Source organism: Helicobacter cetorum (genome assembly GCF_900198405.1).
GTDB lineage: Bacteria > Campylobacterota > Campylobacteria > Campylobacterales > Helicobacteraceae > Helicobacter > Helicobacter cetorum_C.
Window position 1 is genome coordinate 57,672 of sequence record NZ_FZMR01000001.1, and the last position, 53,787, is coordinate 111,458.

General features: G+C 33.5%; 45 protein-coding genes, 1 tRNA gene and 2 pseudogenes (1 of these 48 cut by a window edge). 29 read left to right on the forward strand and 19 right to left on the reverse strand.

All coding sequences use genetic code 11. The features are described 5' to 3' along the window. From C6H25_RS00300 to C6H25_RS00320, 5 genes are all read left to right on the forward strand, one after another. Nucleotides 1–391, forward strand: the 3' portion of a protein-coding gene (locus C6H25_RS00300; RefSeq protein WP_104747493.1) for a 50S ribosomal protein L25/general stress protein Ctc. Its footprint begins 146 nt before the window's first position; 391 of the gene's 537 nt are visible here — the last part of the coding sequence; the start codon falls outside the window, past its left edge; its stop codon occupies nucleotides 389–391. A 9-nt stretch (nucleotides 392–400) separates the two neighbouring features. Then, on the forward strand, nucleotides 401–961 hold the full coding sequence (gene pth, locus C6H25_RS00305; protein ID WP_104747494.1) for an aminoacyl-tRNA hydrolase: 561 nt from the start codon (nucleotides 401–403) through the stop codon (nucleotides 959–961). 5 nt (nucleotides 962–966) lie between these two features. After that, nucleotides 967–1,377 (forward strand): hypothetical protein, encoded by a 411-nt coding sequence (locus tag C6H25_RS00310; RefSeq protein ID WP_104747495.1) that lies wholly within the window; start codon nucleotides 967–969, stop codon nucleotides 1,375–1,377. Continuing rightward, nucleotides 1,364–2,431 carry an LptF/LptG family permease gene (locus C6H25_RS00315; RefSeq protein ID WP_104747496.1) on the forward strand — a complete coding sequence of 356 codons (1,068 nt, stop codon included), beginning with the start codon at nucleotides 1,364–1,366 and terminating at the stop codon, nucleotides 2,429–2,431. Before C6H25_RS00310 ends, C6H25_RS00315 begins: the two co-directional genes overlap by 14 nt. Nucleotides 2,432–2,636: 205 nt before the next feature. Then, nucleotides 2,637–4,382 carry a DUF1561 family protein gene (locus C6H25_RS00320; protein ID WP_104747497.1) on the forward strand — a complete coding sequence of 582 codons (1,746 nt, stop codon included), beginning with the start codon at nucleotides 2,637–2,639 and terminating at the stop codon, nucleotides 4,380–4,382. 683 nt (nucleotides 4,383–5,065) lie between these two features. Here the strand turns inward: C6H25_RS00320 and C6H25_RS00325 are convergent. Continuing rightward, nucleotides 5,066–5,854 (reverse strand): annotated as a pseudogene (locus C6H25_RS00325) (outer membrane protein); the annotation flags it as partial. Between the two features lie 592 nt (nucleotides 5,855–6,446). On the opposite strand from C6H25_RS00325, the gene C6H25_RS00330 reads away from it, so the two are divergent. Then, nucleotides 6,447–6,884: a CopD family copper resistance protein gene (locus C6H25_RS00330; protein ID WP_104747499.1), complete on the forward strand. Its 438-nt coding sequence runs from the start codon at nucleotides 6,447–6,449 to the stop codon at nucleotides 6,882–6,884. Here C6H25_RS00330 and C6H25_RS00335 read toward each other — a convergent pair. The 4 genes from C6H25_RS00335 to gltS are packed head-to-tail and all read right to left on the reverse strand — an operon-like array spanning nucleotide 6,881 to nucleotide 12,172. Continuing rightward, nucleotides 6,881–9,217 (reverse strand): heavy metal translocating P-type ATPase, encoded by a 2,337-nt coding sequence (locus C6H25_RS00335; protein WP_104747500.1) that lies wholly within the window; start codon nucleotides 9,215–9,217, stop codon nucleotides 6,881–6,883. The genes C6H25_RS00330 and C6H25_RS00335 overlap by 4 nt on opposite strands. Further along, a complete protein-coding gene (locus C6H25_RS00340) occupies nucleotides 9,186–9,944 on the reverse strand; it encodes a tRNA1(Val) (adenine(37)-N6)-methyltransferase (RefSeq protein ID WP_104747501.1) in 759 nt (252 codons plus the stop codon). The genes C6H25_RS00335 and C6H25_RS00340 overlap by 32 nt, the downstream gene beginning before the upstream one ends. Beyond that, a complete protein-coding gene (locus C6H25_RS00345) occupies nucleotides 9,926–10,960 on the reverse strand; it encodes a bifunctional diaminohydroxyphosphoribosylaminopyrimidine deaminase/5-amino-6-(5-phosphoribosylamino)uracil reductase (protein WP_104747502.1) in 1,035 nt (344 codons plus the stop codon). Before C6H25_RS00345 ends, C6H25_RS00340 begins: the two co-directional genes overlap by 19 nt. Nucleotides 10,961–10,963: 3 nt before the next feature. After that, nucleotides 10,964–12,172, reverse strand: coding sequence for a sodium/glutamate symporter (gene gltS / locus C6H25_RS00350; RefSeq protein ID WP_104747503.1), 1,209 nt, complete (start codon nucleotides 12,170–12,172; stop codon nucleotides 10,964–10,966). An 89-nt stretch (nucleotides 12,173–12,261) separates the two neighbouring features. Here gltS and C6H25_RS00355 point away from each other — a divergent pair, with 89 nt between their 5' ends. Continuing rightward, on the forward strand, nucleotides 12,262–13,461 hold the full coding sequence (locus tag C6H25_RS00355; protein WP_104747504.1) for a saccharopine dehydrogenase family protein: 1,200 nt from the start codon (nucleotides 12,262–12,264) through the stop codon (nucleotides 13,459–13,461). Between the two features lie 45 nt (nucleotides 13,462–13,506). On the opposite strand, the gene ccoG is transcribed toward C6H25_RS00355, so the two are convergent. Then, entirely contained in the window at nucleotides 13,507–14,901 is a 1,395-nt protein-coding gene (ccoG, locus tag C6H25_RS00360) for a cytochrome c oxidase accessory protein CcoG (protein WP_104747505.1), read from the reverse strand. Nucleotides 14,902–15,022: 121 nt separating this feature from the next. On the opposite strand from ccoG, the gene plsY reads away from it, so the two are divergent. The 7 genes from plsY (at nucleotide 15,023) to C6H25_RS00395 (ending at nucleotide 24,733) form a co-directional block, all read left to right on the forward strand. Continuing rightward, a complete protein-coding gene (plsY, locus tag C6H25_RS00365) occupies nucleotides 15,023–15,685 on the forward strand; it encodes a glycerol-3-phosphate 1-O-acyltransferase PlsY (protein ID WP_104747506.1) in 663 nt (220 codons plus the stop codon). Next, nucleotides 15,682–16,023: a FolB domain-containing protein gene (locus C6H25_RS00370; protein ID WP_104747507.1), complete on the forward strand. Its 342-nt coding sequence runs from the start codon at nucleotides 15,682–15,684 to the stop codon at nucleotides 16,021–16,023. Before plsY ends, C6H25_RS00370 begins: the two co-directional genes overlap by 4 nt. Beyond that, the gene (locus C6H25_RS00375) at nucleotides 16,014–16,349 is read left to right on the forward strand and encodes a Plug domain-containing protein (protein WP_199768899.1); all 336 of its coding nucleotides are present in this window, start codon (nucleotides 16,014–16,016) and stop codon (nucleotides 16,347–16,349) included. Before C6H25_RS00370 ends, C6H25_RS00375 begins: the two co-directional genes overlap by 10 nt. A 158-nt stretch (nucleotides 16,350–16,507) precedes the next feature. Further along, on the forward strand, nucleotides 16,508–19,102 hold the full coding sequence (locus C6H25_RS00380) for a TonB-dependent receptor domain-containing protein (protein ID WP_104747508.1): 2,595 nt from the start codon (nucleotides 16,508–16,510) through the stop codon (nucleotides 19,100–19,102). Between the two features lie 217 nt (nucleotides 19,103–19,319). Then, nucleotides 19,320–20,684: an L-seryl-tRNA(Sec) selenium transferase gene (gene selA / locus C6H25_RS00385; RefSeq protein ID WP_104747509.1), complete on the forward strand. Its 1,365-nt coding sequence runs from the start codon at nucleotides 19,320–19,322 to the stop codon at nucleotides 20,682–20,684. 66 nt (nucleotides 20,685–20,750) lie between these two features. Further along, nucleotides 20,751–21,944, forward strand: coding sequence for a NusA N-terminal domain-containing protein (locus C6H25_RS00390; RefSeq protein ID WP_104747510.1), 1,194 nt, complete (start codon nucleotides 20,751–20,753; stop codon nucleotides 21,942–21,944). Between the two features lie 704 nt (nucleotides 21,945–22,648). After that, complete coding sequence (locus tag C6H25_RS00395; RefSeq protein ID WP_104747511.1) at nucleotides 22,649–24,733, forward strand: hypothetical protein; 2,085 nt, start codon at nucleotides 22,649–22,651, stop codon at nucleotides 24,731–24,733. 241 nt (nucleotides 24,734–24,974) lie between these two features. Here the strand turns inward: C6H25_RS00395 and recG are convergent, their stop codons facing one another. Beyond that, nucleotides 24,975–26,843 (reverse strand): ATP-dependent DNA helicase RecG, encoded by a 1,869-nt coding sequence (gene recG, locus C6H25_RS00400; protein WP_104747512.1) that lies wholly within the window; start codon nucleotides 26,841–26,843, stop codon nucleotides 24,975–24,977. Between the two features lie 120 nt (nucleotides 26,844–26,963). Between recG and C6H25_RS00405 the strand changes: the two genes are divergently transcribed. Both C6H25_RS00405 and C6H25_RS00410 read left to right on the forward strand, forming a co-directional pair. Beyond that, nucleotides 26,964–27,287, forward strand: coding sequence for a hypothetical protein (locus C6H25_RS00405; protein ID WP_104747513.1), 324 nt, complete (start codon nucleotides 26,964–26,966; stop codon nucleotides 27,285–27,287). 3 nt (nucleotides 27,288–27,290) lie between these two features. Next, on the forward strand, nucleotides 27,291–27,962 hold the full coding sequence (locus tag C6H25_RS00410; protein WP_418904533.1) for an outer membrane protein: 672 nt from the start codon (nucleotides 27,291–27,293) through the stop codon (nucleotides 27,960–27,962). Here C6H25_RS00410 and C6H25_RS00415 read toward each other — a convergent pair. After that, nucleotides 27,959–28,711, reverse strand: coding sequence for an exodeoxyribonuclease III (locus C6H25_RS00415; RefSeq protein ID WP_104747514.1), 753 nt, complete (start codon nucleotides 28,709–28,711; stop codon nucleotides 27,959–27,961). The two genes, C6H25_RS00410 and C6H25_RS00415, sit on opposite strands and share 4 nt — an antisense overlap. Before the next feature lie 104 nt (nucleotides 28,712–28,815). Between C6H25_RS00415 and C6H25_RS00420 the strand changes: the two genes are divergently transcribed. After that, nucleotides 28,816–28,891, forward strand: a tRNA-Phe gene (locus tag C6H25_RS00420). 8 nt (nucleotides 28,892–28,899) lie between these two features. Here C6H25_RS00420 and C6H25_RS00425 read toward each other — a convergent pair. Further along, nucleotides 28,900–30,321, reverse strand: coding sequence for a competence protein (locus C6H25_RS00425; protein ID WP_104747515.1), 1,422 nt, complete (start codon nucleotides 30,319–30,321; stop codon nucleotides 28,900–28,902). A 247-nt stretch (nucleotides 30,322–30,568) separates the two neighbouring features. Beyond that, a complete protein-coding gene (dnaA, locus tag C6H25_RS00430) occupies nucleotides 30,569–31,894 on the reverse strand; it encodes a chromosomal replication initiator protein DnaA (protein WP_104747516.1) in 1,326 nt (441 codons plus the stop codon). Nucleotides 31,895–32,358: 464 nt separating this feature from the next. Here dnaA and C6H25_RS00435 point away from each other — a divergent pair, with 464 nt between their 5' ends. Genes C6H25_RS00435 through thyX form a run of 4 tightly spaced genes read left to right on the forward strand, consistent with a single transcriptional unit; the run spans nucleotide 32,359 to nucleotide 35,614 of the window. Next, nucleotides 32,359–32,901, forward strand: a complete 543-nt coding sequence (locus tag C6H25_RS00435) for a purine-nucleoside phosphorylase (protein ID WP_104747517.1) — start codon at nucleotides 32,359–32,361, stop codon at nucleotides 32,899–32,901. A 39-nt stretch (nucleotides 32,902–32,940) separates the two neighbouring features. Further along, entirely contained in the window at nucleotides 32,941–33,180 is a 240-nt protein-coding gene (locus C6H25_RS00440; protein ID WP_104747518.1) for a DUF2443 family protein, read from the forward strand. Beyond that, entirely contained in the window at nucleotides 33,181–34,974 is a 1,794-nt protein-coding gene (gene glmS / locus C6H25_RS00445; RefSeq protein ID WP_104747519.1) for a glutamine--fructose-6-phosphate transaminase (isomerizing), read from the forward strand. 4 nt (nucleotides 34,975–34,978) lie between these two features. Beyond that, nucleotides 34,979–35,614 (forward strand): FAD-dependent thymidylate synthase, encoded by a 636-nt coding sequence (gene thyX / locus C6H25_RS00450; protein WP_104747520.1) that lies wholly within the window; start codon nucleotides 34,979–34,981, stop codon nucleotides 35,612–35,614. Nucleotides 35,615–36,367: 753 nt separating this feature from the next. On the opposite strand, the gene C6H25_RS08915 is transcribed toward thyX, so the two are convergent. From C6H25_RS08915 to C6H25_RS00475, 5 genes and pseudogenes are all read right to left on the reverse strand, one after another. Continuing rightward, complete coding sequence (locus tag C6H25_RS08915; RefSeq protein WP_104747521.1) at nucleotides 36,368–36,682, reverse strand: type ISP restriction/modification enzyme; 315 nt, start codon at nucleotides 36,680–36,682, stop codon at nucleotides 36,368–36,370. Then, nucleotides 36,672–36,908, reverse strand: a pseudogene (locus C6H25_RS08920) (type ISP restriction/modification enzyme); the annotation flags it as partial. The gene C6H25_RS08915 and the pseudogene C6H25_RS08920, both read right to left, overlap by 11 nt. Before the next feature lie 48 nt (nucleotides 36,909–36,956). Next, nucleotides 36,957–38,222, reverse strand: coding sequence for a restriction endonuclease subunit R (locus tag C6H25_RS00465; RefSeq protein ID WP_104747523.1), 1,266 nt, complete (start codon nucleotides 38,220–38,222; stop codon nucleotides 36,957–36,959). A gap of 1 nt (nucleotide 38,223) precedes the next feature. Beyond that, nucleotides 38,224–38,994 (reverse strand): DNA-methyltransferase, encoded by a 771-nt coding sequence (locus C6H25_RS00470; RefSeq protein ID WP_104747524.1) that lies wholly within the window; start codon nucleotides 38,992–38,994, stop codon nucleotides 38,224–38,226. Then, nucleotides 38,981–39,853 (reverse strand): DNA-methyltransferase, encoded by an 873-nt coding sequence (locus C6H25_RS00475; protein WP_104747525.1) that lies wholly within the window; start codon nucleotides 39,851–39,853, stop codon nucleotides 38,981–38,983. The genes C6H25_RS00470 and C6H25_RS00475 overlap by 14 nt, the downstream gene beginning before the upstream one ends. Nucleotides 39,854–40,062: 209 nt before the next feature. Here C6H25_RS00475 and polA point away from each other — a divergent pair, with 209 nt between their 5' ends. The 5 genes from polA to C6H25_RS08530 all read left to right on the forward strand — a co-directional run bounded on the left by polA (nucleotide 40,063) and on the right by C6H25_RS08530 (nucleotide 45,861). Continuing rightward, nucleotides 40,063–42,732 carry a DNA polymerase I gene (gene polA / locus C6H25_RS00480; protein WP_104747526.1) on the forward strand — a complete coding sequence of 890 codons (2,670 nt, stop codon included), beginning with the start codon at nucleotides 40,063–40,065 and terminating at the stop codon, nucleotides 42,730–42,732. A 104-nt stretch (nucleotides 42,733–42,836) separates the two neighbouring features. Next, nucleotides 42,837–43,586, forward strand: a complete 750-nt coding sequence (locus C6H25_RS00485; protein ID WP_104747527.1) for an outer membrane protein — start codon at nucleotides 42,837–42,839, stop codon at nucleotides 43,584–43,586. 58 nt (nucleotides 43,587–43,644) lie between these two features. Then, entirely contained in the window at nucleotides 43,645–44,661 is a 1,017-nt protein-coding gene (locus tag C6H25_RS00490; RefSeq protein ID WP_104747528.1) for a branched-chain amino acid aminotransferase, read from the forward strand. Further along, nucleotides 44,655–45,536: a DNA adenine methylase gene (locus C6H25_RS00495; RefSeq protein WP_104747529.1), complete on the forward strand. Its 882-nt coding sequence runs from the start codon at nucleotides 44,655–44,657 to the stop codon at nucleotides 45,534–45,536. The genes C6H25_RS00490 and C6H25_RS00495 overlap by 7 nt, the downstream gene beginning before the upstream one ends. Nucleotides 45,537–45,690: 154 nt before the next feature. Beyond that, complete coding sequence (locus C6H25_RS08530; RefSeq protein ID WP_158653840.1) at nucleotides 45,691–45,861, forward strand: hypothetical protein; 171 nt, start codon at nucleotides 45,691–45,693, stop codon at nucleotides 45,859–45,861. Nucleotides 45,862–46,000: 139 nt separating this feature from the next. On the opposite strand, the gene C6H25_RS00500 is transcribed toward C6H25_RS08530, so the two are convergent. Continuing rightward, nucleotides 46,001–46,825 (reverse strand): prephenate dehydratase, encoded by an 825-nt coding sequence (locus tag C6H25_RS00500; protein WP_104747530.1) that lies wholly within the window; start codon nucleotides 46,823–46,825, stop codon nucleotides 46,001–46,003. A 37-nt stretch (nucleotides 46,826–46,862) separates the two neighbouring features. After that, nucleotides 46,863–48,545, reverse strand: coding sequence for a DUF262 domain-containing protein (locus C6H25_RS00505; protein ID WP_104747531.1), 1,683 nt, complete (start codon nucleotides 48,543–48,545; stop codon nucleotides 46,863–46,865). A 64-nt stretch (nucleotides 48,546–48,609) separates the two neighbouring features. On the opposite strand from C6H25_RS00505, the gene C6H25_RS08925 reads away from it, so the two are divergent. Continuing rightward, a complete protein-coding gene (locus tag C6H25_RS08925) occupies nucleotides 48,610–48,732 on the forward strand; it encodes a hypothetical protein (protein WP_267891804.1) in 123 nt (40 codons plus the stop codon). Between the two features lie 163 nt (nucleotides 48,733–48,895). Here C6H25_RS08925 and C6H25_RS00510 read toward each other — a convergent pair whose 3' ends face one another. Together C6H25_RS00510 and C6H25_RS00515 are read right to left on the reverse strand one after the other, a co-directional pair. Beyond that, entirely contained in the window at nucleotides 48,896–49,708 is an 813-nt protein-coding gene (locus tag C6H25_RS00510; RefSeq protein ID WP_104747532.1) for a hypothetical protein, read from the reverse strand. A gap of 191 nt (nucleotides 49,709–49,899) precedes the next feature. After that, complete coding sequence (locus C6H25_RS00515; protein WP_104747533.1) at nucleotides 49,900–50,997, reverse strand: NAD(P)-dependent alcohol dehydrogenase; 1,098 nt, start codon at nucleotides 50,995–50,997, stop codon at nucleotides 49,900–49,902. A 262-nt stretch (nucleotides 50,998–51,259) separates the two neighbouring features. Here C6H25_RS00515 and C6H25_RS00520 point away from each other — a divergent pair, with 262 nt between their 5' ends. Then, a complete protein-coding gene (locus C6H25_RS00520; protein WP_104747534.1) occupies nucleotides 51,260–51,595 on the forward strand; it encodes a TonB-dependent receptor plug domain-containing protein in 336 nt (111 codons plus the stop codon). A gap of 398 nt (nucleotides 51,596–51,993) precedes the next feature. After that, the gene (locus C6H25_RS00525; protein ID WP_104747535.1) at nucleotides 51,994–53,721 is read left to right on the forward strand and encodes a DUF262 domain-containing protein; all 1,728 of its coding nucleotides are present in this window, start codon (nucleotides 51,994–51,996) and stop codon (nucleotides 53,719–53,721) included. Nucleotides 53,722–53,787: the final 66 nt, after the last annotated feature.

Consider the following 53,787-nt stretch of genomic DNA (forward strand, 5'->3'; position numbering starts at 1 on the left):
TAAGGAAAAGAAACATTTGATTTTTCCAGTAAAATTAGGGGATAAGACTTATGAAGTCGTGGTTCAAGAATATCAAAAAAATCCTGTAACCAACGAGCTTATCCATGTGGATTTACTAGCTGTAACTAAGGGTGTAAAATCTAAGTTTAAAGTTCCTGTTAAACATCATGGCACTCCGGTAGGCTTAAAAAACAAAGGGATTTTAATGCTCTCTAAAAAGCGTGTGCGTGTAGAATGCACCCCAGAGCATTTACCAGATTGCTATTTGGTAGATGTAACCCCTTTAGATGTGAATGAATCTATCTTAGTGCGTGATTTAGAAAAACATGAAAATGTTAAGGTTTTAGACAATGATTCTATTGCCGTAATCGGTGTGATTAAGGCGAAGTAATTTAAAAATATGACGCTTTTAGTAGGTTTAGGCAACCCTACTGAGCGTTATGCTTACACAAGGCATAATGTCGGCTTTGACATTTTGGACTTACTGACTAAAGATTTTAATATCTCTTTCACTTTTTCTTCTAAGCATAATGCGTGTATATGTATTTATAACGATTTTATCTTGCTTAAACCCCAAACTTACATGAATTTGAGTGGCGAAAGTGTCCTAAGCGTTAAAAATTTTTATAAACCCCAAAAAATTTTAGTTATCCATGATGAATTAGACCTAGCTTTAGGTGTTATGAAGTTTAAAAATGGCGGAGGGAATGGGGGGCATAATGGCTTAAAATCCATTGATTTGCTCTGTTCTAATAATTATTATCGTTTAAGGGTGGGTATTTCTAAGGGGGCTAATGTTACTGAACATGTGCTTTCAAGATTCAATGAAAACGAAGAATCTCTAAAAAACGCTGTGTTTGAGCATGCTAAAAATGCCTTAAAATTTTTTATAAAAACACATGACTTTAACGCCACACAAAATCGTTTCACCCTTAAAAATCCTTTGATTTTAGAGAGCTAGTAGCAATGCTAGAAAATAACTTAAAAAGCATTTTGATTAAAATTTTTAAGAAACTTAATCCAAACACTCTTTTAAAAATCTTGAAAAAAACATTTTTCATTAAAGTTATTTTTTTATGCATGAAATTCAATTCTTTAGAAAAACAAGCTTTAAATGATTTTTTATTTTTAAAAAACCTTAATTTTAGTATTGTTAAAAAAATATTTTTCATTAACCGCTTTTTTTTATGTTTGAAAAATAATCTCTTTAAAAAACATTCTTTTTTTAATTTTTTAGAAAAAATCCATTCTATTTGTCATGCTTTTAAAAAACATTTAAACACTCTTTTAAAATTCTTTTTTACTAAAAATTTTAAAATTTCATTGATTTTTTCTAATTTAAAAAACCCTTTTAGGGGCTTGAATGCGTTTGTTTAGATTTGTAGGGTGGTATTATTTCAAATATTTTTTAATCGTGCTTTTAGCCTTAGAATTGTTTTTTGTAAGCATTGATAGCTTGAAATATGCCGATAAAATGCCTGATTCTGCGAACATGATTATCTTATTTTTTACTTATGATATATTATTTGCTCTCAATTACACCTTACCCATTTCTTTGCTTTTAGCAATGGTTTTATTTTATATTACTTTTATTAAGTCTAATCAATACACCGCCTTATTATCCATTGGCTTTTCCAAACGCCAGATTTTAAACCCTGTGCTTATCATTAGCCTGTTTTTCACTTCTATTTATGTGGGATTGAATGCGACTTCTTTTGTGTATATGGAAGAAAAAACACAAAATCTCATCTATAAAGAAGAATCTTTGAGTGCTTCAGAGCATTTATTAGTGAAATACAATGATGATTATGTGTATTTTGGCAAGATTAATCCGTTATTACAAAAAGCTGAAAATATCAAGGTTTTTCGCCTAAAAGATAAAGTGCTAGAATCTTATGCTGAGGCTAAAGAGGCCTTTTTTGAAGGCAAGTATTGGATATTGTATGATGCCACTATCTATAACATGCCCTTGAATTTTGAATTAGGCACAAATGCCCTAAAAACCACGCATTTAAAAACCTTTAAAACACTCAAAAATTTTCGCCCTAAAGTTTTAGACACTATCTATCAAAATAAGCCAGCGGTTTCTATTACAGATGCTATTTTTTCCTTGCATGCTTTAATGCGCCAAAAGGCAGATACCAAAAAAGTGCGTGCTTTTTTATATGTGTTTGGAATCTTGCCCTTTTTTGTGCCGTTTTTAAGCGTTTTAATCGCTTATTTTTCGCCAAGCCTTGCTCGCTATGAAAATCTAGCCCTTTTAGGGCTAAAATTTATCATTATCACGCTCGTTATTTGGGGGTTATTCTTTGCTTTAGGAAAATTCAGTGTTTCAGGAATGTTTATGCCTGAAATTGGCGTGTTGCTACCCTTTTTCTTATTCTTAGGTCTAAGTCTTTGGTATCTTAAAGAGCTCAATGCTAAACTCTAGACGACCGCTTTTAACAAAATAACCCTAAAATTCTTTAACTCTCTATCTTAAAAATATATTTATAACGCACTTCTTATATATCGTAATATAAAAAAGTATCACCATTTTAATAAAAATTCACAAAAAGTAAAAGTTTTTAGCAACAAGTTTTCTTAAAAACAAGAATACATATTATAATGTTTATCAAAATTAATAAGGATTCTAAATGGCTGATTTTACAAAAAACATAGAGATTGTTCTTGATGGAAAAACTTATGGCTTGCATTTGGTTTTTTATAAGGGCGAAAGCTACCCCATGTTAGGAGCTGTGAATGGCTCTATCACAGCAAGCATGGATTTTTTAGGCCGCATTATCTTTGTCCATCATGGGGTGCATTTGGCTCTCACTGCCCCTGATAGTGTTACAGGCATTTATGGTTCAAGCACACAAAAATGGGACTATTTAACTTTCAGTCCTGCGGTTTTGAATGACGATAACCAACGCTTCATTATTAGAGACAAGAAAATTCTTACGGCTAACAAGGAATTTGTTGTTAAGGTTTATAAAAACACGCTCTATATTTCTAAAAATGCCACAGATTATTATGATTTTCACTTAAGCGATAAAACAAATCATTTTCTAGCCCATCCAAGCGAAGTGTTTAATTTCAGTTTCAAAACCCCCATCTCATGGCTTTATGAAAAGAAAGGCGTAGTGTATTATATGGAAAGCAAACGTTCTGCACTTGATTTTATCACTTACTATTATTACAATCCTATCACAGGACATATCGCACAATACCATAAAGACACTGGCGAACTATATGGCTTGACTTCAAGTTCTGGTATTGATTCATGGGAGTATGTTCGTTTCGGTCCTTGTAAAGATGAGCTGACACAAAAAGAAAAAGAAAACAATAAAAATCAATCTTTTCAGCTCTTATTAGTGGATAATAAAGCCATTATCTTGGATGCTTATGGAAATAATTTAAGAGTGAAAACTTATGGACCTTATTGGGGTGTGCCTTATTTTATCAACCCTTCATACGCTAATCAAGATGATGCTAACACGCCTATAGATTATTTCTATTTGGATAATGCCATCAATGATTTGTCCCGTTTTCTGCATACAAGTTTAGAGACTTGCTCTAAGGGGGCAGCACAAAACCCTATTTTAGACCCTAGTATCGCTCACAGAAAAACTAGCCGTGATTTATTAGGTTTGGGAAGTGATTTTCGCTTAAGCGATGCTTGGAAAAAACGCTTGCATGCGATTGCAACTACTTGTGTGCGTGGGGTGGTTAGTCGTATTGGAATGTGTGGGGCGTGTCTCTTGCAAAGCTATCAAATGGTCTTGGAGCTCTTACGCTATACAGATAACCCCTTGCAAAGTGGGGGTGCATTATTTGACACAAGAGAAAATACTGACCCTTTTATCTCTTTCACTTCACGCTTTCCAGGACTTGCTCTAGCCTTAGAAATTCCGGGCGAATTTATCCGTAGGGTGAGCGACCCCGCTTACATGCCTACCCGTTCTGCTCACGCTCATGCAGGCATGAGCTATACCATGTTAGCAGGGTATCAAATCGCCACTACACCCATGCTAGATTCATCACAATACCTTCAGCATCTACAAAATTTGCTTGATGCAGAAGTAGGAAGCGTATGGATTGTATTTATCTATAGCATTGATTCATCAGGACGCACGAATCAAATGGTAGGGCATGCCTTACCCATTATCCAAACCAGAGATGGTCTTATTGCTTTACGCACCAACACGCCCGGGCGTTCGTATGAACATTACGCTCATGATTTATTCCCTTTGCGTCATTTACATGATATTTTAAACGCTCTGACTTCTGGGTTTAATAACACGATTAGATATATCCAGCTTGTGCGCGTGGAGCAACCCATAGCTAATCCTTTTAGCCAAAGTTTGACTTGCCATTCTTTCGCACAGGCTTCAAAATAAGGGAAATTCTCTTATTTTAGAAACATTTAAAGCTAAAGCCACTACACTACTTATTCTCTTAATTCAAAGGTAGCTAGTGGAAAAATTCAATCTAAACAACCGCCGTTATATCGGCTCAAAGACAAAGCTCATAGAAAACAACTATGAAAAAAGATAGTCATTTAAAACATAGCTTAAAGCTTTTTAAGAAAACACAAGAAGTTTTTATATCTTAACATCAAAAGGCATTTGCATAAAGAATACCAAATTAAACTAAATTTAGATTTTGTCGCTGTCAAATGAAAATACTTTTAGCAGTAAAACTTACTATAAGCAACGACAAATGCAATAAGACTAAAAAATCCATGCAAAAGTACACTTATTTTTAGAGATAGAAATCAAAACGACTTAGAAATGATACTAATTCTAGAATCTGAAAGCTTATATTAGAATAACACAAATAATAAAATTTCAAGTTTTTTTACGGCTCCAAAATGGCAATACCAAAGAGCATGTAAGACTTGCTGAATTTTAAAGATGGCATCGATATATCTTATTATGCTATCGATGATTTTATAAAAAACAGAAAATGCAAGGAAATTTTACAACCAGTACTGAATATCTATTAACCTCATCCCACTATTTTAAAAAATCCTACACAAAAATTAATGCTAAAATAAATTATTATTTATAGTATAAAAACATTAGAAAGTATATATATAGCGTAAATACATAGAATATTGGCGATACAAGGTTTGAGTCAAGCTGAAAGTTGTCTCTGGCCCAACGATAGTTGTTGGTTTTCCATTATTTGCTAAACCTTGACTCTTCTCTCTAATAGTCGTAGAACCCTTAAAAAACTTATTAGGAATCGTAGGGATTTTAATTCCAAATTCGATGCCATGGTGTTTGAAGAAATTCGTTCTAATCCCCACATTAACTAAAAATTGAAAGTGTGTGTTATTCACTTTAGAATTTAATTTTCCTGTAGCATACTCACTATTAGGATTGATACCCACGCTACAACTAGCTGGAGTAGTATCCCCGCATGTAATCGTACCATCAGCATTGGTATTATACGCATTAGCATCGGTATTTACACCATAAACATAGCCATCTTCAAAATACCCCACACGATTATTCGTCCAAGTGTTACCAGCAAAATTTACACCCACAAAAAACCCTGCTGTAGCCTTATCTTTGTTAATGATATTAAAAAGCATGTCTGTGCCAAAACCATAAGTATACATATCTACTTTTTGATTGCTTAGATAAAAAGGTGATATGGCATTAGCAGCTCTAGAATTAGAAAAATTTGAATGCCCATAATCAAAGAAACCATAATAACGCATACCAAACCACTTCTTTTTACCCATGAAGTGCTTATAGCCTGTCATCACACCTAGCCCATACATAGGTTGGTTATGCCCCAAAAGATTTTTATTAGTGCTAGGCATAGTCAGCCCACTCCAATTAACTACGCAATTTCCTTGTGAACAACCACCGGGACTACCAAGCTTTTGTTGGGGTATATTATTGTCGTGCAAAGGCACATTGGTTACATCTTTTCCACTTTTATCTTTGGCAAATGGAACATTTGTATCCACAGGCAAATTGTTTGATGAAACAGTTCCATTAGGTATTTGAAACAAAGAGCCGTCTTTGTAAGCGTTTGTCTTTTGGTCAGCCCTACCAATCTCTAAGCTAATGCCTACAAACGCACCATTCTTCTCATAAGCTAGTAGAGGAGAAGATAATAGTAATGAGCCTAAAAAAACCCCTAACATAACAGAACTTTTTTGACAAACACCCAAAGAATCAACCATTAAAACAGACCTTTTAGCACTAAAACCCCTAACAATCTTCTTACGATTTTGCATCCTACTTCTATCTCTTTTTGACGGAATTTGAGTATTATTATCTAGGCTAGATGCCTAAGTATTACTTTCTTAATTATTTTATTATAGCCTATTGCACTCTTAAAAGTCAACAAAAAATCACACTCAAAGATTTTCTCCAACTTATATTTCATTAACTAAAATATGATAGTGTGAGCCTTTTTACAAAACCCCTAAGGAAGTTCCTATGACAGCGATTTATCCGTATATTTTGGTGATTCACTTATTGTGTGCGATTATTTTTATCGGCTACTTGTTTTTTGATATGGTAATTTTCCCTAATGTGAAGAAAATGTTTGGCGAAGAGTTTGCTAATAAGGCTAATATGGGTATTACTAAAAGAGCGATTAAGATTATGCCCTTATGCGTTTTGACGCTTGTTATCACAGGGGGCATGATGCTTAGTCAATATATGGGGGGCGATAAAGGCTGGTGTGAAACCCCTTTTCAAAAAGTGCTTATGGTTAAAGTGATTTTAGCTCTAAGCATTTTTGCTTTGGTGCTTTTTTCTTTATCTTGTAAATTTTTAGGCAAGGTTAACCCCATTGGTAAATATATCCATCACATCGCTTTAGCGTTTGGTTTTTTAATCGCTATTTTGGCAAAGACGATGTGGTTTGTTTAAGAGCGTTTCAATCTCAAAGAATTTAACACCACTAATAGCGAACTAGCACTCATGCTTAAGCTCGCTATTAAAGGGTTGATATATCCTAGCATAGCTACAGGAATTAAAATAGCGTTATAAATCAAGCTTAAAATAATGTTTTGTAGCACTATCTTATAGACTTTTTTAGCATTACTTAGTGCTTTTTCTAACAAACTCAAATCTTCTTCTAAAAGCAAAATATCACACGCACTCTTGCTCAAAGCACTTTTTTCAAACCCTAAGGAAACATTCGCTTTTTTTAAGGCTAAGGCATCATTATTGCCATCGCCTATCATGGCACACACACCCTTATAAGAACCTACTATTTGAGCCTTATCTTCAGGCTTCAAGTTCGCTTGATATTTAGAAATCCCTAATTTTTTTGCACAACTTTTAACAGAATTTTCATTATCCCCACTTAAAATTTCTAATTCTAAACCCTTATTTTGTAAAGCTAGAATGACTTCTTTAGCATTAGATTTTAAACGCTCTTCTAAGATAAATACCGCTTGTAAGGTCTTATTTTTAGCAAAGCCTACCACAATATTCGCACTCTCTTTAACCCTTAAACTAACTCCCATAGAATCTAAAAATTTCAAGCTCCCCACTAGAAAGGTTTCATTGTGATAATGTGCTTTCAAACCATGGGCAAAAAACTCTATTTTTTCTAAGATAACCTCATCGCAATCTAGCGATTGAATGATAGGTTTATGAGCTAAATGCTCTCTAGTTTTTAAAAGGCTCTTTAAAAGCCTTTTATCAAAGTTTTCATAAATAATGCTCTCTTTTAAAAGGACTTCTTTTTGAGTGAGCGTGCCGGTTTTATCTATAAAGATTTTTTTGACTTTTGCTAGAGTTTCTAAAAACAACAACTCTTTAAACACAATCAAAGGGTTTTTAAACACCCCTATCACTAAGGCAATAGGCGTAGCTAAAGCGAACGCACAAGGACAGCTTATGACTAACACGCTAATACACACCATTAAAGCTTTTTCAAAATTAGCCCCCAAACCAAATTGCCATAATATAAAGCTTAAAAAGGCTAAAAACAATACCGCTTTAGAAAAAATATCCGCAATTTTATTCGCACTACTCTCAATTAAAGGCTTTTCTAAAAAACTCTTTTTTAAAGTTTCTAATAAACTACAAAGGCGTGAGTTTTGAAAATTCGCACTCACTTGATAGCTAAAAGGCACACCTACATTCACATACCCCCCTAAAATCTTATCCTTAAGCCCTAATTCCAAAGGCTTAAACTCCCCACTAATTAAAGACGCATCTACACTCGCACTACTTAAAAGCTCTCCATCTAATGCGATTTTAGCTCCACTAGGCACAAAAATAGTTGAACCTATAGCGACATCTTTGGGGTGTTTTTCAATATGCTTATTATTTTCTACAACTATCACACTATGAATTTCATGTGATTCTAAAGCTAGGCATTTTTCATTCGCAAACAACCTAGCCTTTAATTCCAAAAACTTAGAACCAAAAACAAGACTTAAAATCGTGCTACTAGCTTCAAAATAAGTCTCTTGTGAGTTAAGCATGGCATAAATGGAATAAACAAACGCCGATAACGCCCCAAAAGACACGCTCAAATCCATGCCAAAAACGCCATTCTTTAGCCCATAAAACGCCCCCTTAATAAAAAATCGCCCCACAACCACTAGCACTAACAAGCTTAAAAGTAGTGAGATGATATCTAGGTTTCTTTGCATAAGCTTATCCATGCCATTGCCATAACTCGCATATTTTGCAATGGCAATAAACATCAAATTCATGGTTGCAAAAAACCCTACACTTAATGTAAGCAAGTAGGAGCGTTGCTCTTTTTGAGCTTTTAAGGCATAGTTTTTAGCGTTATAGATTTTAGCTCCATAGCCCAAACTCTCAATTTTTTGAATAATTTCTTTAGGGTTTAAGGATTTCTCAAACACGATTTGTAAATGTTGCGAAGTAAAATTCACGCTTACTTTTTTAACCCCCCTTAATCGCTCTAAAACCTTTTGATTAAGCCATAAACAAGCGTTACAATGCGTTTTTTCTAACAAAAGATTAAGAATATAATCGCCTTTATCATTTTCTTCTAATGCTTGTTCTAATTCTAAGGGGCTAATGGCATTTTCACTCACTACAGGGGCTAAAGTAGAAGTGCCTAATTTGTCATAAAAGCTTTCTAGGTTTAAATCCTTTAATAACGCATACACCCTAGCACACCCCGTGCAACAAAAATACAATTCTTTATTATCTATAATCTCTTTAAAAAGTTCACTTTCTTTAAACTCTAATTGACAATGCGAACATTTCATTCTCTAATCCTTGATCTAAAGGCACTTTAATAGAATAAGTGTTACAAGTTTGATAGATTTTTAAAACTTCTTTGGTGTTATCGCTTTGATTTTTGGAATTGTGCGTGATTAAGGGGGGCAAGACTTTTAAAGCACTTTTAGAATTATTTCTAGCAACTCCAAGCATTAAATGGGCGTTTTTGTCTTTAAAACTTTGAACAAATCTTAAGGTCTCTAAAGTGAGTTTAACGCCCTTTAAGCTCTCTATGACTAGACAAAGTGATAAGGCTTCATAACAAAAAATAAAATACCCCTTAGGTTTCAAACATTTTTTAACCTTGGAAACAAGAGAAAAAAAGTCTAATTCGCTTTGGTGTCTTGCATGCCCTTTAGTCATAGATTTAATAGAGCCTAAGGCATAAAAGGGGGGGTTACACACAATAATATCATACAAAATAGGGGGACTGAAATCTAAAAAGTTAGCTTCAAACACTTGGGTGTTAGGAAATTTTAGGGCGTTTTTTTGAGAACAAAACGCCATTTTGCTATCCTTTTCTACAAGATGAATGCTTGCTAGCGGGTTATCTCTCGCACATAATAAGCCTAAGATTCCACACCCTGAGCCTACATCTAAAATTTTATCGTGCGTTTTAATAAAGGGGCGTAAAAAATCGTATAAAAAAAGTGAATCGCTATTATAAGAATAGGCGTTTAAGGGCTGGTATAATCTTAAGAGTTTGCTATCCATAAAAGGGCTTCATTTTCTAAAAGTTGTGTGTGTAATAAACGCCCTTTAAAAGGGGTTTTTAAAACAAATGAGTTAAAACTCTCACTAATCATAGACGCATGAGAGTATAAAAGTAGCATATCTACTTCTTCTCTTAAACTCTCAAATAATTCCCACCCCCCTTCAATTAGGTTGAACCCTTTATCTAGGGACAAATCCTTAGGGCTATGATAGACATTTACCAAGCGATTAGGCACAGAAAAAACTCTTAAATTAGAATAGATAGAATGCTTAGACAAAATAGCGATATTAGGGTTTTTATTTTGATAAAAGCTACTACAAAAACGAGTGTCTAATAAAGGGTTATCCATTCTAATCGTATTGCCTGAAATGATAAGATTATCGCATATGGCTCGTTGATTGTGTGTAAAAACCGCACTTTTTTGACCGGTAATTTTGCCACACTTATAATCCCCATTCATTCTTAAAGCGAGTTTAAACAAATTGAAACGCCCACATTTTTCCATTATCCTAAAAGGTAGAAGTAAATCATTAGCCTTTTTTTCTAAATTCTTACAAAGGATAGTTTCAATTTTAGCTTGTTTTAATCTCTCTAAACCCCCTTTTTTAGCTTCACACTCTTGTGTAGCAACAACAACTCTTTTAGGCTTTAAAATTTCTAATAATTCACTACAAGCTGGGGTTTTACCATAAGAGTTGCATGGCTCTAAGGTTACCAAAAAAGAACAATTCTTAAAAGCGTTATCGTGGTGTTTTTTTAAAAAATCGCTTAGAATTTTAGGGTCTTCTAATTTTTCTAAATCGCTTTTTAAACTAGGGCGTAAAACTTTTAGAGCTGATTTTGAAGCTAGGACTTCCGCATGTGAAGTTTTAGCTTTTTTATGCACTTCTAGACTTATTATTTCATTGTCTTTATCTAGCACCATAGACGCAACGCTAGGGTTTTCTAAGGCTAGAGTTTGATACTCCCATGCCTTATTCAAACAAGTTTCTAATAAACTCTCATAAAGTCGCATGGTTTAACTAGGAAAAAAGGGCAAAGACAAAAAGCCTTTAATCACTAAAGCGTTAATAATGTCAATAAAAAACGCTCCCACTAATGGCACGACAATAAACGCCACATGCGATGCCCCATAGTGGTTGGTAATAGTTTGCATATTCACCATAGCCGTTGGGGTTGCTCCAAGCCCAAAACCACAATGCCCAGCACATAATACCGCTGCATCATAATCTTTCCCACATATTCTAAAGGTTACAAGCACCACATAAAGTATCATAAACACCACCTGAACGCTCAAAATAACCGCTAGTGGCACAGCAAGTTTTAACAATTCTAATAAATTCACGCTCATTAAAGCATAAGCCAAAAACAAGCTCAAACTTACATTACCTATTACAGAAACTTCTCTATCAAACACGCTATGGATTTTAAAAAACGATAATGCATTTCTTAAAATAACCCCCACAAACAAGCATAATACAAAAGTAGGTAGCGTGAAACTCTTAGGCATTAGATGAGATAAAAAAGTCCCTACTAATAATGCAACCGCAATCAAGGCTAGAGATTCTACAAAACTTGATGCAGTGATTAAACGCTCTTCTTTAGGGGTTTCAAAACCTTTAGCAACAACGCCTTGAACAGCCTTAGGCTTTAACTTGTATTTAGAAATCAAATATTTTGCAACTGGCCCTCCAATAATCCCCCCACTCACTAAGCCAAAAGTCGCGCACACCATGCCCACTTCTAAACTACCTACAAAATCATAAGGCGGTTGCGAAAATGAATTAGCCCATGCGGCACTTGTGCCATGCCCTCCTACTAGAGCGATAGAACCCCCTAAAAGCCCCATTAAAGGATTCACCCCCAAAAGACTTGCTATAGAAACCCCTACAACATTTTGACACACTACAAACCCCACAACCACAAGCAAAAAAACCGCAAGCATTTTTCCGCCTTTTTGTAAAGATTTGAAATCCGCACTCAAACCGATAGAAATAAAGAAAGTCAGCATTAAGGGGTCTTTTAAAGAAGAGTCAAATTGCAAATCAAAATTATAAAATTGATGGGCTAACATGATAGAAAAAGCTATTAAAACACCGCCTACAACAGGCTCTGGAATATCATAGTCTTGTAAAAATTTGATTTTAGAGATAACATAACGCCCAAGCAATAGCGCCAACACCATACAGACCAAAGTCGCATAAACATCTAGCTTAATTTCTTGCAAGCTTGTATCCTTGAATTGAAAAAATTTATCTTATTATAATATAATAGACCATTAGAACAAACGATATTGATTAGAAAGTAGGTATTTCTTTGCACACAGTATTACAAATTGGAGCTGGTGGCGTAGGCAGTGTAGTAGCACACAAAATGGGCATGAATAGAGATGTTTTTAAACATATTGTCTTAGCTAGTAGGAGTTTAGACAAATGCCAAGCTATAAAAGATAGTATGCTTAAAAAGGGTTTGGGCGAAATCACTATTGAGCAAATTGATGCAGATGATGTTTGTGCCTTAGTTACTTTGATTAAAAAATACAAGCCTAAAGTCGTTATTAATGTGGCTTTGCCTTATCAAGATTTAACTATCATGCAAGCATGTTTAGAGACTAAAACGCATTATATTGATACCGCTAATTACGAGCATCCGGATTTAGCGAAGTTTGAATACAAAGAGCAATGGGCGTTTGATAAGGCTTATAGAGAGGCGGGAATTTTAGGGATTTTAGGGGCTGGGTTTGATCCGGGCGTTACGAACGCTTTTGTAGCACACGCTCAAAAACACCATTTTGACACCATTCATACTTTGGATATTTTGGATTGTAATGCAGGGGATCATAAACGCCCTTTTGCAACCAACTTTAACCCTGAAATTAATTTAAGAGAGGTCAGCTCTAAAGGGCGTTATTATGAAAATGGCAAATGGATTGAAACCAAGCCCTTAGAGATTAAAAAAGTATGGGCTTACCCTCAAATTGGCGAAATGGATTCCTATCTTTTATACCACGAAGAATTAGAATCGTTAGTCAAAAACATTAAGGGCTTAAGAAGGGCAAGATTTTTTATGACTTTTTCTCAAAATTATCTCAACCATATGAAATGCTTAGAAAATGTCGGTATGCTAGGCATTAAAGAGATAGAACATCAAGGTGTCAAAATCGTGCCGATACAATTTCTAAAAACCTTGCTTCCTGATCCGGCAACCTTAGCCAAAGATACTACCGGCAAAACCAACATTGGATGCTATATGACCGGTGTAAAGAATAATCAAGATAAAACGCTCTATATTTACAATGTGTGCGACCATAAAAAATGCTATCAAGAAGTAGGCTCACAAGCCATAAGCTATACTACCGGCGTACCAGCGATGTGTGCGGCTAAAATGATTTGCAACGACACTTGGAGCATGGAAAAATTTAAGGCAGGCGTGTTTAATACAGAAGAATTAAATATTGACCCCTTTATGGAAGAATTGACTAAGCAGGGCTTGCCTTATGAAGTGATTGAGCGTTAAGGACACTCTTTGCTTCTATACCATTCCCCCTTTTCCCTTTGGGACTTAATCTCTAGAGCTACTTGGCATAATAAACACCGCTTCTCTCTCTATCATAATCTTTCTATCATCAACACTATAGGCTTGAATCTTAATAGGAATAATTGTGTCTCTCGTGCGTTTGATATGACGCTCTGCAATTTGTGTGTTATTTTCTAAAGGTTTTCGTAAAATTACTACCGCTTTAATCTTTTGCCCTGCTTTAAGAGTAATAGGCTCTAAAGGTTTTTTAATTTTAATTTCATCATGTCCTAAAACTTTGAAATAAAACTTGTGGTCTTTGCTATCTGTGTTGCTGAATAAAAATACATAGTCATTATCCACATACCCACTAGAGCGTAATTCATACAAGTCGCTGTTACGATTAATATCTAATAACATGCGTTCTTTTTTAAATGAAGTAATAGCTAATAGAGTTACTACAATGGCAATAACCACCATGTAAGCTATCGTTTTTAAACGCATTAAACGCACCTTTTTATGCGTGTTTGTAGCGTTTGTTGAAGACCATTGAATGAGTGAAGGGCGGTTATATTTAGACATCGTTATCGTGCAAGCATCTACGCATTCCAAACAATTGATACATTCTAATTGTAAGCCCTTTCTAATATCAATATGAGTAGGACACACTTGCACGCAATGCCTACAATTCACACATTCATTATCCACACTACGCTTTTTGGGGGGCAAAGCATAGAGATTGCCTTGAGTATCATAAAGCTCTCCACCACGCTTTTCATCATAGATAGGGTTTAAAGTATCATTGTCATACAACACCGATTGCACTCTTGCATAAGGGCATAGATAGATACAAAAACGCTCCGCAACTACTACAATATCAAATAACACCACTAACGCACTTACCAGCCAAAACCCCATAGCAATAGCATGCTCGCTAGGATTTTTAAGATAGAGAAAAAAGTCTTCTGGAGCAATGAAATAAAAGAAAAAAACCATCACTAACCCTGCTACAATAGGGGCGAATAACAAAACGCTCAATGCCTTACGCACCTTGTAGTTTAAATCGTTTAAAGGGGTTTCTTGCTTATTGTTAATCTTTTTATGGAGTTTGAAAATCTTTGTTTCAATCACGTCTCTATAAAGCACTCTTAAAAAGGTTTGTGGACAAGCCCACCCACACCACACACGCCCTAGACTTGTGGTAATAAAAAAAATACCTATGAAAAGCAAAATAACCATAAAAGGCATGATTTGTAGTTCTTCAGCATTCCAAATCTTGCCTAAAAAATGCACTTGTTTATACTCAAACGAGATTAAAAACAAATGCCCCCCATCAATACGAATAAAAGGCGTAACCACTAGAGCCAAAAAAATTAGAGCATACCCTATATAGCGTTTCAGGCGAAACGATTTTAAAAAATAACTAGAAGTTTCAAGCATAATATTTTCCTAAAATTTAATCTTTAAAATTCCTTACTACTATACCCTAAAGAACCTTAATGCGTTAGCTTGAATAGCATCAACATGTTATAATGTTACTATTCTATTTTTAAGGCAGATTATGGATGGCGTTTTAAACTTCCTAACTAATATCAATGTAATTTTTACTATCTTAGGCTATTTGATTGGAGGGATTCCCTTTGGCTATGCTTTTATGAAAATCTTTTATGATATAGATATTACTAAAGTAGGCTCTGGGGGTATTGGTGCGACTAATGTGTTGCGCTCTTTACAAAATATCGGCGTTGCTAAGGCCAAGCAATTCGCTGTTCTTGTTTTAATTTTAGATTTATTTAAAGGCATGTTTGCGGTTTTTTTAAGCAAATTATTTGGCTTAGACTATAGCTTACAATGGATGGTAGCTATTGCAAGTATCTTAGGGCATTGCTATTCGCCCTTTTTGAATTTCAATGGAGGTAAGGGCGTTTCTACGACTATGGGTGCGGTTGCACTGCTTATTCCTATTGAAAGTTTTATTGGTCTAGCGGTATGGTTTTTTGTAGGGAAAGTGCTTAAAATTTCTTCATTGGCTAGTATAGTAGGGGTTGGCACAGCAACCCTTTTGATTTTTTATGTCCCTTATATGAATATTCCAGATTCTATTAATATTGTTAAAGAAGTAGGAACACAAACCCCTATGGTCTTAGTCTTTATTTTCACTCTCTTAAAACACACTAGCAATATTTTTAATCTGCTCTTGGGTAAAGAAAAGAAAGTTCTATGACTATTATTAAAAGCGTTCATGTGCATGATTTTATCTTTGAAACGATTTTAGGGATTTTAGAGCATGAACGCCACGCCCCTCAAAAAGTGCGTTTAAACTTAGACGCCACTTATAAAGAACCTTGTTCTAAAAACTATTTGGATTACATGCAAGTTCAAAAACTCCTACAAGATACGATGAATGAAAGAAGGTATCTTTTAATAGAAGATGCGCTTAATGAATTGCCAAGTATTCTCAAGACATTCTATCCAAACCTATCTAAGATAACTCTACAAATAATGAAGTTAGAAGTCTGTAATCATTCTCAAGTAGGCGGTAGCATAGAAATTTGTTATTAAAAAGTGTGTTTATTAGCCTTATTTTAGGCTTAATCTCAATCAACGCTAAAAAACTCCCCTTTTATTTAGAACCTTTATATTTTCCTGACTATCAAGAGTTTTTAAAACTCAAACCCCACTTTCTACACCCCAAAAAGCATGCCTATAAGCCTTTTAAATGGGGGAACACTATTATTATTAAACGCAAAGATTTAGAGCAACGCCAAAGCAATCAACCAAGCGATATTTTCCGCCAAAATGCTGAAATCAATGTGTCTTCTCAAACCTTTTTAAGAGGGCTTAATAATAATCTATCACGAGTGATACTAGACTCAGTCGCTCAATAAAATCGTAATAATCTATCAAAATTATCATTAGTAGTATTTTTCTTCATATTTTCTTAATTTTAAAACTAAGTTTAAGGTATTATTATATAGAATAGTGTAATAATAATAATGTTAAGTTAAAATTCGTTGAACTTTTATAGGATAAAGGCTGAATAAAAATGCTTAGAAATGGATTTAGGATCGTTTTTGTCTCACTTGTTGTTGCAAATAGTTTAGAAGCCCAAGAAAGTCATACGCTTGGTAAAGTTACTACAATGGGTGAAAGAACTTTTGAATACAACAATAAGATGTATATTGACAGAAAAGAACTCCAACAACGACAAAGTAACCAAGTCCAAGATATTTTTAGAACCCGTGCTGATGTGAATGTGGCTAGTGGTGGACTAATGGCACAAAAAATTTATATTAGGGGCATTGAAAGCCGTCTCTTAAGGGTAACTATAGATGGCGTCGCTCAAAATGGTAATATTTTTCACCATGATGCTAACACCGTGATTGACCCAAACATGATTAAAGAAGTAGAAGTGATAAAAGGGGCAGCGAACGCCTCAGCAGGTCCGGGTGCGGTTGCTGGTAAACTAGCTTTTACTTTAATTGATGCGAATGACTTTTTAAGAAAAGGTCAAACCTATGGCGCTAAGGTTGAGGCAGGGTTTTTTACTAACTTTGGGTATCGCATGAATTTTACTGCGGCTTATCGGGGTAAAAATTGGGATATGTTAGCGTATTACAACCACCAGAATATCTTTTATTATAGAGACGGAAATAACGCTTTTAGAAATCTTTTCCACCCCAATTATGACTTAAACGACCCGGGAAATAGCGACCAAGGCATAGGAACTCCTAGCGAGACCAACAGCGTTTTAACTAAATTCAATGGATATATCAATGATACAGATACTATCAGTCTAAGCTATAGCATGACTCGCTATAATTCTACAAGGCTTTTGCGTCCTAACACTACTTCAGCTCTTTCTAAAGTGAATTATCCGGGTCAGCAACCCGCACCTTTTGTGATTGACTTCGGTAAAGAATTAGCCCATACCATTAACTTTAACCATAGTTTAAGCTTGAAATACAAGCATGAGGGTGGCACAAGGTTTAATCAGCCTCGTATTGAGTCTACTGCTTTCTTAGGGGTAAGGGGGGGCAATTATAATCCTGTGGTAAACCCTTTTGCTTATAATTCTAATGAACCTTACAACCCATACTACACTCAAGAAATGGGGCCATGGTGTAATAGCCTAGAGGGTGCAGGACAATGCACGCAAGGAACTATCACGCCTATTAATGGTGGTGCTGGTGGGTATCAAATAGGGTATGATAGTCCTATGCAAGCAACGGCTATGCCTTGGAGTATAAATCCAAAAACAGGCGTATATACAGGACCAGTCCCCAAAAATCCAGCCTACGATATGGCACCGCCAAATGCTAGTAACACGACCGCTAATGACTGGACTTTAGGAAATGCGGATGCTGAAGGGACTCTAGCTAGAAGAATCTTCTTAGTAAACTCTGGAATTAATCTTAAAGTGCAACACCCCTTATCTGAAGACTATGGGAATGTGTTTGAATACGGCATGATTTATCAAAATATCAGCGTATTCTCTGGGCTAGACAAAGGAGCGAATGGCTATTATAAAAACAATATTGACCCTAATAACCCTAATGGTTTAGGCTTGCCTTATCGCCATTACTACACTGACCAAAGCTCTCAATACCCTCAAAATCTAAACACTCCAAACCCTCTTTATCGTAACATGCCTCAAAATTCACATGCTATCGGTAATATCATCGGTGGTTATGTGCAAGCCAACTACAATCTTTTAAGAAATTTAATCGTGGGTGCAGGAACTCGTTATGATATTTATACCTTATTAGATAAAGATGGACGCACCCATGTAACTTCTGGCTTTTCGCCCTCTGCAACCATTCTTTATAACCCTATTGAAAAAATTGGCTTGAAAGTGAGCTATGCTTATGTAACTAAGGGGGCATTACCCGGTGATGGCGTTTTGATGAGAGATCCAACGGTAATTTATCAAAGAAATCTTAAGCCAGCAATCGGTCAAAATGTAGAATTTAATGTGGATTTTAATAGTAAGTTTTTTAATGTTAGAGGTGCGGCATTCTACCAAGTGATTAATAACTTTGTTAATAGTTATGGTCAAGATGCCTCTAAAAATGGTGGGGGTAATGCAACGGCGAAGAACATGTCAGGAAACTTGCCTCAAACCATTAATATCTATGGTTATGAAGTTTCAGGGAATATCAAATACAAAAATTTCTTAGGGACTTTTTCTGTAGCGCGTTCTTGGCCTACCGCTGAAGGGCATCTATTAGCAGACACTTACGCACTAGCCGCAACTACAGGAAATGTGTTTATCTTAAAAGCTGACTATCGCATACCTCGTTGGGGGCTTACGCTCACTTGGCTCTCACGCTTTGTAACTAACATGTTCTATGAGGGTTATTCTATCTATTACCCACAATGGGGATTAATGAAAATCCATAAGCCCGGCTATGGCGTGCATAATGTGTTTATTAACTGGAATCCGCCCGGAAGTAAATGGAAAGGTTTGCAACTTTCTGCGGTCTTTAACAATATCCTTAATAAGCAATATGTAGACCAAACTTCTGTATGGCAAGCGAGTGCAGACGCTCCAGCAAGCGATATGATTCCTAAAGATAAGCGTATGGCACTTCCTGCACCCGGATTTAACGCTCGTCTTCAAGTGTCTTATCAATTCTAATTCAAGTAGCTTTTTTAAGGTTTCTTGAATTTTTTGGCTATACTTTTAAAATGAAAGCTAAAAAGCCCTATAAAAATTACCAAACCTTGTGGAAAAAATTCCGCATGCTCAATAGACTCACTAAAATGCTCTTAAGGATTTTAAAGAAGTAGTTTTATAAGAAATTTAGTGAGTTTAGACTAAGATGGATATTCAAATTTAACACTAGAAAAATAAGATGAAATCAAATTATCAAGCCATTCCAAGCACTCAAAGTGTATTGCAACTTTTAGAAAATGAACCTTATAATAAGACATTCCTAAAAAAAATCATTACAGAAACGATAGAAAACGCACGCAAAAATCCCTCCATTCTCACGCCTAACCAGCAAGAAAACGCTCAAATTATGGCTAAAGAAACTAGACAAGCTATTCAAAATCTTTTGAAAAACCCTTATCAAAAGATTATTAATGCAAGCGTGAGTGCCTTTGGGTCAAATTATGGGCGAACGTTTTTTAGCCAAAAATTTTACGAAAAAATTGAGCCTAATCTAAGGGAAGTTTTAACAAACCCCATTGATTTAGAATGCGATTTAAACACCGCTAAAAGAGACAACCGCTTAAGGGCCTTAAAAAAGCTTTTTAAAGCGTGTTTTGATACTGAAGAAGTCTTAATTGTCAATAACAACGCTAGTGCAGTCGTTCTAATCGCTAACGCCCTAGCCGAACAACAAGAAATCATCGTTTCTTATGGCGAATTAGTAGAAATTGGGGGGAATTTTAGGATTAAGGATATTTTACTAGCTAGTGGGGCTAAATTACACTTGGTAGGGAGCGTGAATCGCACTTATTTAAGAGATTATCGCCTAGCCTTGAATGAAAAGAGCAAAATATTACTTAAAATCCATCCTAGCAACTTCACTCTTAAAGGCTTTAAAAAAGACACGCCTTTTAAAGATTTACAAACCCTAGCCAAAGAGCATAACCTAATTGATTATTACGATTTAGGGAGTGCGAGCTTGTTAGATAATCTTAAAGAAGAGACTTTAGAAGAGATTCTAGCCCTAAAACCTTCGCTTTTAAGCTTTAGTACGGATAAATTCTTTAATAGCACACAAGCGGGCATTATTATGGGTAAAAAAGAATTGATTGACACCTTAAAAACCCACCCCCTTTATAGAGCCTTTAGAGTGGATAAAGTTACGCTCACTCTATTATTTCATAGTCTCAAAGCATGGATAAGCGCTAAAGAAGAGATTAAAGTGTGTGAGTTACTGAATCAAACTAAAGATGATTTATTACAAAAAGCTCTAAAGCTCTATGCCTTTTTAAAACCCCTAGAGTTAAATGTGAGCATAGCGTCTAGTTTTTCAAGCATTGGAGCAGGAAGTTTGCCTAATTTAGAAATAGAATCCTTTTGTGTGAAAATCCAGCCTAAAAATAAAAAATCTTTAAATTGTGAAAAACTTTATTTAAAGCTTTTTCAAAAAGGTATTATTACAAGAATCTCATGCGAACATGTGTGTTTTGAAGTCTTTAGTTTGAACGAAGAAGATTTTGAAAAAATCGCCTTAAATTTAGAAGAAATCCTAAATAAGGCTTAAAAATTAGCTATAATAGGGCTTCTTTTAAACCACAATCTCCCCCATGAAATTAAAGGAACTTAGAAAATGGAAAAAATCAGCGACCTTATAGAATGCATTGCGTATGAAAAAAATTTGCCTAAAGAGATGATTTCAAAAGTGATTCAAGGCTGTTTATTAAAAATGGCACAAAATGAATTAGACCCCTTAGCACGCTACTCTGTGATTGAAGAAAACAAGCAACTCCAGCTTATCCAGCTTGTAGAAGTTTTAGATGATGATGATGAGAGATTACTCAATGACCCTTCTAAATACATCAGCTTGTCTAAGGCTAAGGAAATGGAGCCAAGCGTTAAGATTAAAGACGAATTGTCTTATAGCTTGAGTTTAGAGAGCATGAAACAGGGGGCGATTAACCGCCTTTTTAAAGATTTGCAATACCAACTAGAAAAGGCGTTAGAAGACAGCCATTTTGAGATGTTTCAAAAGCGTCTTAATAGCGTTTTAATAGGACAAGTGATTTTAGTGGATAAAAATCAAAACACTTTTATTGAGATTGAACAACAATTTCAAGGCATTCTTTCTATGCGTCATCGTATTAAAGGCGAAAGTTTTAAAGTAGGGGATAGCATTAAAGCGGTTTTAACGCAAGTCAAACGCACTAAAAAAGGCTTATTGTTAGAACTTAGCCGTACCACCCCTAAAATGCTTGAAGCGTTGTTAGAATTAGAAGTGCCTGAAATTAAAGACAAAGAAATTGAAGTGATGAATTGTGTGCGAATCCCGGGTAACAGGGCAAAAGTGAGCTTTTTTTCAAGCAATGCTAGAATTGACCCCATAGGTGCAGCAGTAGGGGTTAAAGGCGTGCGTATCAATGCGATAAGCAACGAATTAAATAAAGAAAATATTGATTGCATAGAGTATTCTAATGTGCCTGAAATTTATGTAACTCTCGCACTAGCTCCGGCAAAAATTTTAAGCGTTGAGATTAAAAAAATCCCCCTAGAAGAATTAAGCACTGAAGATAAAGAACAAGTTCAAGAACGTTTCATTGTGGATAATCATCTCCAAAAAGCTAAAGTGCGTTTATTGGATACTGAAAAATCTAAGGCTATCGGTAAAGGCGGAGTGAATGTATGCCTAGCGTCCATGCTTACAGGCTATCATATAGAATTTGAAACGATTGCAAGTGCTAAAGAGAACGCTAACACTGAAAATGAAAACGAAAAAGAAACACAAAAAGTAGGGGTAGAAGCCTTAGAATCCTTGTTTAAAAGTTAAAATACCCTTAAGTGAAATATAGCAATTTTGCTATTGTTTCACATCTATAGAACCACATCTAACTAATTCCAATCTAAATTTTTAGACATTACACTCTTTACTATAAAACCAAAAAACTGATTTTTCTATTTTCTATGCCACAGAAAAACATGCATTAAAATAATAATATTTTTTTGTACTTGTAATCATTATAATACCTAGCATGATAACTCATTGATAATGGCTCATTTTAGGTGGAATTATGATTAATTTGTTTCACGTGAAACATTAAGACTTGCTATTTTTGTCTCATTTTTTCCAAAAAATCATTAAAAGTATTTTTATATTAAAAATTCATTTTAATGAAAACTATCTTAATAATATGTATTGCTTTAAACATTGATTGATACGATAAATATTTTTAAAAAATATTGCAAATAAGCAGAAAATTCTAATAATACAAGTAATTAATGATGTATTTTAGCCACTATACACTTTTAAAATTTCTTTTGATTTAGTTTTAAATATTCATTATTTTAAAAAAATAACAATTATTTTTAGCGATAGAAACAAAATAATCTATAAATTACTATCACATGTTTCATTTTCATTTTAAAAATTGTATTTATTTGCTTTTCGTTTTTTTTTTTTTGTTAAGATACGCTTGTATCTTTTTAGCTTTTTATGGCATATGCCATTATAATTTTAATATTAAGGTGAAAATAATGGATAAAAAATTTATCGTCAGTCTCGCATTAGCGTCAAGTCTTATTAGTGTGGCAAGTGCGACTACACCAGAACAAGAATTAAATAAGCTTGAAAAATCATGGCATAATTTACCCACACGGGATAAATTTTTTAATAAGTATATCCCTAACGATATACATGAAACAAATATTTTTAATAAAGATTTAGCTCAAGCACAATCTTTAGAAAGTGCTAAAATTAATCCTGCCAGTAAAACAATTACTCTCAAAGAAAACGAGCTCAATCAAGCCTTAAATAATTTATATGGCATTATTGATAATGCTCTATATTTTGGTTCAGGGTTTGATGACTATCAAAAAGCTGTAGAGACAGCATTAAAAAATCTTCAAAATGCTCAGGAAGAATATAAGATTTATACTGCTGATAACAAACAAGCTCAAGCTTTAGAACAAGCAAGTGCTAGTGATAAAGCAGTTAGTTCTAATGCTAACAACACAGCTAATAGCACCCTTACAAATGACTTTAATGCCGTTAATAATGCTAATGCTAAAGTGGCAAGTGCTACTACTGCATTAAATAACGCTCTAAAAACTCTCCATAGTGCTGTAGGCACTAAAGGTTTTGCTAAAGCTCAACAAGCTGTAGATAGTGCTACTAAAGCTCTTAAGGTTGCTCAAGCTGATTACACTAAAGCTAACAACACTTTAAATCAAGCTGTAGCTGCTAATGAGACAGCTAATAAGAGTGCTTATAAAAATGATGAGGTAAGTAATAAAACCTTAAATATTGCTAGTATCTTAGATAAAGATAAGAAGATTTACCAAGATAATGCGTCTAACTATCAAAAATCTACCGGTATTTGGAGCTTTAATAACGCATATAGCAATGTAAAAGATAGCGCTCAAGTGGTAACTAATGATGAAGAAATTCTAAAACAAGCTATCGCTCATGTAAAAAATGCTATTGGCACTCAAGACTTCAAACAAGCACAAGAGTTAGAGCAACAAGACTCGTCTAACTTGAAAACTGCTCAACAAAACTTTACTAACGCACAAAATGCGTTCAATAAAGTGAATGATAACTTTAATAATTCTATGCCTTTCTATGCAAGCGCATGGAGAGATACTTCTCTTATCAATGAATATAAGCAATATGCTCATAGCTCTAACGCTACCATTAAAGCTGACTATAAGAATCTATCAAATGATGTTAATACCCTAACTACTAATACAGGAACTGGTGTACATAGACTATCTTGGTGGGTAGGCTTGAATATTTATAGTGCTAAAAACCAACAACAAGTTTTAAGTGCTCAAAAAGCATTGAAAGATGAGGAACAACAATTTACTAAAGATAAGACTATCTTAACTCAAGCGATTGCTAAAGCGCAACAATCCGCTTTAAATCAAGTAAGCAATCTCAATAACGCTTTAAATAGTTATAGCAAAATTTTAAATGCAAATTTAAATCGCTACAACCAAGCTACTAGCGTTTGGGGACTTAAGTCTATCTATAACACTACTAAGGCTGACGCACAAAGCGTTAATAAAGATAAGATAGCATTGCAACAAGCTATGAAGTCTAACAATGTAGCAAAACAAGCAACTGCTTTAACTAACTTAGAAAATACAGAAAATCAATTTGTTAACGCTCAAAAGGATTTGAGCCAAGTGTTGAAAAACTTTAATAGTGCTATACCTTTATACGAAAGTGCATGGGGAGATACAAGTATCATTAGCAAATTCAAGCAATATGCTCATAGCTCTAACGCTACCATTAAAGCTGACTATAAGAATCTATCAAATGATGTTAATACCCTAACTACTAATACAGGAACTGGTGTACATAACTTGTCTTACTATATGGGTAATAAAGTCTTTAAAGGCTTAAGTGGTCAAAAAGCTTTAGACGCACAACAAGAAAATGAGCAAAAATCCTTTAAGGCATTAGAGAGTGAAGAAAATCAATTCACTACAGATGAAAAAGCTTTAGAAAACGCTATTAAAGAGAGTGATGATAAAACTAATGATTATCTTAAAAATGTGAGCCTAGATAATGATAATCAAGATGATATTGATTATTCAGATAGAATGGACGATTAATCATCTGTATTAAAAGGGTGGGGAGATAAAGCTTTATTTTAATCTTTTTAAAATAGGGTTTTGTCAATTCTACTAAAAATAAAAGATTTAACCTTTTATAAAACTTCAAAATTGCTTTTAAATCACTTTTTACTTATCTAGGCATATAAAACTATTCATAATAACTAAAAAGACAATTTTAATAGTAATATGGATTAAAAAGAAAAATATATCTTAACCATGAATATTAAAAATTAGTGCTCTAATATTTAAATGTTCCACGTGAAACATCAGCATTTTTTAAAAAATCTTGTTTCACTTCAGCAACAATATTTTCATCTTTAGATAAATCAATGTATTCAAAACTATTTCCGCTTTGCTCTTCGCCTTGAAGTAAATCTCCGCTTTTTCGGTATTCTAAATCTAATTCAGCGATTTTAAACCCATCTAATTCATCAGCAAATTTTTCTAATCGCTCGTTTTCTTCTTGAATCGTGCATAAAAAACAATAGCCTTTCAAACCATTACGAGACACACGCCCCCTTAATTGATGTAAGGTCGCTAAGCCTAATCTCTCAGGGGCTAAAATCACTATCACGCTTAACCTAGGTAAAGAAATGCCTACTTCAATGAGTGTGGTCGCTAGTAAAATACTTCCTTTTTCTTTAAATTCTTCAATAATCTCTTCTTTATTCTTATCTTGCCCTGAAGTGATATAAACATTTTTAAAGCGTTTTTGCCAAAAACTAGCCCCTTCATTGAGCGATAAATAGGGGATTTTTTCACTCTCATTCACAAGCGGATAGACTACAATCACTTGATGGTTTTGTGCGATTTCTTTATGGATACGCTCCATAACAATATTAAATTCTCTTTTATGCAAGACTAGAGTTTCAATCTCTTTTTTATAAGGGATTTCTCTAATTGCCGTCGTTTGGACAAACGCACTTTTTGCTAAGGCTAGGGTGCGTGGAATGGGCGTGGCTGAAAATTGTAATGAATGGGGTTTATTACCCTTATGACTAGCCATTTTTTCTAATTGATAGCGTTGCTTAGTGCCAAATCTGTGTTGCTCATCAGTAATCACTAGAGCAAATTCATTCAAATCTCGCTTGTCAAATAACAAAGCCTGCGTGCCTATGACAACATGAATAGTTTTTTCAAATAAATTATTTGGTTGCTTTTTACTTCCGCCTAATAGTAACTCCACTTCAAAATAGGGGGGTAAAAATTTCAAGGCTTCGTTATAAAGTTGTTTAGCTAGAATAGAAGTGGGTGCCATTAAAAGGGTTTTATTAGGATAGGCTAACACCATGCTTGCTAAAATTACCATCGTTTTCCCACACCCTACATCACCTACAATCAAACGCTTGCATGCTATAGAACTAGCTAAGTCGTTTTGAATTTCTTTAATGGCGTTTTGTTGGTCGTTAGTGAGACTAAAGGGTAAAGAAGTGATAAATTCATTTAAGCGTTCGCTATTATTAGCACACACAATTTTAGCACTAAATCGCAATTTCTTACGCTCCAAGCTTTTCATATAAAAAAGCATTTCAATATATTTTAACGCATTTAAATATTGTAAAGGAAAAGTCTTAAAGCGTTCATAATCTTTTACAAAATTTTGAGTAGGAAAAAAGATTTCTAGTAATAAATGTGCGATACTTTCTTTAATGCCTTCATTTTTTAAATTTTCTAAAGAAATGAGACTCTGTAAATTTTCTTGGATTTTTTCGTGGTTTTTGACCTTTTTAAAAAGCAAAGAAATTTTTCCAAATTCTGTAACGATTTTAGGCGTGTTGATAATAGTGGCTTGATTAAAAGAGCTTTGCTCTAATTTACCATAAATAAACAAGCTTTCGCCTATTTTAAACTGATTGTAATGAAACGCACTATAGTTAAAAAATACAAGCTCTAAATTCTTATTAAACCGCTTGGAATACACAAAGATTTTTAAGACTTTCGCATAGCTTTTTTTGTCTAAAATAGTAACTTCTAAAGTGCCACTAAGCCCCATTTCAAAATGCTCTAATAAACTTAAATCTCTATAACCCTTAGGCACATAGCATAGTAACGCCTCTAAAAGCGATTTAACCTTCAAATTTTCTAAAATTTCATTTGTTTCTTGCAATTTTTTCTTACCTTAGTCAATCCTATTTTAAAAAGCCTTAACTTCGCTGATTTTGCCCTAATATTTTAACCATTTTGTGCTAAGATAAGCAAATTATACACCTTTATAAGGAAACAGACCATGAAATCAAAAATAGCTCTTTTTATTGCTATTTCTCTCATAGGATTTTTGAGTGCTTGTAAAGACACGCCAAAAAAAACGACCTCTTCACACACGATTAAAACCGCTCCTAAAGAGGCTAATCAAGATGTAGAAAGAATTGAGCATGAAGAAGATGATGAAAAAATCACTCAAAAAGTAGACGATCTCATTGATAATGAAAATAAAATAGATAAATTAAATGAAAAAGATGGACCGGTGCAACCACAAAATAACCCTACTATTTTACAAAATTGGACTAACCATCAAGATAATCTTAGCTCCCCACTCAATAGGAATTATTAGACATTGAAAATTTTTTCTAAAACTAAAAATGCGTTCTTTTTAAGAGAAAGATTTTGTTTTAGAAAATCAACTTTTTTAGGTTTAGCTTTTACTTTGCTTTTATGTGTTTCTTACCCTTTGAATGCAAAAAGCCGTTTTTATGTCGCCTCTCAATATCAAGTAGGAAAAATGATACTTCAAAAAGAGGACAAGCTCAAACGCACTATAGAAGGAGCAAGCTTTTCTTTAGGCTGGGAGATTAACCCTACTAACTATTGGTTTTATTCTCGTTACTATTTTTTTATGGATTATGGCAATGTCATGTTAAATAAAGCTACTAAAGCTCAAGCGAATATGTTTACTTATGGCTTTGGAGGGGATTTGATTGTAGAATACAATAAAAATCCTTTATGGGTTTTTGCTCTGTTTTATGGCATGCAAATCGCTGAAAACACATGGACGATTTCAAAATACAGTGCGAACATGATTATCAACGATTTAGATAGTATCAAAGGCTTTTCGCTTAAAACTTCTAATTTTAGAATGTTTGGTCTAGTAGGATTCAAATTCCAAACCGTGCTATTCCATCATGATGCGAGTATAGAAGTGGGTATCAAATGGCCTTTTGCCTTTGAATATGGCTCGCCTTTTGTAAGAAATTTTTCTGTTTTTATTTCACACACTTTTTACCTTTAAGCTAATTCTAGTCCCACAGGGCAATGATCACTCCCTAAAATATCTTTATAAATTAAAGCGTCTTTTAAATCTTTTTTTAAACTTTGAGAGCATAAAAAATAATCAATCCGCCAACCGATGTCTTTATCTCTAGCTTGTTGCATATAGCTCCACCAAGTATAAGCTTTTTCTTTAGTAGGATAAAAATGCCTAAAAGTATCTAAAAAACCAGCGTTTAAAAGCTCACTAAATTTTTCTCTTTCTTCATCGCTAAAACCAGCGTTTTTTCTATTAGCTTTAGGGTTTTCTAAATCAATTTCATTATGAGCGACATTTAAATCCCCACATACAATCACAGGCTTTTTAAGTTCTAAGTCTTTTAAAAATTTTTTAAACTCTATTTCCCAACGCATGCGATACTCTAATCTTGCTAAAGCTCGTTGCGAATTTGGGGTATAGACATTCACTAGATAAAATTTATCAAATTCACAAGTAACTACTCGCCCCTCTGTGTCATGCTCTTCTATACCTATACCATAACTCACATTTAAAGGCTCTGTTTTAGAAAAGGTAACGACCCCAGAATAGCCCTTTTTAATTGCACAATTCCAAAAATCAAAATACCCTTTAAATTCAAAGGTGTTTTGAACTTGTTGCATTTTAGATTCTTGGATACAAAAAATATCAGCATTCACACTTGTAAAAAAATCCATAAAACCTTTATTCATGCAAGCTCTCAAGCCATTCACATTCCATGAAATCAATTTCATTTTTAATCCTTATTAAATTTTTGATTTAATTATATCTTTTTGATAGATTTTTTAAAAATTAAGCTTCATTTTACCTTTTTTATGTAATAATTTTTATATTGTTTGGCTTGATAGCTCAGTCGGTAGAGCAGAAGACTGAAAATCTTCGTGTCGGTGGTTCGATTCCGCCTCAAGCCACCATCTTAATTTTAAACTTCATTAAACAAATAATTTCCCCTTTTCACACAAACAAGCCGAGAATTTTCAATGCTTAAAGGCGTGCTTTTAGCTCGTTGTTGTTCTTCTATCTCTAAAGTGATACACACCCCTTCTTTTAAACGCACATGCTTTTTAACCCATTCTTTATATTCACTACTTTCTTTGACTATATCGTTTAAATAATGCCCCTCATACACTTCTACAAATTCCATAAATTTATCGCTCAAATGCAGTTCATTGTGCGTTATTTCACTTTTTCGTGTGGAAGTATAAGCTAATTCGCTTGTTTCATAAAAAGTCGGCTCTACTTGATCATCTTGTTTGGGGCGTTCATAAACAGCTTTTATTAATTGCGTTGTAATTTCATATTGACTTTCCCAAGCCTGTTTTAAAGGTTCTTCAATAAGATAACATTGCCTAATTGTGCCATCTTTTCGCATTCTAGCTCCCTTGCACCTTTCTATAGAGCTTTTAGCTTGAAAAACAGAAAAATTATTTTTAGCTTCAAAAATTTGTGGCTCTTCTAAAGGCTCTGCTTTTTGGAGAGAGATTTTAGTATAAGGGGTAATGATTTTACCGGTTTTTCCTTCTGTTGTGTTGTAATCACAAGGAGTAATATCAGTGTAGGTTTGTTTTTCTTCATCAAAGCGTTTTAAAATACTAGGGCGACTTGCTTGTAAATGTTCGTCTTCATAAACCCACTTCCCACATGCAAATTCCTTAATATTAGGGTCTTTTATAGCTTTTTCTTCCGTATTTTCATCAATAGAGTTGTTATTAAGTAACGTTTCTTCTGTAGGCATGATAATAAGATTATTTTCTTCTTTTTTTATTTTTGAATTATTTTGAGAAGTTTTTAAAGGGGGTTTTGTGTCGTTTATTTGTGTTTTTACTTCATTTGCTAGAGTTTGTTTGTTAGGAGTTGTTAAAGGCTGTAAAAAGCTATTTTTAGAAGTTTTAGAGCGTAGTTTGTTAGGAAAATCTAAATAGGAAAAGTTTTGTGAAGATTGTTGTGATAAAGGGGTTTTATTTTGTTGTTTTTGTATGGGTGTTTTTAAAGGAGATTTTAAAGAATTTGAGTGCTGTTCTTTAAATTCTTTTGAAGAAAATACAATTTGAGTGTTTTTAGGAATAATAGAACGATTAGGGCTTAAGATAGTTTGTAAAGAAGGTTTTTCATCAAGGGGTTGGTAGGTATTTAAAGTAGCTATATGAGTAATTTTTAGCGTGAGTTTATTTTGTAGAGAAATTTTATAAGTTCCTAGAACTTGTTTATTTTCGTTAGAGTCAATGATTTTAGCTTTAAAAGTGCCTTGTTTGGGTGAAGTTTTAATTTCTTCTAAAAGTTCAATTACAAGAGCTTTAAGAGGGATTAGAGGAAATAAAAGAAATGTTAAAAGAATTTGGTTCATAGTTTTTCCGTAGTTTTATGGTGTAAAGATTGTAGCTTAAAAAACTTAGGATTTTAGATCATTAAGAGAGTAAAAGAATTTTAGTTATTAAGAGTATTGAAAATAGTAGCAGTAGTAGAGGTGTGAAAGAGTGGAATGAAATTAAAATCGGCTTTGCTAATTTCGTTTTTAAGGGAGTTATGAGAGATTTAAAGGAGTGAATGAAACGCTTTTTTAGTTTCTTTTTTCATTCACATTCAAAATTATCTTAGGTGCTGAGCTTGTTTTTGATTTCTATCACTAGGTTAGAAACGATAGCGTTTTTTTCTTCTAGCATCTTTTTAATGCTAGAGTAGCTTTTAGAAATGCTAGAATGGTCTTTTAAATTTAGAGATTGAGCGAGTGAAAGTGTGGAATTAGGTGTATAGAGCTTGGCAAAATACACGACTAATTTTCTAGCTAAAACCACATTTTTTTGGCGTGAAGTTGTTTTGATTTCACTAGATTTTACATTCAAGCTTTGAGCGACAGCGAGCAAGATATTTTCTAAATTAGCGCTTTCTATGTTGTCTTTTTGAAAGCCCTCTAGAGCGTTTTTAGCTAAATTAAGATCAATTTTTGCATTCATTAGGCCTGTACTCACTCTAATAGTAGAGATAGCACCCTCAATTTCACGGATATTATCGCTATTTTGGGCGAGATATTCCATCACATCTTCGGGCAAATCCATTTTGTTGAGTTGACATTTTTGTTTGACAATAGAAAGTTTGGTTTCTAAATCAGGGGGCATTGCTTTAGCTACAGCACCAGAAGTAAAGCGCGATTTTAGGCGTTCTTCTAAACCAATGATTTCTTTGGGCGGTTTATCAGAAATGAGAACAATTTGCTTTTTCTTTTCATAAAGAGTGTTAAAAGTATGGTAAAACTCTTCTTCTAGCTGGGGTTTTCCTTGCAAAAATTGAGCGTCATCTAGTAAGAAAAAATCGCAATTTCTGTATTTATCCCTAAATTTATCCATCGTTTTATTGTGTAGGCGGGCTTTATAGTCGTTCAAAAATTCTTCAGCCGTAAGCAATACGACTTTTTTATGTTTTTCTAAGGCATGGTTGCCAATAGCGTTTAAAATATGCGTTTTTCCTAACCCTGTGCCACCATAAAAAAGCACCGGATTATAAGGAGGGGTATCGCTTTGGGCAATTTTTTTAGCGATTTCATAAACGGCGTTACCGCATTTACCTACCACAAAGTTTTCAAAAGTATAAGAGGCGTTAATACTAGATTTAGCTGCATCGTAGTTGATAGCGGGGCGTTCAGTCGCTTGCACTTTAGAGCTGACTTCAAAACGCACCCCAACGCTATGGGTTAAGTGCATGCCAATTTTATTTTGGCTTAAAAGTTCTGAAAGTAATGCAGAATATTTGGATTTAATGTAATTGCATATAAGCATGTTAGGTGCCATAAAGACTGCAACATCGCTTTTGCTTGCATTAGGATTATATTTAAGCTGGCTTAAATAGCTGTCGTATTCTGTGGGGCTAACTTTTTGCTTGACTAAGTCCAAGATTTCTTTTTCAATATTGTTGTTTTTATCCATAGGCGTTATTATAGCGTGTTAGGTATTAGTTTAATGGTCAAATCCATGTGAATGAAATGTGAATAGAATGTGATTTTCTAGTGAATGAAATGTGAATGAAAGATAAAAAGGCGTTTGAAAAGATTGACTAAACTTTCAAATGCCAAGTTCGTTTTTTAGCCTTTTAGATGGTATGAGAGATTTTTTGATTCTCCTAATGTGCTTGCAAGATAAGCGTATAGAAATGAATAAATAAGCAAAAAGAACACCAAATAAAAAGAGCAAGCAAGTAAAGACGAGAGATTCGTCTGAGTAATGAAATAAGATAAACAATAAAGTCCCCATTATTAAACAACACCTTTTAACAATTCTAAGCAATTAAATTTTCTAAATCATTTAGAATTTAGAATTTAGAATTTAGAATATTGTATAAAATATGAATAAATTGTTAGTAAATAAAACTAGCGCTTAATTAAAGGAGAAAAATGTTACTTTGTGCTGGAAGAAATGAAACTTTAAAAGGGGCTAAACCTATCGGTGTAGGTTTAATAGAAAGTGCGATAAATCTCACTTGCTTATGCTTAAAAAATCCTAGTATAGAGAGCCTTGTTTTTATAGGGAGTGCTGGGAGCTATAATAAAGATATAAAGCTTTTAAGCGTTCTTGAAAGTGTTGAATGCTATCAAATTGAAGAGAGTTTTAGTAACCTTAATAGCTACACGCCTTTAGATAATGTGATAAAAATAGAATGCGAAGAAAAAGCCCTTTTTCAAAGAGTGAAAGTTAATAGCAGTAATTACATTCACACCAATGAAATTTTTGCCAAAAAAATGGCTCAAAATAATATTTTATTAGAAAACATGGAATTTTTTAGCGTGTTAAGCGTGGCTAAAACTTTTTGTTTAAAAGCTAGGGGGATTTTTTGTGTGAGTAATTATGTGGGTCTTAACGCTCATAAGGAATTTAAAGAAAATCATGCTCAAGTCAAACAGATTTTAGAAAACACGCTTAAAACTTATCAAGGATAGTTTAGCTATCATGTAACATTCTAAATTAAAGGCAATAAGATGTTTGAAAAAATACGCAAGATTTTAGCGGATATTGAAGATGCACAGAGTGAAATTGAAATGCTTTTGAAATTAGCGAATTTGAATTTGGGGGATTTTATTGAAATTAAAAGAGGGAGTATGGATATGCCTAGTAGCGTAAATGAAGCGTTTTTTACGCAATTAAGCGAAGAAGTGGAGCATTTAAAGGAATTGATAAACGCTTTAAATAAAATTAAAAGAGAATTGTTGGTGTTTTAAATGTGTGGGATTGTAGGTTATATAGGAAATAGTGAAAAAAAGCAAATCCTTTTAGAAGGCTTAAAAGAATTAGAATATAGGGGTTATGATAGTGCTGGTTTAGCGGTATTAAGTAATGACAATTTAGAAGTGTATAAAACGCAAGGGAAATTAGAAAATCTCAAATTAGAGCTTGAAAATAAAGAGTTTTTGAATTTTGGCGTGAGTATCGCTCACACAAGATGGGCAACCCATGGAAAGCCCAGTAGTATAAACGCTCATCCGCATTTCACAGAAAATTTAGCGTTAGTGCATAATGGGATTATTGAAAATTATGCAAGTTTAAAAAAAGAATTAGAATCTAAAGGGCATGTGTTTTTAAGCCAAACTGATACTGAAGTCATCGCCCATCTATTAGAAGAAACGCTTAAAAGTGAGTGCGATTTATTGAAAGCTTTTCAAAAATGTATTAGTCTTTTAGAAGGGAGTTATGCAATCTTAATGCTCCATAAAAAGGCTAAAGAAAGTTTGTTTTATGCTAAATCTTCTTCGCCTTTAGTCGTGGGTAAGGGTAAAGAGGGGTTATTTTTTGCATCAAGTTTGAGTGTGTTAGCAAATAAAGTGGAGCAATTTGTAGTCCTAGAAGAAAATAGTGTGGGGCAAATTTCTTTAGAGAGTTTTAAAGATTTAAAAAATATTGAAAACATGAAAGACTACGCCTTTGATAATGAAGATAACTCTAAGGGTCATTTTAGAAATTATTTAGAAAAAGAGATTTATGAGCAACATAGTAGCCTATTAGAGTGCTTAGAGGGGCGTTTAGAAGGCTTGAATGTGTATTGTGAAATTGACCCTAAGTTTTTAGAAAATGTAACAGAAATCACGCTGTGTTCTTGTGGGAGTAGCTATCATGCGAGTATGGCTAGTGTGTATTTATTTGAAAGATTAGCCAAAGTGAGAGCAAGAGCCATTTTAGCGAGCGAATACCGCTATGCTAACTTTAAGACTAATAAAAACGAGCTTTTTATAGCGATTTCTCAAAGTGGCGAAACCGCTGATACCTTAGAAGCCTTAAAATTAGCTAAAGCTCAAGGGCTTAAAACCATTAGTTTGTGTAACGCCCCCTTTAGCATGATGAGTAGAATTAGTGATTACACTCTTTTAACTAGAGCAGGCGTAGAAAGAAGCGTAGCCTCTACTAAGGCGTTTTCTTCACAAGTGATGCTTTTATGGCTCTTAAGCGTGTATGTAGGCAAACAACTTGGCAGTATTTCTAAAGAAGAAGAAAAACTTCAAGCTAAAAGCATGTTAAATAGCGTGAATGCTATGCAAATAGAGCCTAAGTTGCATGAAAAAATCAAACGCTTATCCAAACGCTACTTGCATGGGCATGGCTTTTTTTATATCGGGCGTGATGTGTTTTACCCACTCGCTTTAGAAGGGGCGTTGAAACTTAAAGAAATCAGTTATTTACACGCTGAAGGGTATGCGAGTGCGGAAATGAAACATGGGCCTATTGCATTAGTGGATTCTAATCTTTTTACGATTGCACTATTATCTAAGCATTTGTTATTTGATAAAACTAAGAGTAATATTGAAGAATTAAGCGCAAGAGATTCTACGATTTGTGTGTTAAGCTCTGAAGTTTTAGAAATAGCTGATGATTTTATCAAGCTAGAAAAAAGTGAGAGTTATATGGAAGAATTTTTTCGCATGAATTTAGCGTTACAACTTTTAGCCTTAGAAATTGCAATGCGATTAAATTATGATGTAGACCACCCTAGAAATCTAGCTAAAAGTGTAACTGTGGAGTGATATAATGGAAGTGATTTGTAAGCATTTTACCCCTTTAGAAGTAGCGTCTCAAGCGATTAGGACTTGCTGGCAAAGTTTTGAATACAGCGATGATGGGGGCTGTAAGGATAAGGATTTAATTCATAGAGTAGGCAATATCTACAGGCATTCTTCAACTTTAGAGCATTTATTCTACAATTTTGAGATTAAGGGCTTAAGTAGGGGGGCGTTACAAGAACTAAGCCGTCATAGAATAGCAAGTCTAAGTGTAAAGTCTAGCCGCTATACTCTAAGAGAGCTTAAAGACAAAGAGAGTTTTTTACCCATAAATGAGACTAATCTAGCTAGAGCGAAAGAATTTTTAGTGTTTGTAGATAATGAAAAAGTCAATGAAATGAGTGTTCTAGCTTTAGAAAATTTAAGGGTTTTATTAAGCGAGCATAATATCAAAAACGATTTAGCCAAATACGCCATGCCTGAAAGTTATAAAACGCATTTAGCCTATAGCATTAACGCACGCTCTTTGCAAAATCTATTGACTTTACGAAGTAGCAATAAAGCCTTAAAAGAAATGCAAGATTTAGCTCACGCCCTATTCAACGCTTTACCTAATGAGCATCAATATTTATTTGAAGATTGCTTAAAACATAAAGAGAATTAAAAGGTGTTTGATTTTAGCCAAACGCCTTGTGATTGAATGTTTTGAAATACAATGCTTTTAAAAAATAAAATATTTTAAAAAGGATTAAAAACGATTTACTTTTAAAGTTTCAAATTCTCTTTCGTTAAACCCTTTCGCTTTAAAACCTATTCTAAAACGAACGCTTAAGTTTTAAAAATGCCATGTTTAGTTTTTAATCTTTTGATTATTTATTTTTTAAAAAATAAAATTTAAGTTTTGTTCTAGGGAAGTTAAACGCCTAAAGAAAGTAGGAACTTCTCTAGGTGTTTGCTCTCTAAGTTCAACTTAAAGGAGCAACAAATGAAATATGTTGTAATTGTAACATTATTATGCATGATTTTAGTAACTTTTTGTTATTAAAATCATGGGGGTATAAAACCCCCTTACATTACAATGCTTTCATTAAGTTTTATATCTTTTTAAATCTTTCATAATATTTTTTACCACAACGCATAATCGTCAATTAAAGCTTTTTCAAATTTCTTTTTTGTTTTTCTTTTATTTTTTAAAAAATAAGCTTTAGGATATAATTTAATTCTAGGGAAGTTAAACGCCTAAAGAAGGTAGGAACTTCTCTAGGCAGTATCTTTCCTAAATTTAATTTAAGGAGATACAATGAACTACATTGTCATTATAGCACTATTGTGTGCAATTTTAGTAACACCTTGTTATTAAAATTGTGGGGAGCTTTAAAAACTCCCCTTTAATGCAATGTTTTCATTACATTGATTTTTAAAATAAGCTTGGGTTTAATTCCTTATATTCTAAGCTTTCTATTAAATCAACACTTCTAACACTCACTTCTATGACACTTAAAAGCAAGTTTAAAATGTAGCGTGGGTTATCGCTATATAAATTCGCGTTATTTTCAATGTTGCTATCCCTATCAATTTTTATGCAATAGCGTTTCATTATCCATTCAATAGCAGATTCACCATTGACAATATAGCGATAGGCTTTTAAAGGAATGTTAGTAAGCGTGATAAAATCATTATAATGAATGATAGATTTATCAGAAGTGCTTAATTTGCCTTTTTTAAATTGCATTTGTTTGATAATAAGTTTTGTAGGCTCTATTTCTTTTAAAAGCATTCGTGCTAAATAATCCGCCTGCCTGTCCTTTTATATCAATATTTACGCCATTTTTAGGCTCTATACTTTCATAATGCACATGCAAATGCCCTAGTTCACGCCCCACATTAACAAAATGCTTGAAATTTAGCATGAAAGGAATGCGGGGCAATTCTTTGCTAAGATTATTTTTAAACTTCTTTTTATAAGTTTTGTTTAATTATCCTTAGGTTGTCTAGGAATCCGCATCTTAGTTATCCTTAGAATACAATAAGCCTTTATTGTATTCTAGCATTATATTTTGCAAATCAAGTTTATACAACACATTTTTAAGATAAGTAAAATAAATATATTTTTGTTCTTCTTTTGAACCTTTAGATAAAATCACATCACAATTTTGAAAATACAAACAAATATGTTTATTTTGTGTTTGAGAGATTTTTGCATGATTAAATGCATCAATGTAAATTAAATTTTCCCATTTGTCTAAAAGGTCAAATTCTTCTATAGAGCGAGCCAAACATAAAGGCACAATATGGTGCAATTCAAAGCCTTTTTCTTTTTTAACGCCGTGTTTTTCAAAATAAAGGGCTTTTTCTTTCATAGAGCGTTTGAGTTTTCTGTCGCTCTGTTTGTTTTCTTTGTCTAGCGTTCTTAAAATAAGTCTGTTTTTATCTCTTTCAAAAAATATGCTTTGTTCTAGTAAGGTAAAAATTTGGTCTGTTTCATTTTTCCAGTTGTGATAATCTCTTTTATGTGTTTTGTCTCCACTAAAATTTTTTGGGTTACAATAATCTTGCACTAGTTCTCTTAATCTTTCTTTTTGAAACTTACTTAAACTTCTATATTCTTTAATGTATTCTATTATCTCACTTCTAGTAAAATATCTAATATTAAGCAATGCAACAAAAGACACACAATCTAAAAATGTAACAAAAAATATCATTTCTTCCATATCCAAATAATTACTATCTAGTTCTAGGATAATCTCCCTACATTCTGCTCCAAAACCTTTTAAAAGATTTTCTAAGGCTTGCGTGTAACAAAAATTTTCTTTTAACAAATCAGTAGCATTTAAAAATTCCAGGGCTAAGGGGGTTAAACTCACATATTTAATAGGTCTTTTCATATAAGGGTTTGTAGGTTTTTTATATTTATTGTATCGTTCAATTAAACCCATTCTGTGCATATCCACAAAAAAATTCTTTCTTAAACTATCTTGAGTTGTGCGTTCTATTTGCTTATTGATATTATGGACTACTCTTGCATAAGCCTCTTCGCCCTCTATATTATAGGGGCGTTCACTCATATCTGTTGTGCGGATTTGCAACAATTCTTCGCCTATTTCATCAAAAATAGCTTGAATAATGATTTTAATTTCTTTTTTAGTATAGCGGTTATGTTGCGAGAAATGCCAACCTCTATAATCCTTTCTTTTTATACGATTGACTAAGAACTTTAAACACTTTTTGCTAGGGTCAAGCTGGGTAATTTCTTGTAAAATTTTTTCTAACATGTTAAATTTCCTTTATCTCCAAACTCTCATGCACATATTCTTTATTAAGCTCACACCCTATAAAATTTCTATTTAACTCTTTTGCGACTAGACTTGTCATTCCACTACCACTAAATAAATCTAAAACTACATCGTTTTCATTAGAACTAGCTTTTATAATGCGTTCAATAAGTGCTTTAGGCTTAATGCTAGGGTGTTTTGGCTTGATGATTTTACCATTCTTTTTTTCCACATGTCTTTGTGAAGTGATTTTCCATACATCAAGGCATAATTTACCTTTGGGGTTAGGAAACCATCGTTTGTCATTTTTTAAAATCCCTTTAGTTTGAGCGTGTTTAATGCGTTTTGAAGATTCATAAGGAATGCGAATATCATCTGCATTAAAAGTGTAATTTTTAGAGTGCATACTATAAAATAAAATACTTTCTTGTGCGTTATTGTAACGCTTTTTAGCATTAGCGAACCCATCTTTTTTGAACCAAGTAATAAAATTTAAAAAATGTACTTTTTTAGAGCATAAATACGCTAAAAATAAAGCACAATTAAAAGGGGTATTGAATATATAAAAACTCCCAGTATCTTTGATTTTAGGCAACATTTTATCTATCCAAGCGTAAGAGAATGTTAAAAATTCTTCATTGCTTTTAAAACTATCCCATAAAGCAATATTAAGATTATAAGGGGGGTCAATTATGGCTAAATCAATGCTTTTATCTTCTAATTTATCTAAGAAACTAAAAACATCTTCTATGTAAATTTTATTTAAAATCAAGGATGTTTTGCTCTCTTAATTTTTGTTCTATCAAGGGTTTATAATTTTCATAGAGTTCATAGCCTATAAAATTTCTTTTTGAGAGCTTTGCCTCTCTTAAAGTTGTCCCACTTCCAGTAAATGGGTCTAGCACCACATCGCCCACACAACTATATAATCTAATCAAACGCCTTGCTAATTCAGCCGGCATTAAAGCACTATGTTTGCCAAAGGCAATATCATTTTTATTTGGAATGGGGATTTCCCAAATTTGTTTAGTGAGTTCCACCCACTCCTCTTGACTTAATTTGCTTTGCTCTTTTTGCTCTTTTGTAGGTTGTTTAGGCTTTCCATCTTTTACAAACACACCAATAAATTCTATAGTATTTTGTGCATAAAAATTTCTAGGATAAGGATAACTACCAAACATCAATTTTTTAGTAGAATTTGTGCGTTTCCAAATATATACATCTAGTAAGAATATTTTAGGTTCATTTTCAGTTAATGAGTTATTTAAATCATATAAAATAGAATGTTCTATATCAGCGTGTAAATCAAAAATATGGCGGTTATAATGCGTATTTAAATCTTTTTTTAGCATAGGCATTAAAGGCACATTGATACATAGCTTGCCATTTGCTTTTAGCACCCTATAGCACTCACGCCATACTTTTAAAAGCCCTAAAATGTAGTCTTCGTATTTTTCTAATGCTCCTAAATCTTGCTTATCTCGTAAAGAATGCTGTTTGTCTTGTGTGCCATTCTTACTATAATCTTTAATGTTAAAATAAGGTGGGCTTGTGATAATTAAATCCACGCTATTATTTGGCACTTCATGCATACTTGTGCTACTGTGATAAAATACTTGATTGATATTCAATGTTACTTTACCTTTGTTAGGCTGATTGTGATATTTTGTTTTTTTACTAATCTTTTGTTTCTTGATTATATCTTAAAAACTTTCTCTAGGGTTTATTTACAATTTGAATTGGATTAGAATAATTAAGATGTGTTTAATTTGAGTGCTTATCGTGTCTTATGTTACAATTAACGACTAAAATTTGCTTGAATTAAGAGAGTTAATTTAATATGGAACAACCAATCACTAAAGAAGGGACTTTAGCCTTAATTGATACTTTTGCGTATTTGTTTAGAAGCTATTATATGAGCGCTAAAACTAAGCCTTTAACTAATGCTAAGGGCTTTCCTACAGGGCTTTTAACTGGGCTTGTGGGCATGATTAAGAAATTTTATAAAGACAGAAAAAACATGCCTTTTATCGTGTTTGCCCTAGAGAGTCAAACTAAAACTAAAAGGGCTGAAAAACTAGGCGAATACAAACAAAACCGTAAAGACACCCCAGAAGAGATGCTTTTACAAATTCCTATCGCTTTAGATTGGTTGCAAAAAATGGGTTTTACTTGTATAGAAGTGAGTGGTTTTGAAGCTGATGATGTCATAGCTAGTCTAGCAACACTAAGCCCTTATAAAACCCGCATTTTTTCTAAGGACAAGGATTTTAACCAGCTTTTGAGCGATAAAATTGTGCTTTTTGATGGCAAAACGGAGTTTTTGGCTAAGGATTGTTTTGAAAAATACGGCGTAATGCCAAGTCAATTCACAGATTATCAAGGTATTGTAGGGGATAGTAGCGATAATTACAAGGGAATTAAAGGCATTGGGAGTAAGAACGCTAAAGAATTGATCCAAAAATTAGGGAGTTTAGAAAAGATTTATGAAAATTTAGAGTTAGCTAAAAATTTGCTTAGCCCTAAAATGTATCAAGCTCTTGTTGATGATAGAGAGAGTGCGTTTTTAAGCAAAGAGTTAGCGACTTTAGAGAGAGAATGTATCAAGGAATTTGATTTTTCAAGTTGTGCTTTTCCAAGCGTTAATCCCTTATTAAAAATTACAGATGAATTAAAAGAATATGGCTTTGTCTCTACTTTAAGAGATTTAGAAAATTCCACTTCGCTTTTAAGTTTAGCCATTGATAGTGGCGAAAAAACAGACAATACTATAAAACAATTAAGCATGATAACTTTAGAAAATACCGAGCAATTTAGTGCGTTTTTAGAGCGTTTAGAGACCACTCAAGCGAGAGTATTTATGCGTTTAGTATTTAATAAAAAGAAAGAAATTCTAGCCCTAGCTTTCTTATGCGAAAATCAAGGCTATTTTTTATCCTTAGAAGAGGCGTTGTTTATGCCTTTTTCTTTAGAGTTTCTAAAAAACGCTTTTTCTAAAATGTTAAAGAACGCTCACATTATAGGGCATGATTTAAAACCTCTATTAAGCTTTTTAAAAGCAAAATACAAGGTGTCTTTAGAAAGCGTTCAACTTCAAGACACTCAAATTTTAGCGTTTTTGAAAAATTCAGAAAAAGTGAAATTTGATGAAGTTTTAAATGCGTATTTAAAAGAAAATTTAATTTCGCATGAAGAGATAAGGGATTTCAATACAAAAAGTAAGGCTGAAAAATTAGAACACATGAGTTTGGAATTAAAAGCCTTAAAACGCTTGTATGAGTATTTTGAAAAAGGGGGGCTAGAAGAGAATTTGCTCAATTTGGCTAAAGAAATTGAAATGCCCTTTATGAAAGTTTTAATGGATATGGAATTTCAAGGCTTTAAAATTGATGTGAATTATTTCACACAATTAGAGCAAGAATTTAAAATTTCATTGAATGAATTAGAGCGTAAAATTTTAGATTTAATAGGCACAGATTTTAATCTCAATTCGCCTAAACAACTCGCTGAAGTCTTGTATGAAAAATTAGAGCTTCCTAAAAATAAAAGCAATTCTACTGATGAAAAAAACTTGTTAAAAATCATTGACAAGCACCCAAGCATTCCTTTAATTTTAGAATACAGAGAGTTAAACAAGCTTGCTAACACTTATATAACCCCCTTGTTACGCTTAAAAGATAGAGAGGATAAAATCCATACCACTTTTATCCAAACCGGCACTACTACAGGGCGTTTAAGCTCAATAGCGCCAAATTTGCAAAATATTCCGGTGCGTTCTAAAAAAGGGCTACTCATTCGTAAGGGCTTTATTCCTAGCTCTAAAGATTATTGTTTATTAGGGGTGGATTATTCCCAAATTGAATTGCGTTTGTTAGCCCATTTTAGTCAGGATAAGGACTTAATGGATGCGTTTTTAAAGGGGCGAGATATTCATTTAGAAACTTCTAAAGCATTGTTTGGCGAGAATTTAGCTAAAGAAAAACGCCCCATTGCTAAAAGCATTAATTTTGGGCTTGTTTATGGCATGGGGAGTAAGAAATTAAGTGAAACTTTAAACATTCCTTTAAATGAGGCTAAGAGTTATATAGAGGCGTATTTCAAGCGATTTCCTAGTATCAAAGATTATTTAAATCGCATGCAAGATGAGATTTTAAAAACTTCTAAGGCTTTTAGCCTGCTTGGGCGTTATAGGGTGTTTGATTTTGCTAACGCAAACGATTATGTTAAGGGCAATTATCTAAGAGAGGGCGTGAATGCGATTTTTCAAGGGAGTGCGAGCGATTTATTGAAACTTGCGATGTTAAAAGTGAGTGAGCGTTTTAAAAACGATTCTTCGGTGAGATTGCTCTTACAAGTGCATGATGAATTGATTTTTGAGATTGAAGAAAAAAACGCCTTAGAGTTAAAGCAAGAAATCCAAACCATTCTTAATAATGAAGTCTATTCTTTAAGAGTGCCATTAGAAACAAGTGCGTTTATTGCTAAGCGTTGGAATGATTTAAAAGGTTAGCATTTTTTAATTGAATTTAAGAAAAAGTATATTATTATTCCTTTATAAGTAACACTTAATGCGATTTAAACGAATTAAAATAATAAAGGGAAAAGATAGCTCGCATGTTGGGAAGAATAATATTATTAGGAGTATTGGGCGTTGTAGCGAATGCTGAAGAGAGTAGTGCTTTTGTAGGGATTAATTACCAAGTGAGTATGATACAAAATCAGACTAAAATGGTAAATAGTAGTGGCACACAAAAACCTTTGATGAAATTCCCCCCTTATGCTGGGGCAGGATTTCAAATCGGTTACAAGCAATTTTTTGGTAAGAAAAAATGGTTTGGCTTGCGTTATTACGGATTTTTTGATTATAACCACAACCGCTTTGGCGTGATGAAAAAAGGCACTCCAATTGGCGATAGTAGTTTCATTTATAATAGCTTTAGTTTTGGGGGTAATACCTTAACTGAAAGGGATTCTTATCAAGGGCAATACTATGTTAATTTATTCACTTATGGGGCAGGGCTTGATACGCTGTGGAATTTTGTGAATAAAGAAAACATGGTTTTTGGCTTTGTGGTGGGGATTCAATTAGCCGGAGATAGCTGGGCGAGCAGTATTGGAAATGAGATTTCTAATTATGTGAAACATAGTCATAATGGCTCTACTTATAGTCCGGCAAATTTTCAGTTTTTATGGAATTTTGGGATTCGCACCCATATTGCTAAATACAATAGCTTGGAATTAGGCATTAAAGTGCCTACGATTACGCATAAATATTTCTATCTTGTTAATGAGCATGGAGACACTTTGCAAGCTAATGTGCGTCGTGTATATGCGTTTCAAATCAGTTATATGAGAGATTTTTAATTTCATTTAGATACAATCACATCTAAATTTCATTTAAACCATAGATTAAAGGTGTGAAATGATAGAAAATTTAGATTGGAAAAACTTAGGCTTTAATTATATCAAAACGGATTTTCGCTTTGTAGCCACTTATAAAAACGGCTCTTGGTCAAAGGGCGAGTTAGTAAGCGAAAATATTTTACAGCTTAGTGAGGCCTCGCCGGTATTGCACTATGGGCAGGCTTGTTTTGAAGGTTTGAAAGCCTATCGTTCTAAAGATGAAAAAGCTCTACTCTTTCGCCCCTTAGAAAATGCCAAACGCTTGCAAAATTCTTGCGAGAGATTGCTTATGCCAAAAGTGAGCGAAGAGTTGTTTTTAAGAGCGTGCGCTCAGGTTATAAAAGCAAATATGAAGTTCCTTGCCCCTTATAAAAGTGGTGCAAGCTTGTATTTACGCCCTTTTGTCATAGGTATAGGGGATAATCTAGGGGTAAAACCGGCTAGTGAATATCTTTTTAGTGTGTTTTGTGTGCCTGTGGGGGCGTATTTTAAGGGGGGTATAGAAAAAGGTGGGGCGAGGTTTATTGCCACGACTTTTGATAGAGCTGCCCCTAAAGGCACAGGGGGAGTCAAAGTGGGGGGCAATTATGCCGCAAGTTTATTAGCCCATAAAATGGCTACAGAACAAGGCTATGATGATTGCATTTATTTAGACCCTATAACGCATTCTAAAATTGAAGAAGTGGGGGCGGCTAATTTTTTTGGCATAACGCAGAACAATTGTTTTGTAACTCCGCATTCGTCTAGCATTTTACCAAGCATTACAAGAAAAAGTTTAATGTTCTTAGCTAAAGATTTTTTAAATTTAGAAGTCAAAGAAAGAGAAGTTTTTGTTGATGAATTAAGCGGTTTTAAAGAAGCTGGAGCATGCGGAACAGCGGCAGTCATTACGCCTATTAAAGAGATTAGACACAATGAAAAGTCTTATTTTTTTGAAACACCGGGCAAAGTTATTAAGCAACTCTATGATTTGCTTTTAAGCATCCAACAAGGCGAGCAACAAGCCCCAAAAGACTGGGTGCTTGAAGTTTGCTAAGTAAGGGGTTATACCAACCCTTTATCAAATGGGCTGGGGGTAAAAGGAACTTATTATCTCAAATCTTACCCTTTTTGCCTAATTTGCCTAATAAATTTGAAAATTATTTTGAGCCGTTTTTAGGGGGTGGGGCGTTATTTTTTGAGTTGTTTTCTTTAGGTAAATTAAACCATAAAAAAGCGTATTTATTTGATATTAATGCAGAGTTGGTTAATGCTTATGAAATGGTTAAAAACAATCCTAACGCCCTTATTATAGAATTACAAAAATTTAAAAAAGAGCATTCTAAGGAATTTTATTATGAAGTGCGCAAGTGGGACAGAAAGAGTGGTTTTAAAGAAATTAATCCGCTTTTAAGAGCCACTCGTTTTATTTATCTCAATAAAACTTGTTTTAATGGCTTGTATAGAGTGAATAAAGAAGGGTTTTTTAATGTGCCTATAGGAGCGTATAAAGACCCTAAAATTTGTGATAGTGAAGTGATTTTAAATAGCTCTTTTGCCTTGCAAAATGCAACCATTAAACACGCTTCTTATGAAGAAGTGTTAAAATTAGCCCGCAAATTTGATTTAATTTATTTTGATCCGCCCTACTACCCTCTCAATGAGACTTCTAGTTTTACCACTTATAGCGAAAGCGAGTTTTTAGAAAAAGAGCAAAAAGAGCTTTTTAGGGTGTTTGATACTTTAGCTCAAAAACAAGTTCAAGTTTTTTTAAGTAATTCTAATACTCCTTTCATTTTAGATTTGTATCAAGACTATAGAATAGAGATTTTAAAAGCTAATCGTTGCATTAATAGTAAGGGAAATAGGCGATTTAAAATTGATGAAGTCTTAATACAAGGAATAAAAAATGAAACTAGATATAACTTTTAATTATTTTATTAACTCATTATGTGAAAGTATTTTATTTTAATGGTTTTAAAAATAAGGTTGGAAAAAATGTTAAAGGATAAGAATGGATCGGTTCATTAAGCCACTTATAGTAAAGTAGCTTCGCCTTTTTATAAAAACTATACAGGAGATGAATATGGTGTTTAAACAAATATCCTTGCCTCATACTTGTCCGCATTGTGGGGTAGTTGCATTCACTGAGGAAGAGATAGAAAAAATTTTTGGCACTAGAATTATGAAATATGAAAGCGGTAAAAAGATAGAAAGAGAACAAAGTTGGTGCAAAAAATGCAGATCTCATTCTTAGCTTTGATTTTAAATTAAAGCAATACAAAATTTTGCTACTTTAGATCATAGGCAGAATATATGCTAGAAGGGTTATTTTTAAATATTTGCCCTTGAATGAGATGGGCTTACCAATTCCTAATGTGTGAAAGAGAATAAACTTATATGAGCTTATTCTCTTCATATTCCCCTAAAATTTGTAATTTTTTAACTTCTTGTTGCAAGGTTTTTAAGGCGTTTTGATAGTTTGCATAATCTTTAAAAGTAACTTCGCTAAAAAAGGCGTATTCAAAAGGGTTGCTAGGGATAGGCAAGGATTGAATCTTGCATAAATTGAGATTATGCTGGGCTAAAAGGCTTAAGACTTTAGCTAAACTCCCCACGCTATGTTTTAAAACAAAGCTTAAAGAGGCTTTACTCGCTTTCAAATTGGTTTTACTAACTTGTTTATTAAGGATTAAAAAGCGGGTGTAATTTTGCGAATTGTCTTGGATATTAGGGGCTAAAACTTCTAAATGATATAAAGAGCTTGCTTGAATGCTTGCAATCGCACCAACATTTTTAAGCTTCTCATTCGCAATCTTTTTGGCAAAAAGGGCTGTATCAGCATATTCTACTAGCTTGATATGGGGGTAATTTTTAAAAAAATCTTGGCATTGCAAGAGTGCCATAGAGTGCGAGCAAACTTCCTTTAAATCTTGTATTTGAGTGCCTTTTAAAGCTAAGAGATTGTGGGCTATTGGCAAATAAATCTCGCCTACAATATTCAAATCATACGCACTTATTAAAGAGAGATTAGGCAAAATCGCTCCAGCAATGGAGTTTTCAATCGCCATGACCAAAAAATCAGCCTTTTGCTCTAAGAGTAAGGGGGGCATTTCATTAAAACTATTGCATTCTAAAAAGGTTATATTCTCTTTAAAGTATTCTTTGGTGGCAATATAGTGGAATGAACCTAAGATTCCTTGAATAGCGATGTTTGGCATTTTTAATCCATAAAATTCATATAATAATGTGTTTTAATTAGAACTTTAGCACGCTTTCAATTATATTGATGAGTTTTCTCTCTCTTTCTTGTATGGTTTTAGGCGTCCATTCTTCATAGCCACACACATCATATCTTGCAATATCATAGCAAGTCATCACACTAAAAGTTTTCTTGTTGTTTAGCGTGATAGTCTTTCCCCTATAAATTTCTTTTTTCTCTTTAAAGTCTCGGTTTAAGACTTCTTTATTTTTCTTGCTCCTTAAAAGTGTGAGATTAGCTAAAGAATGCGTGTAGCGTTCTCTGTCTGTCTCATTAAAGTCTATAATCCACTGGCTTAATGGTTTAGGGTTTTGGGGCAAAACATGCTCAATGTGTAATTCGCTATTCATTTTAATATAATTAGGGTTAGGGTTATCGCTGATAAAATATTCCACTAAGATTAAAACCGGCTTAAGCCATGAGTTCTTTCTATCGTGGAGCTTTTCGTATAATTTAGGGTCTTTTAAATTTTCTTTGAAATGTTGGGTTACTTTATTGCTATTTAGATATTCTATAACGATATTTTTAATTTCAGACAAGTCTTTGGTATTTTTTAAAGCCTTGATGATATTGCAACAAGTCTGTTCGCTTTTAGTTTTTGTCCTTCCTGCAATCCAATCTTGGTAGTAGAGCTTGACTAATAGCTCTTTGAGTTCATCTAGTTGTTTCTCATGGTGTAATAGACAAGCACATAAGATGACATGCCAAGAATTGGCAACAACATAAGAAAGCAAATAGATATATTTGTCTTGCATTTCTAAAATATCCAAATAAGCATTTAAAAACTTTTCTACGCCACCGAGATATTCTAAGGGGGTTTTATTGAGCTTATTAAACCAAGTGGCCAATCTTTTATCCATCTTTTCTCTAGAAGTTACGGGGTTTAGATACATAAGATACAAGCTGAACAATTTTTCTATTTCCAAATCATTTTCCGAGCATTTTTGATAAAGTCTATTCCATTTAAAAACAAACTCTTGTTGTTCGTCTTCTTTAGTTTGTCTTAACAACTCTGCTTTAAAAATGTCTAATGCACTTAAGGGTAAGCCCCTAGCATTTAAAATATTGAAAATTTTCAATGCCATATCAGTATTTGGGCAATCTATCTTAATAAACACAACCTTATTGTAAAGCCAAGCAACAAAATTATTAATATCCTTGATTTCTTGCTCTGAAAGATAGTTTTTTAAGAAAATGGCATTTCTTAAGTATGGATTATTCTTGTAATCGTTTATTTCTGTGTTATCAATTTGCTTTAAGGCATCATGAAAATCTTCTTTGGAATTAAAGCCCAAAGAAAAGCTTAAGCGCTCTTTTTTTGCTCCATGTCTATCGTTTAGGCTTTCTTGCAAATATTCTTTATTTTCGTCGTTCAAATCCGCATTATAAAGACACAAGAGAACTTTGGCCAATAAAATAAAAGTGCTTAATCGTTGTTGTCCATCTACAATATCATAAACATTGGCATTGTCGCTGTTGCGAATTAAGACTAATGAGCCACAAAAATAATCACTTTCTTTGTCTGTTTCGTAGCTTAAGAACAAATCTTCTAAAAGCTGTTCGCACTGTTCTTCGTCCCATTGATAGGGGCGTTGGTAGTTAGGGATTTGATAATAGGAATCACCTTGTGTAACCAAAATTTTTTTTAGGGTAAAATCTCCGCTCTCAATTTTTGCCATAACACCTCTTTTAGATAAAACAGTAAAAGATTATTATAATAAATATAAGAATGGAGTAAAAATAATGATTTTTTATGGTATGGAAAATAATAAAAACAATAAGAAACCTGATATAGATGAAGAATCAAAACAAGCCCTAGAAGTTTTAAAAAATCAATATTCTAATTTAAAAATTTATAAAAAATGACACGCCTAATCACGCTAAGATAATTATTAGAGATAGAGAGTGGATGATAGTGGGGAGTTTTAATTGGCTGTCATTTGAAGGGAGCGAGGATAGGGATGAAAGAATAGAGAAAAGCACTTTTAATAAAAATGAAGAGGCGATTAAAAAGGAGGTCAACGAACTCTTAAGTTCTATAGAATAGCTGTTTTGAATAAAGAGCGATAAAATATATTTGTAAAACAATAAACACTGAGAAAAATGCGATAGCTCCTAAGGCTCCGCCATATTCTCCTAGATTGTTTTTAACTAAAATGCTTGTTAAAAAATGCACTATAACAAGCATGATAAAAAGACGCTTTGGCATTAGGTCTTGGGCGAGCATTCCAGCAAAAGAGGCGCTAAAAAAGGTTGTTGTGAATAGTGAAATGTGAGCGATAGGAAAGTATTCTAAAAGCCCTATTACTAAAGATGGGAAAGCAGAAGAAAAGATAGCGCCCTTTTTCAAATAATGGTGGAAGAATACGCTTGTATAAAATCCTAGTGTGCTTGCAATAATAACGCTTATTATGGAATAAAAATCAGATAAAGGATCAAAATGAAAGAGCAATTTAATAGGCGATAAATTATGAATGTTTTGACCTCCAAAGACTAGAATGATAAACTCTGTAATCACAGAACCCGCATAAGCAATAAGCCCAAGCTTGCCCCCAAAGCCTTTAAAAAAATTAGCAAAAAGCATCATGAGTAGCCATACTAAAATAGCTGTGAGTAGAAGTTCATAAGCGTTTAGCACATGCCCCATTCCAGCGAAAGAACCACAATAGATAGCCACGCTAAATTCAGCCTTTAAGCCTAATTTTTTAAAAAATGGGAGCAAAGAAAAAATGCCTGCTAAGCAAGAAGAAATGACAGCAAATAGATGCAAGACATGAATGCTAAAATAAGTGAAATAAATGCCTATCAATACGCCAAGAAATACCAACGCTCTTTGTTTCATGCTAAAATGTTTTAGTAGTGCTGTAGAGATTTTAATATTTTAGGGTTATTAGAAGTAAACTAATCCAATTAAAGTTTTTAATCTTTGTTTGGAATAAGCGTAACATTTTAATATTCCTTACCAAAAGCACAAAGACTCTTTAAAAAAGAGCCTTTGTTGTGGAGAATGAGTGTATTATACTACAAAAAACCTTACTTCTTAAAGTTTTCCATAGATTTTTTCATATCAATGACATAGCGGAAATTGCCTTGACCATTCAAAAGCTTATCCCAAGTCGCATCAATTTCTTGACCGGTTACTAATTCAATTTCAGGATAAATACCATGTTTAACAGAGAAATCCATCATTTCTTGAGTCTCTGCTACACCACCAATCCAAGAGCCATAAACTTTGTGGTTACCAGAGAATAATACTAAATCACCAAAGTCTAAGTTTCTTTGTGGGTCTTTTGGTGGGATACCAACAATGGCTACTTCACCGCCATATTTTAATAGCTTAGTATAAGCTAATAAATCATATTGTGTAGGAATGCTAGAAATGATTAAATCAAATTTTTCTTTGCAATCTTCTACACTTGTATAGAAATAAGTTGCGCCCATATCCATTGCCATTTGCTTTTTCTTATCATTTCTTGCAAATACGCTCACTTCTGCACCCATAGCTTTAGCATATTTTAAAGCCATATGACCTAAACCACCAAAGCCAGCGATACCTACTTTAGAACCTTTGCCAACTTTAGAGAATTTCAAAGGTGAATACACAGTAATCCCTGCACAAAGTAAAGGCGCTGCTTTATCTAATGGAGCTTCTTTAGGGATTTGAATCGCAAAGTTTTCACTTACCACGATGTTATTAGAATATCCACCATAAGTAGGCTCATTATTATGGAAACTATCTTCCCAGCTATAAGTATAAACGGTTTTGCCATTTTCGCACCATTGCTCTTGGTGGTCATGCTTACAAGTATGGCACTCTTGGCATGAATTTACCATACAACCCACACCAGCATGATCGCCCACTTTAAACTTAGTTACCTTAGAACCAACCGCAGTTACTACGCCAGCGATTTCATGTCCGGGAACCATTGGATAAATTCCGGGTAGCCAATCACTATGAGCGAAGTGAATATCAGTATGGCAAATACCTGAGAAATGTGTGTCAACAATAATGTCATACTCACCCATTGCGTGGCGAGAATGCTCCCACTCGTGGAACTTTCCATCTTTACTATCTACTGCGAAACCTTTAAAAGGCACTCTTTCGTTATTGCAATTGCAAGTGTTGCACATAAAAAACTCCTTAAAACATAAAAAAATATCATTCAGTCTTATTGTAGTTTTAACAACAATAAAATGTAGAAATGGATTTTTGTGTGTTTCTGTAACCGTCAAACAAGGTTCTAAAAAGAGTGTTTGTGTGTTTCTGTAACCGTCAAAAATTTAACAAAAACTATATAAAGGCTAAATGTTTTGAAATAGTAGCTGATAAAAGTAAACAAGTCAATTAGCTTAAATTTTGCTATATTGTTAAAAAATAATAAAGGATTTTACAATGAAAGCCTTAAGATTATTATTAGTATTTTTGGTAGGATTAGGTTTCTTTAGTGCTTTGAGTGCCAAAAAGGATAAAAGTCCTAATAACGCTCCCACTTCATGGCGTAGTAAAAAGGTCAAAAACCATGCTGGATCACGCAGTGTGATTTCTAACAAATCGCTTAAAAAGAACGCCAATCAAAATATCCCTGAGAGTTTGCAAAATATTCCCGGAATCCAAGTCTATGACACTTTAGGCACAGGCACAAATTTTAATTATAGTGTGCGAGGCATTAGAGGTTTGCCAAATCATTCAATGCGCTTGAATAATATCCCGCTATATAGTCCTTATTGAAAAAAGGGCATATCAAAAAACAGAATCAACTTTTATTTTTCTCAATATCAAGCTAAAAGCATTCTTTTAATCTGTTGGCTAATGGTTAATTTTTATAAATTATAATCCGCCTTGACCACAAAATTTAGTTTCATTGTTTAGTTGGTGATTTATAGCTGTATGGCTATGGTTTCAAAGGAGCAAAAAAATGTGGTATTCAAACATTCAAACATTCAAACAACGCTACCATAATTTTCACAAAAATCCGCTTAAAACCCCTATTTTTCTTAACTTTTGGTTTTTCAAAAGTTGCTTGTTTTTTCTTCGCTTATAAGTTCAATCGCTTTTAAACATTTAGTTTAATAAGCCCCATTTTATTAAGTGGGGCTTACAAAATTAAATTCCAAAAGGAGCTAGAAATGGCAAAGGTAGAAGTAGAGTTAAAAAAACTTTATCAAGTTTTATTAGATAGTGAATTTTTTTATCAAATTCCAGATTATCAAAGACCTTATGTATGGGATAAAGAGCATTTAGGGGCTTTAATTGATGACTTAGTAGGTAGTTATACAGATAATAGAGAAGATGAGTATTTTTGTGGCTCTATTGTGATTGCTGAAAATAAAAAAGATAAAAGATGGGATGTTGTGGATGGACAACAACGCTTAACAAGTTTTATCATTCTAGCTTGCACGATTTTAAGGCTTTATAAAAATAGGTTAGAGCCAAAATCTAAATCTTATATTGAAGAGAGTATCTATGATAGACACGATAAAACAAAAGAGCGTTTAAAATTTTTGACTGCTCAAAATTATAATGGCATTTTTAAAAACACAGTATTAGATAATTTGGAGTTTGAAGACAACATTAAAATGAGTGAGTTAAATAAAAAATTTAAAGAAAACACTTATTTACGCAACGCTTATTATTTTAAAGAGCTACTGAATGAAAGTATCAAAAATGGTGCGATAGACAATATTGATGATTTTGTTATCTGGTTTTATGAGCATATTGTTGTAACTAGAATCATTTGTTTTGAGCAAGATAGTGCGATGCAAATCTTTCAAGTGCTGAATGATAGAGGTCAGCCATTAAGTCCTATTGATATTTTAAAATCTAATTTAATGCAAGAGATTAAGCAAGATGAAGAAAAGCGTAAAGAATTTATAAATACTTGGGATAAATTAGTTGAGTCTTGCAAGAGTGTGGAAGGCATAGATATTATTTTAGAAGATTTTTTTAATATGTATTTAGAATACACTAACCCTATTTCTTCTAAAATAAGGGCGGACAAAGGCTTGATTAAAGCTTTTAAAGAGAGCAAAACTGATGCTTGCAAATTCATTTATGACATTAGTGAGTTTATGAATGCTTATATTAAATTATTGCAAAAACAAGACAGATATATTTACTTATTGAGATACCTTCCATCTAGATATTGGGCTAGTATTTTAACAACAGCTATTTATAATAAATACGCTGATTTTGATGCTTTAAAAAAGCTTTTAGTATCTTATTATTATCAAACTTGGATTGCTGGAGGCACCATTTCACGCATCAAACAAACTAGCCTTAATATTATAAAAAATATTAAAAGCAATAAAAGTATTAAAACCATACAACAACTCATATTGGATAATATAGAATCTCATAATACTTTCAATCACTATCACTATAATTTATGGGATAGCTCTTATGTTTATTCTAATAAATGGGTGCGTCCTATTTTAGCTTTGGCAAATTATTTTATGGTAGATGAAGAAAGACCTAATTTTATTGCAATGGATGCAGAAACACAAGTAGAACACATCTTACCTCAAAAACCAAAAAGGGGAAGTCAATGGAATACAGATTTTGGCAAAGAGAAAAAAGAAGTATGGACTAATGCTCTTGCAAACTTAACCCTTTTAAAGCGTAAAAAGAATGCACAAGCTTTAAATATGGATTTTGATGAAAAAAGACAAATCTATGGTGGAAAAGACACAAACAAAGTGATTAGTTGCTATGACATCACTAAAGATTTATATAGAAACTATAGAAAATGGGACGAAAAATCTCTTAAAAAACGAGGCGATGATTTATACGACATTATCACACCTATTTTGCATATAGAAGGTCAAGAAGTAGCAGAGGAGCAAGAAAGGGAGTGATTTATGTCAACAAATAAATAATTTTAGACATTGTCTGATTTAAATCAAAACGGAGGGGGATTAAGT

Excerpts from the sequence above, each read along its gene's own strand:
- C6H25_RS00340 (WP_104747501.1), bottom strand. The coding sequence starts at position 9,944 with ATGGATAGCAAACTCTTAAGATTATACCAGCCCTTAAACGCCTATTCT.
- C6H25_RS00440 (WP_104747518.1), top strand. The coding sequence starts at position 32,941 with ATGTTTGAAAAAATACGCAAGATTTTAGCGGATATTGAAGATGCACAG.
- C6H25_RS00415 (WP_104747514.1), bottom strand. The coding sequence starts at position 28,711 with ATGAAATTGATTTCATGGAATGTGAATGGCTTGAGAGCTTGCATGAAT.
- C6H25_RS00395 (WP_104747511.1), top strand. The coding sequence starts at position 22,649 with ATGGATAAAAAATTTATCGTCAGTCTCGCATTAGCGTCAAGTCTTATT.
- C6H25_RS00465 (WP_104747523.1), bottom strand. The coding sequence starts at position 38,222 with ATGTTAGAAAAAATTTTACAAGAAATTACCCAGCTTGACCCTAGCAAA.
- C6H25_RS00515 (WP_104747533.1), bottom strand. The coding sequence starts at position 50,997 with ATGTGCAACACTTGCAATTGCAATAACGAAAGAGTGCCTTTTAAAGGT.
- dnaA (WP_104747516.1), bottom strand. The coding sequence starts at position 31,894 with ATGGATAAAAACAACAATATTGAAAAAGAAATCTTGGACTTAGTCAAG.
- selA (WP_104747509.1), top strand. The coding sequence starts at position 19,320 with ATGAAATCAAATTATCAAGCCATTCCAAGCACTCAAAGTGTATTGCAA.
- C6H25_RS00380 (WP_104747508.1), top strand. The coding sequence starts at position 16,508 with ATGCTTAGAAATGGATTTAGGATCGTTTTTGTCTCACTTGTTGTTGCA.
- C6H25_RS00435 (WP_104747517.1), top strand. The coding sequence starts at position 32,359 with ATGTTACTTTGTGCTGGAAGAAATGAAACTTTAAAAGGGGCTAAACCT.
- C6H25_RS00505 (WP_104747531.1), bottom strand. The coding sequence starts at position 48,545 with ATGGCAAAAATTGAGAGCGGAGATTTTACCCTAAAAAAAATTTTGGTT.
- C6H25_RS00405 (WP_104747513.1), top strand. The coding sequence starts at position 26,964 with ATGAAATCAAAAATAGCTCTTTTTATTGCTATTTCTCTCATAGGATTT.
- pth (WP_104747494.1), top strand. The coding sequence starts at position 401 with ATGACGCTTTTAGTAGGTTTAGGCAACCCTACTGAGCGTTATGCTTAC.
- C6H25_RS00315 (WP_104747496.1), top strand. The coding sequence starts at position 1,364 with ATGCGTTTGTTTAGATTTGTAGGGTGGTATTATTTCAAATATTTTTTA.
- C6H25_RS08915 (WP_104747521.1), bottom strand. The coding sequence starts at position 36,682 with ATGCAATTTAAAAAAGGCAAATTAAGCACTTCTGATAAATCTATCATT.
- C6H25_RS00390 (WP_104747510.1), top strand. The coding sequence starts at position 20,751 with ATGGAAAAAATCAGCGACCTTATAGAATGCATTGCGTATGAAAAAAAT.
- C6H25_RS00310 (WP_104747495.1), top strand. The coding sequence starts at position 967 with ATGCTAGAAAATAACTTAAAAAGCATTTTGATTAAAATTTTTAAGAAA.
- C6H25_RS08925 (WP_267891804.1), top strand. The coding sequence starts at position 48,610 with ATGATTTTTTATGGTATGGAAAATAATAAAAACAATAAGAAACCTGAT.
- C6H25_RS00330 (WP_104747499.1), top strand. The coding sequence starts at position 6,447 with ATGACAGCGATTTATCCGTATATTTTGGTGATTCACTTATTGTGTGCG.
- C6H25_RS00320 (WP_104747497.1), top strand. The coding sequence starts at position 2,637 with ATGGCTGATTTTACAAAAAACATAGAGATTGTTCTTGATGGAAAAACT.
- C6H25_RS00510 (WP_104747532.1), bottom strand. The coding sequence starts at position 49,708 with ATGAAACAAAGAGCGTTGGTATTTCTTGGCGTATTGATAGGCATTTAT.
- C6H25_RS00525 (WP_104747535.1), top strand. The coding sequence starts at position 51,994 with ATGGCAAAGGTAGAAGTAGAGTTAAAAAAACTTTATCAAGTTTTATTA.
- C6H25_RS00345 (WP_104747502.1), bottom strand. The coding sequence starts at position 10,960 with ATGCGACTTTATGAGAGTTTATTAGAAACTTGTTTGAATAAGGCATGG.
- glmS (WP_104747519.1), top strand. The coding sequence starts at position 33,181 with ATGTGTGGGATTGTAGGTTATATAGGAAATAGTGAAAAAAAGCAAATC.
- C6H25_RS00335 (WP_104747500.1), bottom strand. The coding sequence starts at position 9,217 with ATGAAATGTTCGCATTGTCAATTAGAGTTTAAAGAAAGTGAACTTTTT.
- C6H25_RS00500 (WP_104747530.1), bottom strand. The coding sequence starts at position 46,825 with ATGCCAAACATCGCTATTCAAGGAATCTTAGGTTCATTCCACTATATT.
- C6H25_RS00485 (WP_104747527.1), top strand. The coding sequence starts at position 42,837 with ATGTTGGGAAGAATAATATTATTAGGAGTATTGGGCGTTGTAGCGAAT.
- C6H25_RS00520 (WP_104747534.1), top strand. The coding sequence starts at position 51,260 with ATGAAAGCCTTAAGATTATTATTAGTATTTTTGGTAGGATTAGGTTTC.
- C6H25_RS00425 (WP_104747515.1), bottom strand. The coding sequence starts at position 30,321 with ATGAACCAAATTCTTTTAACATTTCTTTTATTTCCTCTAATCCCTCTT.
- C6H25_RS08530 (WP_158653840.1), top strand. The coding sequence starts at position 45,691 with ATGGTGTTTAAACAAATATCCTTGCCTCATACTTGTCCGCATTGTGGG.
- C6H25_RS00370 (WP_104747507.1), top strand. The coding sequence starts at position 15,682 with ATGACTATTATTAAAAGCGTTCATGTGCATGATTTTATCTTTGAAACG.
- thyX (WP_104747520.1), top strand. The coding sequence starts at position 34,979 with ATGGAAGTGATTTGTAAGCATTTTACCCCTTTAGAAGTAGCGTCTCAA.
- polA (WP_104747526.1), top strand. The coding sequence starts at position 40,063 with ATGGAACAACCAATCACTAAAGAAGGGACTTTAGCCTTAATTGATACT.
- C6H25_RS00490 (WP_104747528.1), top strand. The coding sequence starts at position 43,645 with ATGATAGAAAATTTAGATTGGAAAAACTTAGGCTTTAATTATATCAAA.
- ccoG (WP_104747505.1), bottom strand. The coding sequence starts at position 14,901 with ATGCTTGAAACTTCTAGTTATTTTTTAAAATCGTTTCGCCTGAAACGC.
- plsY (WP_104747506.1), top strand. The coding sequence starts at position 15,023 with ATGGATGGCGTTTTAAACTTCCTAACTAATATCAATGTAATTTTTACT.